The organism is Polaromonas sp. YR568, assembly GCF_900116715.1.
Lineage (GTDB): Bacteria > Pseudomonadota > Gammaproteobacteria > Burkholderiales > Burkholderiaceae_C > Polaromonas.
The window spans coordinates 1-56409 of sequence record NZ_FPBM01000003.1; the positions used below are offsets into that span (position 1 = coordinate 1).

52 protein-coding genes (1 of these 52 only partly in view) are annotated in these 56409 nt (G+C 62.4%); 19 read left to right on the plus strand and 33 right to left on the minus strand.

Annotated elements, in window-relative coordinates; translation table 11 throughout:
* A partial coding sequence (locus BM408_RS07485) for a SpvB/TcaC N-terminal domain-containing protein (protein ID WP_305790674.1) occupies positions 1–501 on the minus strand: 501 nt, incomplete at its 3' end.
* 33 nt (positions 502–534) lie between these two features.
* The gene (locus tag BM408_RS07490; RefSeq protein WP_175541719.1) at positions 535–3396 is read right to left on the minus strand and encodes an FG-GAP-like repeat-containing protein; all 2862 of its coding nucleotides are present in this window, start codon (positions 3394–3396) and stop codon (positions 535–537) included.
* Between the two features lie 556 nt (positions 3397–3952).
* Here BM408_RS07490 and BM408_RS07495 point away from each other — a divergent pair.
* Positions 3953–4999 carry a S1C family serine protease gene (locus tag BM408_RS07495; protein WP_092128583.1) on the plus strand — a complete coding sequence of 349 codons (1047 nt, stop codon included), beginning with the start codon at positions 3953–3955 and terminating at the stop codon, positions 4997–4999.
* 103 nt (positions 5000–5102) lie between these two features.
* Here the strand turns inward: BM408_RS07495 and BM408_RS07500 are convergent, their stop codons facing one another.
* Positions 5103–6026, minus strand: a complete 924-nt coding sequence (locus BM408_RS07500; RefSeq protein WP_092128586.1) for an NAD-dependent epimerase/dehydratase family protein — start codon at positions 6024–6026, stop codon at positions 5103–5105.
* Between the two features lie 61 nt (positions 6027–6087).
* Here BM408_RS07500 and BM408_RS07505 point away from each other — a divergent pair, with 61 nt between their 5' ends.
* Positions 6088–7128: a CDP-6-deoxy-delta-3,4-glucoseen reductase gene (locus BM408_RS07505; RefSeq protein WP_092128588.1), complete on the plus strand. Its 1041-nt coding sequence runs from the start codon at positions 6088–6090 to the stop codon at positions 7126–7128.
* A gap of 89 nt (positions 7129–7217) precedes the next feature.
* Entirely contained in the window at positions 7218–8213 is a 996-nt protein-coding gene (locus tag BM408_RS07510; RefSeq protein ID WP_092128590.1) for a Bug family tripartite tricarboxylate transporter substrate binding protein, read from the plus strand.
* Between the two features lie 72 nt (positions 8214–8285).
* Here the strand turns inward: BM408_RS07510 and BM408_RS07515 are convergent, their stop codons facing one another.
* The 6 genes from BM408_RS07515 to BM408_RS07540 all read right to left on the minus strand — a co-directional run bounded on the left by BM408_RS07515 (position 8286) and on the right by BM408_RS07540 (position 13074).
* Entirely contained in the window at positions 8286–8813 is a 528-nt protein-coding gene (locus BM408_RS07515) for a GNAT family N-acetyltransferase (RefSeq protein ID WP_217649421.1), read from the minus strand.
* A 51-nt stretch (positions 8814–8864) separates the two neighbouring features.
* On the minus strand, positions 8865–9278 hold the full coding sequence (locus tag BM408_RS07520) for a DUF2845 domain-containing protein (RefSeq protein ID WP_092128592.1): 414 nt from the start codon (positions 9276–9278) through the stop codon (positions 8865–8867).
* A 200-nt stretch (positions 9279–9478) separates the two neighbouring features.
* A complete protein-coding gene (locus tag BM408_RS07525; protein ID WP_092128594.1) occupies positions 9479–10198 on the minus strand; it encodes an ABC transporter ATP-binding protein in 720 nt (239 codons plus the stop codon).
* 14 nt (positions 10199–10212) lie between these two features.
* The gene (locus tag BM408_RS07530) at positions 10213–10980 is read right to left on the minus strand and encodes an ABC transporter ATP-binding protein (RefSeq protein WP_092128596.1); all 768 of its coding nucleotides are present in this window, start codon (positions 10978–10980) and stop codon (positions 10213–10215) included.
* 11 nt (positions 10981–10991) lie between these two features.
* Positions 10992–12110, minus strand: a complete 1119-nt coding sequence (locus tag BM408_RS07535; protein ID WP_092128598.1) for an ABC transporter permease subunit — start codon at positions 12108–12110, stop codon at positions 10992–10994.
* Positions 12111–12144: 34 nt separating this feature from the next.
* Positions 12145–13074 carry a branched-chain amino acid ABC transporter permease gene (locus BM408_RS07540; protein ID WP_092128601.1) on the minus strand — a complete coding sequence of 310 codons (930 nt, stop codon included), beginning with the start codon at positions 13072–13074 and terminating at the stop codon, positions 12145–12147.
* A 369-nt stretch (positions 13075–13443) separates the two neighbouring features.
* On the opposite strand from BM408_RS07540, the gene BM408_RS07545 reads away from it, so the two are divergent.
* Positions 13444–14337, plus strand: coding sequence for a LysR family transcriptional regulator (locus BM408_RS07545; protein ID WP_092128603.1), 894 nt, complete (start codon positions 13444–13446; stop codon positions 14335–14337).
* Between the two features lie 15 nt (positions 14338–14352).
* On the opposite strand, the gene BM408_RS07550 is transcribed toward BM408_RS07545, so the two are convergent.
* From BM408_RS07550 to BM408_RS07560, 3 genes are all read right to left on the minus strand, one after another.
* Entirely contained in the window at positions 14353–15351 is a 999-nt protein-coding gene (locus BM408_RS07550) for an asparaginase (protein ID WP_092128605.1), read from the minus strand.
* A gap of 183 nt (positions 15352–15534) precedes the next feature.
* On the minus strand, positions 15535–16674 hold the full coding sequence (locus BM408_RS07555) for a branched-chain amino acid ABC transporter substrate-binding protein (RefSeq protein WP_092128608.1): 1140 nt from the start codon (positions 16672–16674) through the stop codon (positions 15535–15537).
* Between the two features lie 173 nt (positions 16675–16847).
* Positions 16848–18161 (minus strand): replication-associated recombination protein A, encoded by a 1314-nt coding sequence (locus tag BM408_RS07560; RefSeq protein ID WP_092128610.1) that lies wholly within the window; start codon positions 18159–18161, stop codon positions 16848–16850.
* A gap of 153 nt (positions 18162–18314) precedes the next feature.
* On the opposite strand from BM408_RS07560, the gene BM408_RS07565 reads away from it, so the two are divergent.
* A complete protein-coding gene (locus tag BM408_RS07565; protein ID WP_092128613.1) occupies positions 18315–18695 on the plus strand; it encodes a nuclear transport factor 2 family protein in 381 nt (126 codons plus the stop codon).
* Positions 18696–18712: 17 nt separating this feature from the next.
* On the opposite strand, the gene lolA is transcribed toward BM408_RS07565, so the two are convergent.
* From lolA to BM408_RS07580, 3 genes are all read right to left on the minus strand, one after another.
* Complete coding sequence (gene lolA, locus BM408_RS07570; RefSeq protein ID WP_092128615.1) at positions 18713–19357, minus strand: outer membrane lipoprotein periplasmic chaperone LolA; 645 nt, start codon at positions 19355–19357, stop codon at positions 18713–18715.
* 5 nt (positions 19358–19362) lie between these two features.
* Positions 19363–21714, minus strand: a complete 2352-nt coding sequence (locus BM408_RS07575; protein ID WP_092128617.1) for a DNA translocase FtsK — start codon at positions 21712–21714, stop codon at positions 19363–19365.
* 114 nt (positions 21715–21828) lie between these two features.
* A complete protein-coding gene (locus BM408_RS07580; protein ID WP_092128619.1) occupies positions 21829–22506 on the minus strand; it encodes a Crp/Fnr family transcriptional regulator in 678 nt (225 codons plus the stop codon).
* A gap of 183 nt (positions 22507–22689) precedes the next feature.
* Between BM408_RS07580 and trxB the strand changes: the two genes are divergently transcribed.
* The 3 genes from trxB (at position 22690) to rpmG (ending at position 24210) form a co-directional block, all read left to right on the plus strand.
* The gene (gene trxB, locus BM408_RS07585) at positions 22690–23634 is read left to right on the plus strand and encodes a thioredoxin-disulfide reductase (protein WP_092128621.1); all 945 of its coding nucleotides are present in this window, start codon (positions 22690–22692) and stop codon (positions 23632–23634) included.
* Positions 23635–23797: 163 nt separating this feature from the next.
* Positions 23798–24031: a 50S ribosomal protein L28 gene (rpmB, locus tag BM408_RS07590; RefSeq protein WP_092128623.1), complete on the plus strand. Its 234-nt coding sequence runs from the start codon at positions 23798–23800 to the stop codon at positions 24029–24031.
* 11 nt (positions 24032–24042) lie between these two features.
* A complete protein-coding gene (rpmG, locus tag BM408_RS07595; protein ID WP_007863188.1) occupies positions 24043–24210 on the plus strand; it encodes a 50S ribosomal protein L33 in 168 nt (55 codons plus the stop codon).
* A gap of 134 nt (positions 24211–24344) precedes the next feature.
* On the opposite strand, the gene BM408_RS07600 is transcribed toward rpmG, so the two are convergent.
* The 3 genes from BM408_RS07600 to BM408_RS07610 all read right to left on the minus strand — a co-directional run bounded on the left by BM408_RS07600 (position 24345) and on the right by BM408_RS07610 (position 27530).
* Positions 24345–24608: a hypothetical protein gene (locus BM408_RS07600; RefSeq protein WP_139237316.1), complete on the minus strand. Its 264-nt coding sequence runs from the start codon at positions 24606–24608 to the stop codon at positions 24345–24347.
* A 270-nt stretch (positions 24609–24878) separates the two neighbouring features.
* Positions 24879–26078, minus strand: a complete 1200-nt coding sequence (locus tag BM408_RS07605; protein ID WP_092128628.1) for a DesA family fatty acid desaturase — start codon at positions 26076–26078, stop codon at positions 24879–24881.
* 198 nt (positions 26079–26276) lie between these two features.
* Entirely contained in the window at positions 26277–27530 is a 1254-nt protein-coding gene (locus tag BM408_RS07610; protein ID WP_092128630.1) for an RsmB/NOP family class I SAM-dependent RNA methyltransferase, read from the minus strand.
* Between the two features lie 68 nt (positions 27531–27598).
* Between BM408_RS07610 and BM408_RS07615 the strand changes: the two genes are divergently transcribed.
* Positions 27599–27844 carry a DUF1653 domain-containing protein gene (locus tag BM408_RS07615; protein WP_092128632.1) on the plus strand — a complete coding sequence of 82 codons (246 nt, stop codon included), beginning with the start codon at positions 27599–27601 and terminating at the stop codon, positions 27842–27844.
* A gap of 48 nt (positions 27845–27892) precedes the next feature.
* The gene (locus BM408_RS07620) at positions 27893–29509 is read left to right on the plus strand and encodes a peptide chain release factor 3 (protein ID WP_092128634.1); all 1617 of its coding nucleotides are present in this window, start codon (positions 27893–27895) and stop codon (positions 29507–29509) included.
* A 96-nt stretch (positions 29510–29605) separates the two neighbouring features.
* On the opposite strand, the gene BM408_RS07625 is transcribed toward BM408_RS07620, so the two are convergent.
* The 3 genes from BM408_RS07625 to BM408_RS07635 form a co-directional block, all read right to left on the minus strand.
* Positions 29606–31000, minus strand: a complete 1395-nt coding sequence (locus tag BM408_RS07625) for an esterase-like activity of phytase family protein (protein WP_092128636.1) — start codon at positions 30998–31000, stop codon at positions 29606–29608.
* Positions 31001–31070: 70 nt separating this feature from the next.
* Complete coding sequence (locus tag BM408_RS07630; RefSeq protein ID WP_139237317.1) at positions 31071–31325, minus strand: hypothetical protein; 255 nt, start codon at positions 31323–31325, stop codon at positions 31071–31073.
* A gap of 13 nt (positions 31326–31338) precedes the next feature.
* Positions 31339–32355 carry a 1-aminocyclopropane-1-carboxylate deaminase gene (locus tag BM408_RS07635; RefSeq protein ID WP_092129461.1) on the minus strand — a complete coding sequence of 339 codons (1017 nt, stop codon included), beginning with the start codon at positions 32353–32355 and terminating at the stop codon, positions 31339–31341.
* 216 nt (positions 32356–32571) lie between these two features.
* Here BM408_RS07635 and BM408_RS07640 point away from each other — a divergent pair, with 216 nt between their 5' ends.
* Positions 32572–33036: an Lrp/AsnC family transcriptional regulator gene (locus BM408_RS07640; RefSeq protein WP_092128640.1), complete on the plus strand. Its 465-nt coding sequence runs from the start codon at positions 32572–32574 to the stop codon at positions 33034–33036.
* Positions 33037–33097: 61 nt separating this feature from the next.
* Entirely contained in the window at positions 33098–34942 is a 1845-nt protein-coding gene (locus BM408_RS07645) for a sensor domain-containing diguanylate cyclase (RefSeq protein ID WP_092128642.1), read from the plus strand.
* Position 34943: 1 nt separating this feature from the next.
* Here the strand turns inward: BM408_RS07645 and BM408_RS07650 are convergent, their stop codons facing one another.
* Positions 34944–35411 carry an Lrp/AsnC family transcriptional regulator gene (locus BM408_RS07650; RefSeq protein WP_092129463.1) on the minus strand — a complete coding sequence of 156 codons (468 nt, stop codon included), beginning with the start codon at positions 35409–35411 and terminating at the stop codon, positions 34944–34946.
* Between the two features lie 119 nt (positions 35412–35530).
* Here BM408_RS07650 and mdeB point away from each other — a divergent pair, with 119 nt between their 5' ends.
* A complete protein-coding gene (mdeB, locus tag BM408_RS07655; protein ID WP_092128644.1) occupies positions 35531–38215 on the plus strand; it encodes an alpha-ketoglutarate dehydrogenase in 2685 nt (894 codons plus the stop codon).
* A 76-nt stretch (positions 38216–38291) separates the two neighbouring features.
* Here the strand turns inward: mdeB and BM408_RS07660 are convergent, their stop codons facing one another.
* Both BM408_RS07660 and purN read right to left on the minus strand, forming a co-directional pair.
* On the minus strand, positions 38292–38846 hold the full coding sequence (locus BM408_RS07660; RefSeq protein ID WP_092128646.1) for a fasciclin domain-containing protein: 555 nt from the start codon (positions 38844–38846) through the stop codon (positions 38292–38294).
* 170 nt (positions 38847–39016) lie between these two features.
* Positions 39017–39613, minus strand: a complete 597-nt coding sequence (gene purN, locus BM408_RS07665) for a phosphoribosylglycinamide formyltransferase (RefSeq protein ID WP_092128648.1) — start codon at positions 39611–39613, stop codon at positions 39017–39019.
* Between the two features lie 160 nt (positions 39614–39773).
* Between purN and BM408_RS07670 the strand changes: the two genes are divergently transcribed.
* Positions 39774–40955 carry an acyl-CoA dehydrogenase family protein gene (locus BM408_RS07670; RefSeq protein WP_092128650.1) on the plus strand — a complete coding sequence of 394 codons (1182 nt, stop codon included), beginning with the start codon at positions 39774–39776 and terminating at the stop codon, positions 40953–40955.
* A 31-nt stretch (positions 40956–40986) separates the two neighbouring features.
* On the plus strand, positions 40987–42102 hold the full coding sequence (locus BM408_RS07675) for an acyl-CoA dehydrogenase family protein (RefSeq protein ID WP_092128652.1): 1116 nt from the start codon (positions 40987–40989) through the stop codon (positions 42100–42102).
* 45 nt (positions 42103–42147) lie between these two features.
* Here BM408_RS07675 and BM408_RS07680 read toward each other — a convergent pair whose 3' ends face one another.
* Complete coding sequence (locus tag BM408_RS07680; RefSeq protein WP_092128654.1) at positions 42148–42705, minus strand: HNH endonuclease; 558 nt, start codon at positions 42703–42705, stop codon at positions 42148–42150.
* Positions 42706–42879: 174 nt separating this feature from the next.
* Here BM408_RS07680 and BM408_RS07685 point away from each other — a divergent pair, with 174 nt between their 5' ends.
* The 4 genes from BM408_RS07685 to BM408_RS07700 all read left to right on the plus strand — a co-directional run bounded on the left by BM408_RS07685 (position 42880) and on the right by BM408_RS07700 (position 47947).
* Positions 42880–43890, plus strand: a complete 1011-nt coding sequence (locus tag BM408_RS07685) for a bifunctional riboflavin kinase/FAD synthetase (RefSeq protein WP_092128656.1) — start codon at positions 42880–42882, stop codon at positions 43888–43890.
* Between the two features lie 121 nt (positions 43891–44011).
* Positions 44012–46843, plus strand: a complete 2832-nt coding sequence (ileS, locus tag BM408_RS07690) for an isoleucine--tRNA ligase (RefSeq protein WP_092128658.1) — start codon at positions 44012–44014, stop codon at positions 46841–46843.
* Complete coding sequence (gene lspA, locus BM408_RS07695; protein ID WP_092128660.1) at positions 46843–47343, plus strand: signal peptidase II; 501 nt, start codon at positions 46843–46845, stop codon at positions 47341–47343. The genes ileS and lspA overlap by 1 nt, the downstream gene beginning before the upstream one ends.
* A gap of 16 nt (positions 47344–47359) precedes the next feature.
* Entirely contained in the window at positions 47360–47947 is a 588-nt protein-coding gene (locus BM408_RS07700; protein ID WP_092128662.1) for a hypothetical protein, read from the plus strand.
* An 18-nt stretch (positions 47948–47965) separates the two neighbouring features.
* Here BM408_RS07700 and BM408_RS07705 read toward each other — a convergent pair whose 3' ends face one another.
* The 8 genes from BM408_RS07705 to BM408_RS07740 all read right to left on the minus strand — a co-directional run.
* Complete coding sequence (locus tag BM408_RS07705) at positions 47966–48928, minus strand: tripartite tricarboxylate transporter substrate binding protein (RefSeq protein ID WP_092128664.1); 963 nt, start codon at positions 48926–48928, stop codon at positions 47966–47968.
* Between the two features lie 54 nt (positions 48929–48982).
* Positions 48983–50599, minus strand: coding sequence for an alkaline phosphatase D family protein (locus tag BM408_RS07710; protein WP_092128666.1), 1617 nt, complete (start codon positions 50597–50599; stop codon positions 48983–48985).
* Positions 50600–50615: 16 nt separating this feature from the next.
* Complete coding sequence (gene surE, locus BM408_RS07715; protein WP_092128668.1) at positions 50616–51389, minus strand: 5'/3'-nucleotidase SurE; 774 nt, start codon at positions 51387–51389, stop codon at positions 50616–50618.
* Between the two features lie 8 nt (positions 51390–51397).
* Positions 51398–52678, minus strand: coding sequence for an acetoin dehydrogenase dihydrolipoyllysine-residue acetyltransferase subunit (locus BM408_RS07720; RefSeq protein WP_092128670.1), 1281 nt, complete (start codon positions 52676–52678; stop codon positions 51398–51400).
* Between the two features lie 2 nt (positions 52679–52680).
* The gene (locus BM408_RS07725) at positions 52681–53679 is read right to left on the minus strand and encodes an alpha-ketoacid dehydrogenase subunit beta (protein WP_092128672.1); all 999 of its coding nucleotides are present in this window, start codon (positions 53677–53679) and stop codon (positions 52681–52683) included.
* Positions 53672–54697 (minus strand): thiamine pyrophosphate-dependent dehydrogenase E1 component subunit alpha, encoded by a 1026-nt coding sequence (locus tag BM408_RS07730; RefSeq protein WP_254774736.1) that lies wholly within the window; start codon positions 54695–54697, stop codon positions 53672–53674. Before BM408_RS07730 ends, BM408_RS07725 begins: the two co-directional genes overlap by 8 nt.
* Complete coding sequence (locus BM408_RS07735; protein WP_092128674.1) at positions 54694–56022, minus strand: NAD(P)H-dependent oxidoreductase; 1329 nt, start codon at positions 56020–56022, stop codon at positions 54694–54696. The genes BM408_RS07730 and BM408_RS07735 overlap by 4 nt, the downstream gene beginning before the upstream one ends.
* Positions 56023–56247: 225 nt before the next feature.
* Positions 56248–56409 carry the end of a sugar-binding transcriptional regulator gene (locus BM408_RS07740; protein WP_254774737.1) on the minus strand. The gene runs 873 nt beyond the window's last position, so 162 of the gene's 1035 nt are visible here — the last part of the coding sequence; the start codon falls outside the window, past its right edge — the gene reads right to left on this strand; its stop codon occupies positions 56248–56250.

The following is a 56409-nucleotide window of genomic DNA, read 5'->3' on the forward strand; positions in this document are numbered from 1 at the left end:
CAGGCCGGCTTTGGTCTGCACCGTGAAGGAAGCCACGCCATTGCCCGCTGTTCCCGTTGCGATGATGCGGCTGAAGCTGTCCAGCTCGGTTTTGTATTCACTACCCGTGGCACCGTACGTGCCGCTGACCAGGATCAAGCGCTGGCCGTCCAGGCAGTAGCGGTCATTCATGTTGTAGTTAACGCTTCCCCTCACACCGTCTTGCGCCAGGGTGCGGGGGCAACGGCTAATGGCGGACAAACCGCTCAGGTTCCAACCCACGCCCAGCAGGCCGTTGCCGCCCTGGCTGTTATAGGCCAGCTCCAGCTTGGGCTCCATGCCGGCCACACCGGGCGGCACCTGGATGGGAATGCGGTAAGTAGCCGCACCTGATTCGTTGACCGAGAACTGCCCAGGCGTGACACCCGCGACCGTGGTCTGCGCCACCGCAGGAAAGGCCGCTACGGCGCCCAGCGCGCACAGCGCCGCACCCAGTATTGCTTTACGATATTTTCCTTGCATCTCTTGCTTTCTTATCGGTGTCTGTTCTGATCGCTACGGCGCAACGCTGGTAACGGTAGCCTTCTTGAGCCGCCCGAGCACCCAGCTGCCGCTGCCGGTGTTGGCCGGCCAGTATTCGTTGACGGTCGTCTTGCCTGCGCTGGCGCTGTTAGTTACGCTGATTTGTGTCGGGTCGCCGTACTGCGGGCTCTGGCCGTATTGGTATGCATTGGTGACCGTGGGATAGGCGCTTCCGCCCAGGTCCCAGCTTTCTTCGACGCTTTGGCTCGGGTAGGCGAAGGTCGTGCCTGTGGCTGAACCCGTGCCCTGGGCGTAGGTGTTGGTCGTGCGTTTAAGCACCCCAGCATTGCCCGAGCCGGCCAGCCGGGTTTCACTCCTGGCAACGCTTCCCGTCAATGGCCAGTTCTGGTTGAACTCGGTGTAGCTCTCAATGTTGTTGGTTAGGTTTTTTGACTTCATCCATCGGAAGCCCAGCATCCCCCGGCCTGTGCCCTGCTCCGCCTTCAAGCCGCCGTAGTTGTATTGCGTGGTCACCGTTCCGCCTATGCCGTTGCTGCTCGCCACCGTGTTCACCACGTATTGCGGGAATATCAGGTCAATTTTTGGAAACACCGCAGCTGCGGGCGTCGAATCCTTGGTGTAGACCGCCGCCTTGGTGAGCGGCGAATAGGTGACGGTGGTTCTCTTGCCAGCTTGGTCGATAGTCAGTAACTGGTCGTACGTCGATGTTTGCGTGTTTGTCCAAAAATAAGCGTAAACACCATCTGGGCCGACATAAGTCGCAGTGATATCGGGAATGCCATCGGCATTGATATCCACGAATTCACTTTTGTAGTTCCCCACAGTTCCCCAATTGCCATAGCCATTGAGCGCGGCGGTCCAGGGCAGAAAGGTACCGTCACCTTTGCCCATCCACGTATAGGCAAACGCACCTGAAGGACCAAGGTTCACGGCGGTCAGGTCGGCAATGCCGTCACCGTTCACATCAGCGAGCTGCGCCTGGTAATTGCCAATTGAACCCCAGTTTCCATCAACTGTGGCCGCAGTCACTATGGGCAGAAAGCTCCCATCCCCTTTTCCTATCCAGGTATAGGCCCAAACGCCCACGGGACCAATTTGTACAGCCGTCAAGTCTGGAATGCCGTCCCCATTGACGTCGATAAACTGACTTCGGTAGCTGCCAACGGCCCCCCAATTCCCGGAAATCGTCACTGCACTGTTTGTCGCGAGGAATGTGCCGTCTCCCTTGCCCAGCCATGTATACGCATAGACACCGTCGGGTCCGATCAGCACCGCGGTCAAGTCAGGAATCCCATCGCCGTCTATATCGAGGATCTGCTTTTGGTAGTTTCCGACCGTCCCCCAGTTGCCAGACACCGCCACGGAGCTGGTCATCGGCAAAAACGTACCATCGCCCTTGCCAAGCCAGGTGTAGCCATATACCCCAGCAGGGCCAATATAGACGGCCGTCAAATCGGCAATACCGTCGCCGTTCATGTCAACGATCTCCGACTTGTAGTCACCTATCGAACCCCAGTTACCGGAGACGGAGACAGCATCGACTTTTGGGAAAAACGTACCGTCCCCCTTGCCCAACCAGGCGTAAGCCCATACACCAACGGGGCCAACCTGAACAGCGGTGATATCAGGAATTCCGTCTCCATTGATATCGACAACCTGAGCCTGGTAGCTGCCAACCGTGCCCCAATTGTCAGGAATGGCAATGACATTTGTCATGGAGCCAAGCGTTCCGTCTCCTTGCCCCAGCCACGTGTAAGCCCAAACCCCGTCAGTCCCGATATGAATTGCAACCAGATCCGTAGTGCCGTCTCCATTGAGGTCCGCGCGATACTTCTGGTAGCTCCCCACTGCACCCCAATTTCCGGGCACGATCACACCGGTTTGCTGGCTTGAAAATATCCCAGGCGCCGCGGATGAGTCCGCCCACGTCAGCTGTATTGGCGCCAAGCAGCCAGAGACTGCCGAGCATTCAGTCAGCGAATTCACGTGGGATTTGCGAGTGGCGGCTCCGTACGCATACGCCAGCGTATAAGTCTTGACCAGACTGGCACCGGAATACGCCTTGATGGCAGTCATCCGGCGATCCAGCTGAATCTGGCTTCCTTGTATGTAGCTTTGGCTCTTATCAAGCCTTGCTGTGTCGTATTCAAAAACCACTGAGGAGTTCGCTGGCGCCGCAGCGGCGGCATTGCCGCCATAGTTAATGGTGGTGAGTGCGTGAATGCTGCTGTCTGCGCTCTCGTAGTAGCTGAACGTCATGAAGTTGGTTTTGACGTCGGTGATCTTGTTAAGCGCCCAGATGCGTACACTGGTTTTGCCTTGCGCCTCCACCCGTGAGTCGGCGGTGTTTCCATATTCCATGGTCAGGCCGGCTTTGGTCTGCACCGTGAAAGAGGCGACTCCGCTGCCGGCGGTCCCTGACGCAACGATCTTGCTGAAGCTGTCCAGCTCGGTTCTGTATTCGCTGCCTGCAACACCGTAAGTGCCACTGACCAGAATCAAGCGCTGGCCATCCATGCAGTACCGGTCGTTCATGTCGAACTTGACGCCGCCTCTCACACCGTCCTGCGCCATGGTTCTGGGGCATCGGCTAATGACACTGATCCCGCTCAAACTCCAGCCGATGCCGAGCAAGCCGTTGCCGCCCTGGCTGTTGTAGGCCAGCTCCAGCTTGGGCTCCATGCCGGCAACACCGGGCGGCACCTGAATGGGAATGCGGTGGGTGGCTGCGCCAGATTCGTTGACCGAGAACTGTCCGGGCGTGCTGCCCGCGACTGTGGTGGTCTGGGCCGCGGCAATGCCGGCCATCCAGCTGGCGAACAGCCACGCCGTTGCAGCCGCGATTCGAGCACAACCCCTCCCCGTGTACTTCATTGATGCTCCCTCTGCTACTTTATGTAGCATCCCATTGACCTGAACCGAACTCTTGCCTTGTTTTTTTGCTTGTCGATTATGCCGACTGACACTGACCGGGCGAGGCTTCCTGGCCTTCGAAATATTTTGTGGCGCGGAAATCACATGCGCCAAAGACCCTGCCCTGAAGGAGCTCTAGCGTTGAAATTACGAGTCAAGCTCACACAGGCGCGGTGCGACGGTTTCAACCCCGGCGTGAGCACCCGCCAACTTTGGGCAGCCCGGGGAAAAGGTAGTAAATATTTACAAATAATAAAAACAACACATTGGCGACCTGCTGCTTGCTTGGGATTTCCCTTCTCCTGTTCAGCGCCCGGTTAATCCGGGCCTTTAAGCCTGGCCGGGGCCTGTGGATGGGCGTGGTGGCGTTCGAACCTCAGCGGCTGGCAGCTCTTACTTTTTCTGCCTGATTTTTTTGACCCTGCTGCTTGCAACGCCATTTAATAAAGCGCATTCTTGATTTGCGGCTGATGGTTCTTGCTGTGTATGTGCTTTCCAGCCGCGTCTGGAGTCCGTCATGTCCACCTTGCGTCATTGGCTCTGCCTCCTCCTCTCAAGTTCGTTGCTGCTCGGCACGGCCGCGCACGCAGCCACCACCCAACCACCGGCGGCGCAGGCCATGATGGATGCGCTGACCAAAGCCACGACGGCGGTCGTCGGCGTCAAGATCACGGCCATGGAAGATGCGCGCTCGGCGGAGACGCTGGGGCTCAAACGTGTCGGCTCCGGCGTGCAGATCGCGCCGGACGGCCTGATCCTCACCATCGGCTACCTGATGCTGGAAGCCGAGCAGATCGAGGTCGTGACCCAGGACAACCGCACGCTGCCGGCCCGCGCTGTGGCCTACGACCTGGCCACGGGCTTCGGGCTGCTGCGGCCCCTGCTGCCGCTGCGCGGCGTAGGCGTGGCGCCGCTGGGCAGCAGCCGCGACCTGCAACCCGGCGACCCCTTGATGGCTGTGACCGGCCCGCAGGCCGATGACGACGGTGATGTGAGCATGACGCGGCTGATCAGCCGGCGCGCGTTCTCCGGCAGCTGGGAGTACCACATCGAGTCGGCGCTGTTTACCAGCCCGCCGGTGCTGGCCAGCGGCGGCAACCACAGCGGCGCGCCGCTCTTTAACCAGAAGGGCGAGCTGATGGGCATAGGCTCGCTTTTTGTGTCGGACGCAACGGGCGAGAACCGCCGCCTGCCGGGCAATATGTTTGTGCCGGTGGATTTGCTGCGCCCCATCCTCGCGGAGCTGCAGCGCACAGGCTATAGCGGGAAAAGCCGCCGGCCCTGGCTGGGCCTCACGTCAAACGACCAGGGCGGGCGCATCCAGATCATGCGCGTGAGCAAGGACAGCCCCGCCGAGCTGGCCGGGCTGGGCGCGGGCGATGTGGTGCTGGCGGTGGACGACGCCAAAGTCGCCACGCTGGAGGCCTTCTACAAAAAGCTCTGGGACCGGGCCGCACCCGATGCCGAAATACGCCTGACGGTGCTGCAGGGCGCCGATATCAAGACCATTGTGCTCAAGCCCCAGGATCGCATGCTGACGCTGAAAAAACCGCCGGGTATCTGAAATTCTGGGCGCAAGGCCCGAAATTTATAGACGGAAAGTAGCCGAAATCCGCTTGGGACGGGCGCAATCAGCTCCTTTTTTAATAGCGCCCCTGTTCAAGCTATCAAAGCGCCAAACCCTCGGCCACAGTCGGGTAGCGCAGTTGCACACGCAGTTCACGCTTCAGGCGCGTGTTGTCCAGCCGCCGCGATTCGCTCATAAAGCTCAGCAGCGTCGACGGCAGCTCTTCCTGCGCACTGCCGCGTGCCAGGCGCGGCGGCCGCGGCAGGCCATACAGGTCGGCCGCCAGGTCGAAGTAATCGCCCATCTTCATCTGCGTGTCGTCGCTGGCGTTGCTGGTGCGCTGGGGCTTGCCGCGCCACAGCGCCGCCAGGCAGACGCGGGCGAGGTCGTCGGCGTGGATGTGGTTGGTATAGACGTCGTCCTCGGCGCGCAGCACGGGCGTGCCTTTGAGCAGCCGCCCGCGCGGCGTGCCGCCTTCGCGGTCTGGTGCGTAGATGCCGGGAATGCGCAGGATGTGCACATGCGTGCCGGTGGCGCGGCCGAAGAGGCGCAGGTGCGCTTCGGCGTGCACGCGGCGCTGGGCGCGCGGCGTGTGGGGCTTGAGCGGGCGTGTCTCACTGACCCATTCACCGGCGCAGTCACCATACACCCCGCTGGTGGAGCCGTACGCCAGCGACCGCGGCAGGCTGCGCAGGCGCAGGGCGCGCAGCAATGCCAGGGTACGCGGGTCGGTGCGCCCCTCGGGCTTGTCGGTGAGCGGTGGCGCCAGGTGCACCACCCGGGTGGCCAACCCCGCCAGGCGGCGCAGGCTGGCGCCGTCGTCCAGGTTGCCCTGCAGCGGCGTGATGTGAACGGCCCGCAGGTCGGGCACGCGCGCCACCGACGAGGTCAGGGCCATGAGCCGGGCATTGCGTGGCAGCTGCCGGGCCACACGCAGGCCCACATCGCCGCAGCCAACGATCAAAATCCGCTCCCGGCGGAAGCGAAAAGGCAGTGCGCCTAGGGGATTCAGGTTTGAGGGCAAAATTGGGGGTTGCCGGGCAAACCCGGCCGAGTCGAGAACAGATACCGCAAGGATACCGAATATGAGTTTTAACGTGACCGTGCAGCCCAGCGGCCGGACTTTCATTGCCCAGGTGGACGAAGCCCTGCTGGCAGCCGCCATCCGCCAGGGCATAGGCCTGCCCTACGGCTGCAAAGACGGTGCCTGCGGCTCCTGCAAATCGAAAAAGCTCGAAGGCACCGTGATTCACGGCACGCACCAGGTCAAAGCCCTGTCGCCTGAAGAAGAAGCCGCCGGTTTCATCCTCACCTGCTGCGCCACGGCGCAAACCGACGTCGTGATCGAGTCGCGCCACGTGACCGACGAAAGCGCCTTCCCCATCAAGAAAATGCCGGTGCGCATCAACAGCCTGGCCAAGGCCTCGCACGACGTGATGGTGGTGCGCCTGCAGCTGCCGGCCAGCGATGTCTTCAAGTACCACGCAGGCCAGTATGTGGAGTTTTTGCTGCGTGACGGCGACCGCCGGGCCTATTCCATGGGCAACGCGCCGCACACCCAGGCCGACAACCCGGGCGTGGAGCTGCACATCCGCCACATGCCAGGCGGCAAGTTCACCGAACATGTGTTCGGCCCGATGAAGGAAAAAGAGATTTTGCGTATTGAAGGCCCCTTCGGCAGCTTCTACCTGCGTGAAGACAGCGACAAACCCATGGTGCTGCTGGCCTCGGGCACGGGCTTTGCGCCCATCAAGGCGCTGATCGAACACCTGCAGTTCAAGGGCATCACGCGCCCGGCCGTGCTGTACTGGGGCGGCCGCCGGCCCGCCGATTTGTACATGGACGAATGGGTCAAGGCCAAGACGGCGGAAATGCCCAGCCTGCGCTATGTGCCCGTCATTTCAAACGCCCTGCCCGAAGACAACTGGACGGGCCGCACCGGCTTTGTCCACCAGGCGGTGCTGGAAGATTTTTCCGACCTGTCGGGCCACCAGGTCTATGCCTGCGGCGCGCCGATTGTGGTGGATTCGGCGAAGGTCGCGTACGCGGCGGCCGGGCTCCCTGAAGACGAGTTTTATGCCGACTCCTTTGTGACCGAGAAGGAAAAGGCCCAGGCTACGGCCTGAGCCGGCATGTTGATCCAGAGCCGCAGCCGCGTGCTGCGGTAATGGATTGCCTTAGGGGCAAAAGCCGCGATTCTTGCAACAATTGGGGCATGAACACCCGTACCGCCCCCTCCCTCCTGGCGAAAAATCTGGCAAAAACGCTTGCCGTCGCCGCACTCGCCCTCTCCTCCAGCCTGGCGCTGGCCCAGCCCAAGGTCATGCGCATCATCGTGCCCTATGCGGCCGGCGGCCCCATCGATGTGACCGCACGCCTGCTGGCCGAACGGGTGAAAGACTCGCTGGGCACCGTCATCATTGAAAACAAGCCCGGCGGCGGCGGCAACATCGGCGTGGACGCCATCGCCAAAGCGCCGCCCGACGGCCTGACCATCGGCATCTCGGCGGTGGCCACCCACGCCATCAACCCCTGGCTTTACAGCAAGATGCCGTACAACGCGGCCACCGACTTCGCGCCCATCACGCAGATGGTGCGTGTGCCCAATGTGCTGGTGATCAACGCCGACACCGCGCGGCGGCTGAACATCAACACGCTGGCCGACCTCATCAGCTATGCAAAAGCCAACCCGGCCAAGCTCAACTACGCCAGCGGCGGCAACGGCAGCGCCGGCCATCTGGCGGGTGAGATGTTCAAGGCGCAGGCCGGCATTTTTGCGCTGCACATTCCCTACAACGGCGGCAACCCGGCGCAGCTGGCGCTGCTCAGTGGCCAGGTCGATTTCAACTTCGACAACCTCGCCACGGCTTCGGCCAACATCAAGGCGGGCAAGCTCAAGGCCCTGGCGGTAACCACCGCCAAACGCAGCGCCCTGCTGCCCGATGTGCCGGCTGTGGCCGAAACCCTCAAGGGTTTTGAGATCGACACCTGGTGGGGACTGGTCGCACCCGCCCATACGCCCAAGGACGTGATCACCAAACTCAACCAGGCTTTTGTGGCCGCGCTGAATTCACCCGAAGCCAAAACCCGCTTCACCACGCTGATGGCCGAACCCGTGAGCAACACGCCTGAACAGTTCGGCGCTTTTATGAAAAGCGAGCTGACGAGGTATGAGAAGGTGGTGAAAGCGTCCGGCGCACGGGTGGACTGACGAAAGGGGGCCGGTTTGGCCTTACAAGCGATTTGAGGCCGCAGCCAGAAAATGGTTCAAGCCACCGTCACCTCAGTCCCCCAGCGCCTGCACCATGTAGACACCCACACCCGGGTAGCTGGCCAGATGCGCCTGCTGCTGTGCATCATCCAGCGCCTGCGCGCCGTAACCCAGACGGCGCCAGAACGCCTGGGACTCCTGCACCGACACCAGCGCGGAACAAGCCAGGCCTTCACGCCGGGCAAGCGCCAATGCCTGCCTGACCAAAGCGGGCCCCAGGCCCTGGCCGGCCGCATGGGCCGCAACGGCCAGGTCGTGCAAATAAAGGCAATTGGGTTGGGGCGGCGGGTCAAAATGCGCGCCCAGCGGCGTGACCTTGCCCAGCACTGAACGGTAAGCCACCAGGTAAGCGCCCAAAAGGCCCCCAGGCCCTTCAGCCACCCAGGAGGTGTCGGCACACTCGCGCAGGCGGGCAGCCAGCGTGGCGTCGTCTTCCAGGTAATGCGGATGGTAGGAAGAAGCCTGTATCGCCGCGACACCGGCCAGGTCCTGGGGGCGCATCAGGCGCAGCTTGAACGGGTCTTCAGGCAAAGAAGCCATCCCTCAAATAGAAACGGCCCCAGCGGGCCGCAGCTGCCGGGGCATAAGGCATCAAGGGGTGGTGCTGGTGACGCGATCCCCGTAGCGGATACGGGTCAGCGAACCGCCTTCAAACTGCAGCATGGTCATGAACTGGCCGTAACCGGGGTTGTAAGTCCATTCCTCCACCTGCTGGCAGGTGTTGACGGTAACGTTGGTGGTGGCGCTGGCGGTGTTGCCGGTCGTGGTCGCGGGCACAGCCGGCGTGATCATCGGGGTCGTCGTCGATGCCGTGGCCTGCGTGGGTTTGCAGAACGAGTCCTTCAGAACGGGCTCGCCGCACTTTTGCAGGATGGTGCCTTTGGAGTTGCCGATCTGCGCCAGGTCGCCCTTGCAGCGCAGCGACTGGGCCGAGGCGCCGGTCAAAAAGGACGAAGCCAGAAAAGCAAGGATCACGGCGGCGGTACGGACAAGTGTGGTGCTCATAGGAGATTTCCCTTTGCTGGGGGGTATGGACAAGGAGGCGCGAGCTGCGCATCTCTTGGTTTGGACTTTATGCGCAAAAAAATGGCGCGGCAAGGCTTTTATGCCTCCGCGCCTTGCCGCAAAAGTTACGGTTGCAATGTGCCGGATACGGAGGGCGGCCGCGGCGATCCGCGCCCTGCCCGCACGCCCGTTCGTTAGCCTTATTCGCCCAGGTAGGCGGCCCGCACGCGCGGGTCGTTGAGCAGCTCTTTCGCGTCGCCGTTCATGGTGACGTTGCCCGACTCCATGACATAACCGCGGTTGGCAATGCCCAGCGCGCGGCTGGCGTTCTGCTCGACCAACAGCACCGTCACGCCGCGGGCGGACACGTCTTTCACGACCTCGAAGATCTTGTCGACCATGATGGGCGACAGGCCCATGGAGGGCTCGTCCAGCAGCAGCACCTTGGGCCGGCTCATCAGCGCGCGGCCCATGGCCAGCATCTGCTGCTCGCCGCCCGACATGGTGCCGGCCAGCTGGTCCTTGCGCTCGCGCAGGCGCGGAAACAGCACGAACATCTTTTCGATGTCTTCGGCAACCCCGGCCTTGTCGCTGCGGATGTAAGCGCCCATCTGCAGGTTTTCGGTGATGGTCATGCGGGTGAAGACACCGCGGCCTTCCGGCACCATGGCCAGGCCTTCCTTGACCAGGTCCCAGGCGCCGCGGCCCTTGATGCTCCTGCCCAGGTATTCAATATCGCCGCCCAGCATCGGCAAGGTGCCGGTGATGGCTTTCATGGTGGTGGTCTTGCCGGCGCCGTTGGAGCCGATGAGCGTGACCAGTTCGCCGTCGTTGACTTCGAAGTCAACGCCCTTGACCGCCTGGATGCCGCCGTAGGCGACCTTCAGGCCGGTCACCTTCAGGAGTGTGTTTGCTGCCATGTTCTTGCTTTCCTTCAATGACCCGTGCCCAGATAGGCCGTGATCACTTTTTCGTCTTTTTGTACATCCGCGGGCGCGCCTTCGGCGATCTGCTTGCCGTAGTCGAGCACGGTCACGCGGTCGCACAGGCCCATGACCAGCTTCACGTCATGCTCGATCAGCAAGATGGTGCGGTTGTCCTTGCGGATGCGATCGATCAACTCGCGCAGCTGCACTTTTTCCGTCGCGTTCATGCCGGCTGCCGGCTCGTCGAGGGCGATCAGTTGCGGGTCGGTGGCCAGGGCGCGGGCAATTTCCAGGCGGCGCTGGTCGCCGTAGCTCAGCGTGCGCGCCTTGAAGTCGGCGTACTTGCCGATACCCACATAGTCGAGCAGCTCTTGCGAGCGCTTGGCGATGGCGGCTTCTTCCTGCTTGAAGCCGGGTGTGCGCAGCACGGCGCCGATCAAACCAGAGGCCGTGCGGATATGCCGCCCGACCATCACGTTCTCCAGCGCCGTCATGTCGGCGAAGAGGCGGATGTTCTGGAAGGTGCGGGCAATGCCGGCCTTGGCCACTTCGTGCACGGCCGTGGGTTTGTAAGCTTTGCCGGCCAGCTCAAAGGTGCCGCTGTCAGGTGTGTACAAGCCCGTCAGCACATTGAAGAAGGTGGTTTTGCCGGCGCCGTTGGGGCCGATCAGGCCATAGACCTGGCCGCGCTCGATGTGGATGCCGACATCGCTCAGGGCCTGCAGACCGCCGAAGCGTTTGGAGACACCGGAGACTTTAAGAATGGTTTCGCTCATATCCATTCTCCTTAAGGATTGATTGACTGAATGGGGTCTTTACCGGCGACCTTGTTCAGCGATTTGCCGTGCTCCGCAGAGGGCCAGAGGCCGCGCGGACGCATCAGCATGATGACGATCATGGCCAGCGCGATCAGCAGCTGGCGCAGGATGGCGGAGTCGAGGCGGCCGTCTGTCATGGCCTGCAGCGGACCGGCCACATGGCGCAGCACCTCGGGCAAGGCCGCGAGCAGCAAGGCGCCCAGGATGACGCCGGGCAAGTGCCCGATGCCGCCCAGCACCACCATGGCGACGATCATGACCGACTCCATCAGGCTGAAGGATTCCGGCGAGACGAAACCCTGGAAGGCGGCGAACATCGAGCCGGACACGCCGCCGAAGGTGGCGCCCATGCCGAAGGCCAGCAGCTTCAGGTTGCGGGTGTTGATGCCCATGGCCTTGGCGGCGATTTCGTCTTCGCGGATGGCCATCCAGGCGCGGCCGATACGGGAGTTCTCAAGGCGGTGGCAGACGACGACCGAGACGATCACCAGCACCAGGAAGAGGTAGTAGTACATCGACACCGAGTTGACCTCGAAGCCGAAAAACTCATGCGGCTTGCCCAGATCGAAGCCGAAAAACTTCATCGAGTCGATCTGGTTGATGCCTTTGGGGCCGTTGGTCAGGTTGATCGGGCGGTCCAGGTTGTTCAGGAACACGCGGATGATTTCACCAAAGCCCAGCGTGACGATGGCGAGGTAGTCACCGCGCAGCTTGAGGGTGGGCGCGCCCAGCACCACGCCGAAAAAGCCGGCGAGCGCCGCGGCCAGCGGGATGATGGCCCAGATCGGCAAATGCAGCCCGTTCGGGAATTGCGCCGCGATCCAGGGGAAGGCATCGGCCAGATGGGGCGAGCCCAGCAGCGCAAACAGGTAGGCGCCGACGGCGAAGAAGGCGACGTAGCCCAGGTCCAGCAGGCCGGCGTAGCCGACCACGATGTTCAGGCCCAGGGCCAGCAGCACATACAGCAGCGCCATGTCGACGATGCGCACCCAGGCGTTGCCGCCTTGCTGAAGAATCAGGGGCAGCACCAGCAGCGCTGCCGCGACGATCAGGAAGGTGATGAGTTTTTTCGATTTGTCGGAAGTCATGAGGGTTCTCCTTGTGTACCGGATGGATGCGGCGTCACGCCCGGTCCGCTACACGCTCACCCAGCAAGCCCGAAGGCCGCAGCGTGAGTACAAAAATCAGCACGATGAAAGCAAAGATGTCGGAGTACTGGCTGCCCAGCACGCCACCCGTCAGCGGGCCGATATAGCCGGCGCCGATGGACTCGATCAGGCCCAGCAGGATGCCGCCGAGTACCGCGCCGCCCAGGTTGCCGATGCCGCCGAACACGGCTGCCGTGAAAGCCTTGAGGCCCGGCAAAAAGCCCATGGTGTGCTGAACCGTGCCGTAGTTGGAGGCATACATGACGCCGGCCAGCGCGGCCAGCACAGCGCCGATGATGAAGGTGGCGGAGATGACGGTGTCGGGCCGCACACCCATGAGCGCCGCGACGCGGGGGTTTTCAGCGGTGGCCCGCATGGCGCGGCCCAGCTTGGTGTAATGCACCAGCCACATGAGGACGGAAAGGGAGACGACCGTGGCGCCCAGGATGAAGAGCTGGGTCACGGTGATGACCGCGCCGCCGACCTGGAAAGGCTCGCTTGGCAGCAAGGTGGGATAGGGTTTGTAGTTGGGCTTCCAGATGATCATGGCCAGTGTCTGCAGCAGCAGCGACATGCCGATGGCGGTGATCAGCGGGGCCAGTTTGGGGGAGTTTCGCAGCGGCCGGTAGGCGATTTTTTCAATCGCGAAATTGAGGGCGCCGCAAACGACAAAGGCAATCAGCAGGGATATCAGCAAAATGATCCAGCCCGGCGTGCCCGGCATGGAGTCCTGCATCAGGCCGATGATGGTCCAGCTGGTTAAAGCCCCGACCATCAGCACTTCACCGTGCGCGAAATTGATCAGGTTGATGATGCCGTACACCATCGTGTAGCCCAGGGCGATCAGGGCATACATGCTGCCCAGAACCAGACCGTTGATGATCTGCTGTAGCAATACTTCCATAACTCACTCTCCCGTGTAAATTAATTGCCAACCCTGCCTGGCGGCCGCTTGCTGCCGGGATCACCGGCGGCTGACGCGAGTTAACAAAAAGCCCGCCTATCAAAGCCGGATGGCTGGTGAAGATGGCGAGCTAATCCGCAAATTGTAGCCATCGGCCTTAAGCGAGAATCGGGCCAAGTGGGTGGTTTTCGCGGGGTTTACCCTTAACATTCTTCGAAACATAGAACTTTAATTTTTCATTAGCTTTCCTTATACTGCTTTTAACTTGAAAATTTCATCTAATGCGATCCACAAGCCCGCTGCACCCTGCCGCCACACCTTGCCGGCCCGCTTTGGCGCCGGGCCGTTGATTCGTTTTTAGATTGCAATATGCGGTTTCATAAATACGAGGCCATCAACGCGGTATTTCTTTGCGGCACCGTCACAGGCGCTGCAAAAATGCTCAATCTTTCGCAGCCGGCGGTCTCCCGCCTTATTTCGAGCGCGGAAAACGAGCTCGGCTTTCTCCTGTTTCATCGCCAGCAGGGGCGAATGGCGCCCACTGACGAAGCCCAGCAGCTGCGCCCGGCGATCCTGAGAATCATGGAATCCATGAGCCACGCGTCTTCGCTGGCGGCAGGACTGCGCAACGGCGGCGCCAGGCAGTTAAGGATCGCAGCCGTCCCTTCGCTGGCCACAGCCGTCCTGCCCAAAGCCGTCAAATCGTTCATTGAGCAATATCCCAAATGCAAACTGACGCTGGAGACCTATCACTACGACTCGCTCGTTGATGCGCTGCTGGCGGGGCATGTCGACATCGGCTTCGTTTACGAACCGGTGGCGCATGCGGCGCTCGACACCACAGACCTGCTGCAGGCCTTTTTTTGTTCGGTATCGACATCAGGCTATTTCTCGAAAAGCAAAAAAACCGTCTCCATCCGGGACCTGGCCTCCTGCAACATCATTGGATTGAGCAAGGATGATTTGGTTGCATCGCTGATCGCCCAGACGGACGGGATGGCGGACATTGCGCTCACCCGCAACGTCTCGGTCGAAACCAGCGTGGTTGCCATGCACCTGGCCGCACAGGGGATGGGCGTCGCGCTGGTTGACTCCCTGACAGGCGCATTGGGGAAGGCGCACGGGGCGCAGGTTTTGCCCTTTACGCCGGAAGTGCCCATACGGGTGGCCGTGATGCGCCTTGTCACGCATCAGGCCGGGCTGCACGAAAAGAAATTTATTGAGCACTTCGCAGCCCAGGCCCGCCTGATTCACGCTGGTTGACATGGCGCATCCTGCTCAGTAGGTGTCGAAGTAACGCTGCAGCTCGCCGGCGTCCTGCGTCAAAGTCAGTGCCAGGCACAGCAGCACGCGGGCTTTTTGCGGACTGAGGGTGTCGGCGCCTATGCTGCCAAAAGCATCATCGTTCACGGCGCCGTTGCGCGACACCAGCCCGCTTCCGGTACGGGAACTCCTGACGACAGCGACGCCGCGAAGCATCGCTTCACGATAGGCCGCCTGGTGAATGCTGGAGATCGATCCGTTTCCGGTGCCCGCGTGCACCAGGCCGCGCGCACCATTGCCCAGGAATGCCCGGATGCTTTCGCAGCCCGCACCTGCGTAGGCGTAAACAATCTCGACCTTGGGCAGGCTCTGAAGGCCCGACACGTCAAAAGGCGAATTCAGCGTGTGGTGCCTCGACGGCGTCCGGTGAAGTTTGACCTCGCCGTTTTGCATGTAACCGACGCAGCCAAATTCCGGGCTTGAAAGACTGTCGATCGACGAGGTATGGGATTTGGTCACTTCGCGGGCGGAGAAAATCCGCTCATTGGCAACGACCATCACGCCGAATCCCCGCACCAGCGGGCTTGCTGCCAGCTGCACTGCCCGCAAAAGATTGAGCGGTCCATCGGCGCTGATGGCGGTTGCGGGCCGCATGGCGCCCACCACCACAACCGGCTTGGCCGTCTTGAGCACCAGGTGCAGAAAATAAGCCGTCTCTTCCAGCGTATCGGTTCCCTGGGTCAGCACAAACCCATCCGGCTCTTCGGTCTTGTCGAGCCGCGCAATCGCGTCCGCCAGGCGAAGCCATGTATCGGTAGAAAAGTTTTCGCTGCCCAGCTGGCTGATCTGAACGGCCCGCAACTCGACGTTTGCGGGCAAATGAGGGCTCAGCGGTACCAGGGTGTCAGCGGCGGAAAGCTGTGAATCCTGATAGCTGAGCACATCCGACGCAGAGCTGGCTTCGCCCGCGATGGTGCCTCCAGTGCCCAGAACGGCAATTTTTATTTTTCGCATCAATGTTTCAACAATTGCGTTAAAGATGGCGCAGCCGCTGCCTCGGCAAAGTACGCCCTGGGCTCTGGAACACCACTGCGGGTGTCGCCACCTGCCCTCCGGCCGGCTGCCCGGCGGGGGGGCGGGGGGGCGGGAAGCAGCGTGGCGGTTTTCGCGAAGCGCCGCCGCTTGCCATCACTTCAATCACTTCATCGTGACAAGCGTGGTTTTGACACCTGACGGGTAGGTAGACAAGGTGACCGCGGCCTTCTTGCGCTGGCCCGTTCCGTCAAACTCGATCAGGCCGGTGATGCCTTCATACTTTGTCTTGCCGAGATAAGCCAGGTATTTGGCGGGCTCCGCCGAGCCGGCGGCCTGCATGGCATGGGCCAATATCATGACGTTGTCATAGGCATAGGGCGCATACACCACGACGTCGCTTTTGTAAGCGGCCTTGTAGCGCTGGGCAAAACCAGGGCCGCCCTTCATGTCCATCAAGGCCTCACCGCCGTCGCCGCAAATCACGTTCTTACCGACGGCCTGTGCACCCAGCTTCGGCAAATCACCTGTGCAAACGCCGTCGCCCCCCATGAACGGAAGTTGGCCAATGCCCAGCTGGACCATCTGCCGGAGCATGGCGCCGGCTTGCGCGTCAAGGCCGCCAAAAAAAACCGCCTGCGCCTTTTTACCCTTGATGGTCGTCAGGATGGGAGAGAAATCAGTTGCCTTGTCGTTGGTAAATTCCCGCGCGACAACAGTGCCTCCCAACGATTTAAAGGTTTTTTCAAACTCGTCGGCCAGGCCCTGGCCATACGCCGTGCGGTCATCAATCAGCGCGACATTGCGAAGCTTGAGCTTGGTGGCCGCATAAACGGCCAACGCGCTGCCGATCATTCCATCGTGGGCGATGGTGCGGAACGTGGTTTTGTAGCCCAGTTGGGTGAGCTTGGGGTTGGAGGCTGCCGGCGTGATGTGCGGAAGGCCTGCTTCGCTGTAAATCCGGGCGGCAGGAATGGTGGTGCCGCTGTTGTTATGCCCCACGACCCCATTGACATTGCTGTCGACGAGTTTTTGCGCAACGGCTGTCCCCTGCTTCGGGTCGGCCTGGTCGTCCTCCGAGATCAGCTCGAACCTGACCGCCTTGCCGCCAATCTTGAACTGGCTGGCATTGAGGTCTTCAATGGCAAGCTGCGCGCCGCGCTCGTTGTCTTTGCCATAGTGCGCCGCCGGGCCGGACAGCGGGCCGGCGATGCCGATTTTGACTTTGTCCTGCGCCAGAGCCGAGGTTGCCGAAACAACTGCCAGCACGGAAAGAACGCTTTTTACGCAATAACTTGACGACATACCCAGCTCCTGATGAATTGATGAGCCGCCAGTATCAAACGGGGGTTGCGCCTTGAGGCATGCGTAGACGAGGCATGCCATGCAGAAAGCGTATGCGCTGTTTCAGGGCTTGCCGGCCCAGGCCTGATGCATCACGCGCGGCAGCGATCCACAAATCACCGGCCGCACGGGGCTTATTTTTCCGCGTCGTTTTTTATGCGCAGCTTCTCGAGCTTTTCGGCAATTTTTATTTCCAGGCCCCGATTAACCGGGCGATAAAAACCGGGAGCCGCCATGCCTTCAGGAAAATAATTTTCACCCGCGGCAAAGCCGTCTTCCTCATCGTGCGCATAGCGGTAGTTTTTGCCGTAATCAAGCTGCTTCATGAGCTTTGTTGGTGCATTGCGCAAATGCAGGGGCACCGGGCGGGTGCCGTCTTTGGCGATAAAGGCCTTGGCTTCGTTGAAGGCCTTGTAGACCGCGTTGGACTTGGGCGCCACCGCCAGGTAGATCACACACTGGGCCAGCGCCAGCTCACCCTCCGGGGAGCCGAGGCGTTCATAGACCTCGGCCGCGTCCAGCGCCATGCGCAGCGCCCGCGGGTCGGCCAGGCCGATATCTTCGCTGGCCATGCGCACCAGCCGGCGCGCCATGTAGCGCGGCTCGGCGCCGCCGTCGAGCATGCGCATGAACCAGTAGAGCGCCGCGTCGGGGTCTGAGCCCCGAACCGACTTGTGCAGCGCGGAGATGGTGTCGTAAAACTGTTCGCCGCCCTTGTCGTAGCGGCGCAGGCGTTCGCCCAGCACCTTGAGCAGCCAGGCGTCGGTGACCTCGGTGACCTTCTCGGCCTTGGCCGCCACGCTGAGCGACTCCAACGTGTTCAGGAGGCGCCTGGCGTCGCCGTCGGCATAGGCCACCAGCCGGTCGATCGCTTCGGCTGCTATGTTTTCGATAGCCGGTAGCGCCCGTTCGGCAAGGACTTTGGCCACAATTTGCTTCAAGTCCGCCTCGCCGAGCGACTGCAGCACGTAGACCACGGCGCGCGAGAGCAAGGCCGAGTTCACCTCGAACGAGGGGTTTTCCGTGGTCGCGCCGATAAACGTGAAGAGGCCGCTTTCGACATGCGGCAAAAAGGCGTCCTGCTGGCTCTTGTTAAAGCGGTGCACCTCGTCGACAAAAACAATGGTGCGCCGCCCGCTTTGGGCCTGCCAGATGCTGGCCTGTTCCACCGCCTCGCGGATGTCCTTGACGCCGCCCAGCACGGCGGAGATGGTGATGAAGTGCGCGTCAAAACTGCTGGCCATGAGCCGCGCGATGGTGGTCTTGCCCACACCGGGCGGGCCCCAGAGGATGCAGCTGTGCGGCTGGCCGGATTCAAAGGCGATGCGCAGCGGCATGCCCTCGCCTAGCAGGTGCTGCTGACCGATGACCTCGCCCAGGTTTTGCGGACGCAGGCGTTCGGCCAGAGGCTGGTGGGAAGAAGTCGAGGAGGAAGTCGAAGTGGCCATAGATTCTTGTGCCGCCCCAGTTTATCGGACGGCGCCGAGCGCCGGGCCCAGGGGCATTTGGCATAGACGGCCCAGCAGGGTTTCTGCCGGTCGTGTACAACGCCAAAGATCGGACTGCCGACTGTCCCCAGCCCCACTTCCACAGGAATGCCCATGCCAAGCCCCGAAACACTGGAACGGTTTATTGCACGCGTTGAAGAAAACGCGCATGCCGAAGCCATCGAAGAGTTCTACGCCGAGAACGCGTCCATGCAGGAAAACCAGTCGGCGCCACGCGTGGGACGCAGCAACCTCGTCAAGGGCGAGCAGAAAGTGATGGAAAGGGCCAAGTCGCTGACCTCGACCTGCGTGCGCCCTGCCCTGCTCCAAGGAGACCACGTGGTAATCCGCTGGATCTTCCGCTTTGAATGGCAAGACGGCAGCCGCACCGTTATGGAAGAGCTCGCCTGGCAGCGCTGGGAGGGTGAACGCATTGCCGAGGAGACCTTTTTCTACGACCCGGCGCAGCGGGTGCCCAAGCCGCCTGCGGCTTAGAGTCTGTCCGGGCCTGCTTACTGCCGGATCACGTCCGCGCCTTTGGGCGGCGTGAAACGGAAGGTGTCTGCAGGCAAGTTAGGGTTTACTTCGACCTTGCTGAAGGTCAGCACCGAGCGCTGGCCAAAGCTGTCGATGATCTCAAGGGCAGCAAGGCCAGAGGATTTTTCGCCTGGGCGAAAGCCCACGCGCACGGCTTGCAGCTGGCCGTCTTTGCTTTTGGGCGTGGCAACTACCCATTGAAGGCCACCGGCATCCGGTGCGTCAGCCAGCGTGAAATCGGCCTGCAGGGCGCGCAAATCGGGCGCGGCGGCGATCAGGGCTGCAGGCGTGGAGCCCAGCACGCTGGATTGTTTGCGCGAGGTGACCTGGTTCAGGTCGGTGTCGTAAAGCCACAGGGTTTGGCCGTCAGCCACGATGCTTTGTTCAAACGGTTTTTTGTAGATAAAGCGAAAACGGTTGGGCCGGGAAAACTCGAAAGTACCGGTGGAGGTTTTGCTGCGTGCAGCCTGCCCGTCTTTGGCCGGCGCAGTGACAACCTGGCTGAACTCGGCGCGGCCGCTGTTGACGGTCTTGACGAAAGTCTCCAGGCTTTCCAGGCCACCAGCCCATACGGGATGGGCGCAGGCAGCTATCAAAACAGTAGCAATGTATTTTTTCATGATCGTCACTCCGCCCGTGAGGGCACCAGGATTTCGCGCTGGCCGCTGCCGCTCATGGCGCTGACCAGCCCGGCTTTTTCCATATCTTCGACCAGCCGCGCCGCGCGGTTGTAGCCGATCTTGAGATGACGCTGCACCAGTGAAATGCTGGCCTTGCGGTTTTTCAGCACGACCTCCACGGCCTGGTCGTACATCGGGTCTTTTTCACCCCCGCCGCCGCCACTACCGTCACCCAGCAGGTCGCCGTCTTCGCCATCGACCGTGCCGCCTTCCAGCACGCCTTCGATGTAATTCGGTTCGCCCTGCTCTTTGAGGTAGGCCACCACACGGTGCACTTCGTCATCGCTCACAAACGCACCATGCACCCGGATTGGAAAGCCTGTACCACTCGGCATGTAAAGCATGTCACCCATTCCTAACAAAGCCTCGGCGCCCATCTGGTCAAGAATGGTGCGGCTGTCGATCTTGCTGCTGACCTGGAAGGACAGGCGGGTGGGGATATTGGCCTTGATCAGGCCGGTGATCACGTCCACGCTGGGGCGCTGGGTGGCCAGCACCAGGTGGATGCCGGCGGCACGGGCCTTTTGCGCCAGGCGGGCGATGAGTTCTTCGATCTTCTTGCCGACCACCATCATCAGGTCGGCCAGCTCGTCGATCACCACCACGATGTAGGGCAGGCGCTCCAGCGGCTCGGGCTGCTCGGGCGTGAGGCTGAAGGGGTTGTAGATGAATTCGCCCTTGGCCTTGGCTTCGTCCATCTTGGCGTTGTAGCCGGCCAGGTTGCGCACGCCCAGCTTGCTCATGAGCTTGTAGCGCTTTTCCATTTCGGCCACGCACCAGTTCAGGCCGTGGGCGGCCTGGCGCATGTCGGTGACCACCGGGGCAAGCAGGTGCGGAATGCCTTCGTAGACACTCATTTCCAGCATCTTGGGGTCGATCAACAGCAGGCGGACGTCGCGCGCATCGGCCTTGTAGAGCAGGCTCAAAATCATGGCATTGATACCGACCGACTTGCCCGAGCCGGTGGTGCCGGCCACCAGGCAGTGCGGCATCTTGGCCAGGTCGGCCACTACGGCGTTGCCGCCAATGTCTTTGCCCAGGCCGATGGTGAGCAGCGACTTGGCTTCGTTGTAAACCTGCGAGCCCAGGATTTCGCTGAGCTTGATCGACTGCCGCTTGGCGTTGGGCAGCTCCAGCGCCATGTAGTTCTTGCCGGGAATGGTTTCAATCACGCGGATGGAGACCAGGCTGAGGGCGCGGGCCAGGTCCTTGGCCAGGTTGACCACCTGCGAGCCTTTGACGCCCGTGGCAGGCTCGATCTCATAGCGGGTGATGACGGGGCCCGGTGCGGCAGCCACCACACGCACCTCGACGCCGAAATCTTTCAGCTTTTTCTCGATCAGGCGCGAGGTCATTTCCAGCGTCTCGGGGGCCACGGTCTCCTGGCGCGTCAGCGCGCCGTCCAGCAGATCAACCTGCGGCAGCTTGGAGTCGGGCATTTCGCTGAAGAGCGGTTTCTGGCGTTCCTTGGCGACACGTTCGCTTTTGGGGATGTCGACCAGGGTAGGTTCGATCAGCACCGGCACCGGGTGGTGCTCTTCGATCTCGATGCGTTCGTCGATCAGGGTTTCTTCACGCTCGCGCGCGGCCAGCTTGCCGAAGGCGAGGTCTTCCGCGATCTCGCGTTTTTCTCGGCGGGAATCAATCAGGTTGTCAATCCAGGCGCCTACGCGCAAGGCCACATGCGCCCATGAAAAGGCAAACACGGCCGAGACCGCAATCACACCGAGCGCGATGAACACGAGGCCCGAGCCGGCAAAACCCAGCCATCTCTCGCCCAGTGCACCGACCAGATAGCCCAGCGCACCGCCGGCATGGCCGGGCAACTTGAATTCAAATCGGTAAAGCCGGGACCACTCCAGCGCCGCGCTTGCCGCCAGAAGCAGCAGCAGGCTCAACCAGAAACGGATGCGACCCGAAGATCGGGTTTCACCATCTGCGGCAAGCGGTTCACCGCGCAACCAGCGCGCCAGCGACGACAGCCAGACTTGCGCGCCAGCGGCAAGCGCCCACCAGACAGAAAAACCAAGCAGGAAATAACTGCCGTCCGCCAGCCAGGCGCCAATGCGCCCGCCCCAGTTGCGAGTCGCGGCCTGAACGGCGCCTGCCGCCTCGGCGGTGCCGGAGGTCGACCACGCCGCATCCTGCGGGGAATAGCTCAACAGGGCAGCCAGCCAGAAAATCAGGCCGAGCAGGCCCAGAATCAGGCTGACTTCATGGGCAAAGCGTTTGATGCCGCCGGGCGCACCCGTGGCAGGGGAATTTCGGGAGTTCAGGGTGTCGAGTGAGTAAGTCATGGCCCGGCATCAAGCTTACCGTAGTTGGCTGGGGGCTTGAAGGGCGCCACGGGCGCCAAAAACGGATGGCGGGCGGTGTGTTGTTAAGGTCGCTGCGTTTTTTGAACCCGGGTTTTAACCCAGGGTATGCAGACGCTCCTTGACCAGAACCGAACCGTCGTCGCGGGTTTCGATGAAGCCGCGCTCTTCCAGGTCTTTCATCACCCGGCTGACCATCTCGCGCGAAGCGCCGACCATCTTGGCCAGATCCTGGCGGGACACCTTGTCGCGGATCACCGCGGCGCCGGTGCCGTCTTCACTGGCAAATTCCAGCAATGCCCTGGCCACGCGGCCGTACACGTCCATCAGGGCCAGCGATTCAATCTGGCGGTCTGCGTGGCGCAGGCGCTGCACCAGGCCCTTGAGCACGGCATAGGCCATGGAGCTGTTCTCGGGCAGGCAGCGCGCAAATTCAAGGCGGCCCAGGATCAGGGCATCGGTCTGGATCTCGGCGCGCACCGTGGCCGAATGGGGCTCGTTGTCGATCAGGCTCATCTCGCCCACATAGTCGCCCGGGTGCATGGTGGCCAGGATGACTTCACGGCCACGGGAATCGGTGGTGATGACGCGGGCGCGGCCCGTCAGGATGATGGACAGGGCATTGGACTTTTTGCCTTGCTCGACGATGGGCTCGCCGCGCTTGAAACGGCGTTTGACCACCGTATCGGCCACCGAGGCGGCCTGCGAGGCCGTCAGTACGGAAAAAAGAGGCACCCGGCGAATCAATTCCAGGTTGGACACCATCGTTGTCATATCAGATATCTCCCAACCTCACTGCCGACAGTAAGTCGCGTGAGTTCTTACAATGGCACGTAATTTATAAAACCAAATGCCGCAATACGCCGCAAAAGCACTGGCGAGCCGTTTTACCTTACGCTGCGCTTATGCGGCATGACTCTACATGAGTTCTTACACTTTCCCAATCAGTTTTTCAACATGAAACATTCCAGAGTTCTTATCCTCGGCTCAGGGCCTGCTGGCTATACCGCCGCAGTGTATGCAGCGCGCGCCAATCTCAACCCGGTGCTGATCACCGGCATAGCGCAAGGTGGTCAGCTCATGACCACCACGGAGGTCGACAACTGGCCTGCCGATGTCCATGGTGTGCAGGGGCCGGAGCTGATGCAGCGTTTCCTGGAGCATGCCGAACGCTTCAAGACCGAGATTATTTTTGACCACATCAACAAAGTCGATTTCAGCAAACGGCCTTTCACCCTCACGGGAGACAGCGGCACTTATACCTGCGACACACTGGTGATTGCAACCGGTGCTTCCGCGAAGTACCTGGGCCTTGAGTCGGAGACCGCATTCATGGGCCGCGGTGTTTCAGGCTGCGCCACCTGCGACGGTTTCTTCTACCGCGAACAGGAAGTGTGTGTTGTGGGCGGCGGCAACACCGCCGTGGAAGAAGCGCTGTACCTGTCCAACATCGCCAGCAAGGTCACGCTGGTACACCGCCGCGACAAGTTCAAGGCCGAAGCCATCCTGATCGACAAGCTGCACGAGAAGGTAAAAGCGGGCAAGATCGAACTCAAACTGCACCACACCCTGGACCAAGTGCTGGGGGACGCATCCGGCGTGACCGGCGTGCGGCTCAAAAGCACGCAAAGCGACGCCACGCAGGACCTGACGCTGAAGGGTTGCTTCATCGCCATCGGCCACCAGCCCAACACCGACATCTTTGCCGGCCAGCTGGAGATGAAAGACGGCTACATCATCACCAAAACCGGCTTGCAGGGCTTTGCCACCATGACCAGCGTGCCGGGCGTGTTCGCCGCCGGTGACGTGCAGGATCATGTCTACCGCCAGGCCATTACCAGTGCCGGAACAGGCTGCATGGCAGCGCTTGACGCCCAGCGTTTTCTCGAACAAGCGCAGTAAGCCAAAAATCCCTTATAATTCAAGGCTTTGCTAAATTTGCCCAAAAGGGCCGGTTTAGCAGTCTCGGGTTACCGCCACCCTATTCTGGCGAGGTGAGGCAGGAATGACGAAAGCACGAAAGTGCTGCACGACATGACTGCTGTTGAAAATACTGGAGTGCAATATGGCACGCGTATGTGAAGTCACGGGCAAAGGCCCAATGGTGGGAAACAATGTTTCCCACGCCAACAACAAAACCAAACGCCGGTTCCTCGTGAACCTGCAATACCGCCGCTTCTGGGTCGAGACCGAAAACCGCTGGGTTCGCCTGCGCGTTTCGAGCGCTGCACTGCGCCTGATCGACAAGAAGGGCATTGATACTGTGCTCGCAGACCTGCGCGCACGCGGCCAAGCTTAAGGAGCACCATCATGGCAAAAGGCGCACGCGAAAAAATCAAGCTGGAATCCACCGCCGGCACCGGTCACTTCTACACGACCACCAAGAACAAGAAGACCACGCCCGACAAGATGCTGATCATGAAGTTTGATCCCAAGGCACGCAAGCACGTGGAATACAAAGAAATCAAGCTGAAATAAATAGCGACCGACTCGGTCAGTACATTCAAATAAAGGACACTTCGGTGTCCTTTATTTTTTGGGGCTGAGAAAGCAGAACGCCCACTCAACAAGCTGACTACTGCACGGCTTGTTTGAATCCTGTTCGCACCGTTTTATTCCACGTCATATTGCACCACTTCGAGCGAGTTGGGCGCAGCCACTGCGGGGGCCTTCACTTCAACCCGATAAATCTTGTTGTCGGTTGCATTGGCAATGGCGGGAATGTTTTGGTTCGCGCAAGTAAACGTGATCGTAGTCAAGGGAACTTCGATGACGGCTTCACGTTCGGGAACGGCTTGGTTTTGTATCGGATTGTTGGCGGTCCGAACGGTAATGTTGTACGCACCCATACCAGGGTCTTTTTGTGCATAACGCATGTTAATTCTCCTAAAGATAGTTAAAAAAATGCACCGATCTCGCCTATCTTTTTGTCAAGAAAGGTGGGGGAAAGTGCATCCGCAGTATGGGCAAGGGGGCCAGGTGTTGCGATTACAGGCGATTACGTTCGATATTTGCATCAACTTGAGGCGCTCAATCACGGAGTCCGTACTTTGCGCCGAACAATAAAAAACCGCTCTCGGATTGCTCCGGAGCGGTGTTTTGAAGAGGCATCGGCCCGAGATCAGGCCGGCATGTAGCGCGCTAGATCAGGCGCGGGCAGCTCGCAGCTTCATGGAGAACTCGCGCAGCGCGGCAATGCCGCTTTCTTCCGCACGGTGGCACCAGCCCTGCAGGTCGGATGCGAGCTGTTCGCGGGAGGCCGACGTGCTCAGCCACATCTGGCGAAGCTCTTCGCGCATGGTGACCATCTTGTCCAGCACAGGGTGCTCGGCGCGGGCCTGGGCAATTTGTGACTTGGCGGCGGCAGGCACCTTGTCGTCGTCGCGGTGCAGCCAGCGGTTGGCTGCGCGCAGCACGGACACATCGGCTTTTTTCGCCTTCAGCACTTCGATCTCGGCCTTGCCGGCACGGCGCAGTTCGCGCGCAAAGCCAGCCATCACTTCGTAGCGGTGTGCAATCAGGGCTTCGAGGGTTTTCTCGTCAGCCACGGGCTGGACGGAGCCCAGCTGCAGCTTGGGCGGCACCTTTTTCACGGAAGCCAGGCCGACCTTTTCCAGGGCGCGGATGTAGATCCAGCCGATGTCGAATTCGTAGGGCTTGACCGAGAACTTGGCCGACGTAGGGTAGGTGTGATGGTTGTTGTGCAGCTCTTCGCCGCCAATCATGATGCCCCAGGGCGAAATGTTGGTGCTGGCGTCAGGCGCCTCGAAGTTGCGGTAGCCCCAGTAGTGGCCAATGCCGTTGATGATGCCGGCTGCGGTCACGGGAATCCAGGCCATTTGAACGGCCCAGACAGCCAGGCCAGCCACGCCGAACAATGCCAGGTCGATGATCATCATCAGGCCCACGCCTTGCCAGCTGTAGCGGGTGTACAGATTGCGCTCCACCCAGTCATTCGGCGTGCCATGGCCGAATTTGCTCATGGTTTCCTTGTTTTTGCTCTCGGCGCGGTACAGCTCGGCGCCTTCCCAGAACACTTTTTTGATGCCGTGGGCTTGCGGGCTATGCGGGTCTTCAATCGTTTCGCATTTGGCGTGGTGCTTGCGGTGAATGGACACCCATTCCTTGGTCACCTGGCCCGTGCCCAGCCAGAGCCAGAAACGGAAGAAATGCGAGGGGATTGCGTGCAGGTCCATGGCGCGGTGCGCCTGATGGCGATGCAGGTAAATCGTCACGCTGGCGATGGTGATGTGGGTGGTCACCAACGTATACAGCACGATTTGCCACCAACTGGCGGCGAGCAATCCATTAGCCAGCCAGTCGAGGGCGGCATCAAACAAAATCATAAAAGTCCTTTAAACAGCGGCAGCAGTCGCCCATCCAAATTTGTCCCCAGGCGCTGCAAAAAATAACCCCTCATTGTAAGTCGATACCCCACAAACACCAAGTCACTTTCAGTACAGGGCGTAGGGCCAAATCGGTGCGAAAAATCACGAATAAATATGTAACTTCAGCCTATCTGTCGTCTTTTGCTGCCAAAAATATCACGACTTTTGCCATACTGCCGCGAAAAACCCGTCCGTCTGATGCAGGTAAGGCCAGAGCCGGAGGTAGGGCCCACGGCAAAGTTTTTCGGCATGTTCCACCCCCAGATGCGTCAATAAAGGTCCGGTTTCAAGGACGTTGAACTCTTTATTGGCGTTACTGAAAGCTTCGGCGATGGCCTCATTTTCCTCACGCAAAACGCTGCAGGTGGCATAAACCAGCCGTCCGCCGGGCTTTAAAAGCCGTGCGGCGCTCTGCAAAATGGCCGTTTGTTTGGCGACGAGCTCTTCAATGGCCTTGGGGCTTTGCCGCCATTTCAGGTCAGGATTGCGCCGCAGGGTGCCCAGGCCCGAGCACGGCGCATCGACCAGCACGCGGTCAATCTTGCCGGCCAGACGCTTGATGCGGTCGTCCCGTTCATGGGCAATCGCGACCGGGTGGACATTGGACAAGCCGCTGCGCGCCAGCCGGGGTTTGAGCGCATCCAGCCGATGGCCCGACGTATCAAAGGCATACAGCCGGCCGGTATTGCGCATCGAAGCACCCAGGGCCAGCGTCTTGCCGCCCGCGCCCGCACAAAAGTCGACCACCATTTCGCCGCGCTTGGCATCGACCAGCAGGGCCAGCAATTGCGAGCCTTCGTCCTGCACTTCAATCGCACCGCGGGTGAAAGCATCCAGCTTGGCCAGTTGCGGCTTGCCGTCGATCCGCAGGCCCCAGGGGGAAAACGGCGTCACCACTGTCTTGATCGCCGCCTTGGAGAGCTCTTTCTGGATGTCGGCCCGCTTGTCTTTGAGCGCATTGACGCGCAAATCCAGCCCGGCCGGCGCGTTCAGGCTTTCCACCAGCGGCCAGAAATCGTCGCCAAGCTGCTCCTTGAGCGGCTCAACCAGCCATTGCGGCAGGTTGTGACGGTGCAACTCCATCAAGTCGGCTGGCTTGACCTGATCGCAGCGCGACAGCCAGTCTTTTTCCTGATCAGTCAGCGCGCCCAGCAGAAAGTCGCGGTCCGCGGCAAAGCCCAGGATGGCCAGGCGCCGCTCAGGCGGCCCACTGCCGTGCTGGGCCAGATAGGTATAGAGGTTTTTCTTGCGCAGAACGCCGTAAATCGTTTCAGCCACGGTGGCGCGCTCGCGCGGGCCGAGGCGATAGTCGCGGAAATAGCGCGACACCACCATGTCGGCGGGGTGATCAAATTTGAGGACCAGCTTGAGGAGCTCGGAACAACTGTCGAGTAAGGCTTTAGGATGCATAGCCCCCATTGTCCCACCGCGGTCTTGCCGCACGCTTTTTAAAGCCCCTTTAGAAGCCCCAACGCACCATGCCCAACGTCCCTGAAGAAGCCCTGCCGCCCCTGATCGAAACTCCGCCTGGCCTGTACCGCCACTACAAAGACAGGTTGTATGAGGTGATAGGTACCGTGCGCCACAGCGAGAGCCTGGAGCCGTTGACGCTCTACCGTGTGCTCGGCGAGGAAAACCTGTGGGTACGGCCTGCGGCGATGTTCAATGAAGAGGTGGTGATTGACGGCGTGAAGCGGCCGCGATTCGCCCGGGAGCCCGGTTAACCCCTCACTAAGCCCCTCAATAGTCCCAGTCATCGATAATCGTGGGTTATGTCCGAATCCACTGAAATCGAAAAACAGGTCAAGCGCCGCCGCACGTTTGCCATCATCTCCCACCCTGACGCGGGTAAAACCACGCTGACCGAGAAGCTGCTGCTGTTCTCGGGCGCGATCCAGATCGCCGGCAGCGTCAAGGCCCGCAAGGCCGCGCGCCATGCCACCTCCGACTGGATGGAAATTGAAAAGCAGCGCGGCATCTCGGTGGCCAGCTCGGTCATGCAGATGGAGTACCGGGACTGCGTGATCAACCTGCTCGACACACCGGGCCACCAGGACTTCTCTGAAGACACCTACCGCGTGCTGACAGCCGTGGACGCGGCGCTGATGGTGATCGACGCGGCCAACGGCGTCGAGCCGCAAACCCGCCGCCTGCTGCAGGTCTGCCGCGCGCGCAACACGCCCATCCTGACCTTCGTCAACAAGATGGACCGCGAAGTGCAGGACCCGATGAGCGTGATGGACGAGATCGAACGCGAGCTCGGCATGACGGTGATTCCCTTCACCTGGCCCGTCGGCATGGGCAAGCTCTTTCACGGCGTCTATGACCGCCGCGAAGACCGCATGCGCGTCTTCAGCCCCGGCGAAGAAAAAGCCGGCGGCGACGATGAAATCCTGGCCGGCCTGGACAACGCCGAAGCCGCCAAGCGCTTTGGCGCCGAATACGCGCAGGCGCAGGGCGAGATTGAACTGGTGGCCGGCGCCACGCCCGAGTTCGACCGTGCCGAGTTCCTGGCCGGCAAACAGACGCCCATGTTCTTCGGCTCGGCCATCAACAACTTCGGCGTGCAGGAAGTACTCGACGCGCTGGTCGACCTGGCGCCCGCGCCCGCAGAGCGCGAATCCATCCAGCGCGTGGTGCACCCTGAAGAGAAAAAATTCTCCGGCGTGGTCTTCAAGATCCAGGCCAATATGGACCCGGCCCACCGCGACCGCATCGCGTTTTTGCGCGTGGCCAGCGGCGAATTCACCCGCGGCATGCGCCTGAAGGTGGTGCGCAGCGGCAAGGAGCTGCGGCCCAACACGGTGGTGAGCTTTATGAGCCAGCGACGCGAGCTGCTCGACACCGCCTTTGCCGGCGACATCATCGGCATTCCCAACCATGGCGTGCTGCAGCTGGGCGATACGCTCACCGAAGGCGAGGCCCTGCAGTTCACCGGCCTGCCTTTTTTCGCACCTGAAATGTTCCGCTCTGTCGAAGTGGCCGACCCGCTGCGCAGCAAGCAGCTGCGCGCCGGCCTCACCCAGCTGGGCGAAGAAGGCGCGATCCAGGTGTTTCGCCCGATTGCCGGCTCATTGCTGCTGCTGGGCGCCGTCGGCCAGCTGCAGTTTGAAGTGGTGGCTCACCGGCTGGAGCATGAATACGGCGTCAAGGCCCGCATCATGGGCAGCAACTTCAACCTGGCGCGCTGGGTGACCAGTGACGACGCCAACGAGCTCAAGAAGTTTATGGACGCCAATGCCCACCGCGTGGCGCTGGACGCCGTCGACGCCCCCACCCTGCTGGTGGACCACAGCGCCACCTTGCGTGCGGTGGAGCAGCAATGGCCCAAGATCAAGTTCCACGCGCTGCGCGAGCACGCCGGGCTGGTGTTTCAGTCCAAGATGTAAGCGGTTCCTTTCCGCCGCGCCGGAATGCAAAACGGGCGCCAGCGCTATCCCATGGATAGCCCTGACGCCCGTAGCTTTATGCGCTGAGGCGCCGGTTTATTTGGCGTTCAGCAGCTCGCCGACTTCCAGCAGGATCAGCTCGTTGTCGTCGGCCTTGTTCGGCTCGCGGCTGCTGGAAAACGGCAGGTTGTTGTCGTTGCCGACCACGATGTGCGTGGCGTCCACCACGTCCACGTTTTCAATCGTGAAGAAGGGGAACTTCAGCACGCCGTCGTTCAGCGGCTTGCGCGCCAGCTTGCCCGGGTCGGCGATGTTCAGCAAATCGATATAGCCAACCTTGCGCACCGGCCCGCCCACGTTGGCGTCCGTCATCTCAATCTTGTAGACGCGCTTGAATTTGGCGATGTCGTGGAAGCAGTCGGTGCGCTTCTGGCCTTCGGGGCAAGCCTTGTCGGCCGTGCCTTCGCCGTTGTCGCGCTCGATGATGAGGCCGGTTGTGCCGTCGATCATGTTGAAGTCACCGATGGCATTGCCGTTGGCTTCCAGCGGGTACATCCACGAGCGGCCGCTCCACTTGCCGGCCTGCACGTCGAACTCCAGCACGCGCAGGGCTTCCTTGCCGGCCACACGTTCGTAGTCCTTGGCTTCGGCATTCCACACAGGGCCTTCCAGCAGCGCATAGAGCTTGCTGCCATCTTTGGACGAGGCCATGCCTTCGAAGCCCTTGGAGCGCTTGATCTGGAAGTCGACCGCACCGCCGGGTGCGGCGGGCGTGGAGACGGCCGGATGGTCGGGCGAACGCACCACCTTGCCGTCCACCTGGGTTTCAAACACGGCCAGCACCTTGCCCTTGAGGTCGGCCTTGATCAGGTAAGGGCCGAACTCGTCGCCAATCCACAGCGCGCCGCCGGCAAACTGGAAGCTCTCGGTGTCAAAGTCACTGCCCGTCAGGTAGCGCTTCTTCGTGCCTTCATGAACGATGCGAAACGGCACTTTCAGGTCGGGGTCGTGCAGGAAGATCGTTTCCAGCCGCTTCATCGTGCCGCCCTTGAAGTCGACCTTGTAGCGATTCAGGTAGAGCATGGAATCAGGTGAATTGGCCTTGGCGCCAAAGCCGTTGTCCGTGAGGATCCAGAAGCTGCCGTCCGGCATTTTCTTGATGCCGGAGTGGCCTTGCAGCGGCTGGCCCTTGAAGGGCACAGAGACACCGGTAGGCCGACCGGCGGAGAGGCCCTCCACCGTGCCCAGCGCTTCGGTGCGCTTGCCGTTGGTGAACTTGCCGCTGACCTGCAGGTCTTGCGGTGCGTCTTTGGGCGCGGGGATAAAGGACTTGGCGGGCATCACCACATGGCCGGCCAGCGTGGCGGGGAATACGGTGGGCGCAGCGGTTTGTGCCGATGCGGAGAAGGTGCAAGCCAGGGCCAGCGCGAGAGAAGAAAGCGAAAGCAGGCCATTACGGCGGGCAGGGCCGCCCAAGTCAAATGAATACATGTGTTATCCGTGGTGAAAGGAAAGCGCATGGTCGCCAGCCGGTGTGACGGCGCTGTGACACACCGGCCCATCAGATACACGAAAGGTCCAGCCACTGCCCCAGCGCATCAGGCGCCGCAACGCATGCCGCCAGCGTGGCGATGGGCGGCTCACCCAGTTGAAGAACCACTACGAGGGCCTGCACCTTTGGATCACCCAAAGCCGTCTGCAGCACGCCGTGTTGCCCGCTTTCCGCAGCGGCCCGCAGCATCGCATGCAGGCAGGCGCTGAAGTCCGGCCCCAAGGCCACAGGCGGCATCCGCTCATTCGCAGCAGCATCACGCATGGCCATTCACCGGTCAGCCGTTACGAAAGAGAAAGCTGTAGGCATTGAGCGCCGGCACACCGCCCAGGTGCGCGTACAGCACACGCGAGCCGGCGGGAAACTCGCCTCGCCGCACCTTGTCGATCATGCCGTGCATGGACTTGCCCTCGTACACCGGGTCGGTCAGCATGCCTTCCTGCCGTGCGCACAGGCGTATCGCTTCCAGCGTGCCTTCACTGGGCAGGCCGTACTCGGGCCCGCCGTAGCGCGTGTCCAGCACGATGTCCTGCTCGGTGATGCCCCGGCCCAGCCCGACCAGCTTGGCGGTGTTCTGTGCAATGCGCAAAATCTGCGCAGCGGTTTGCGCTGGCTTGGCTGAGGCGTCGATGCCAATCACGCGCTCGGTCCGGCCATCGGCCGCAAAACCGGCGACCATGCCGGCCTGCGTGCTGCCGGTGACCGAACACACCACGATGTAGTCGAACTGAAAGCCCAGCTCGGCCTCTTGCGCGCGCACTTCTTCGGCAAAGCCGACAAAGCCCAGCCCGCCATACGGATGCTCCGAGCAACCGGCCGGAATCGGGAAGGGCTTGCCGCCGGCCTTGCGCACGTCTTCCATGGCCTGTTCCCAGCTGGGGCGTATGCCGATGTCAAAGCCAGCTGCATCCAGCCGCACGTCGGCGCCCAGGATGCGCGACATTTCGATGTTGCCCACACGGTCGTACACCGCGTCGGAATAGTTGACCCAGTTCTCCTGCACCAGCACACATTTCATGCCCAGGTGCGCCGCCACCGCCGCCACCTGGCGCGTCTGGTTGGACTGGATACCGCCTATGGACACCAGCGTGTCGCAGCCCTGCGCCAGCGCTTCTGGAATCAGGTATTCAAGCTTGCGGGTCTTGTTGCCGCCAAAGGCCAGGCCGCTGTTGCAGTCCTCGCGCTTGGCAAACAACTCAACCTTGCCGCCCAGGTGGGCGCTCAGGCGTTTGAGCGGCTGGATGGGCGTGGGCCCGAAGGTCAGCGAATGCCGGGGAAATTTCTGCAGTTGCAGCGAACGCTGAAGGGGGTAGAGAAGCGAGGTGGACATGAGAGGGGTTCCGGTTAAAGGTGAAGGATTGAAGCCTGCGTGGGTCAAATCGTAGTCAGGCAGCGCCGCAATGAGTTGCACACTTCACGTCATCAATCAATGCAAACACTTCTTTTTTTAGTAATCTCTCAATAAATTCCTGAAATTTCTCTTTTCACGCAATATTTGTAGAATTCCCCAATGGAACACACCCTGGACCGTATAGACCGCAAACTCCTCAAGCTCCTGCAGCAAGACGCCTCGCTGCCCAATATCGAGCTGGCGGAAAAAACCAACCTCAGCCCGCCTGCCTGTTCACGGCGCGTGGCAAAGCTCAGAGAGTCCGGACTGATCCGCAAGACGGTGGCGCTGGTAAACCCGCGTGCGCTGGGCTACAACGGGCTGGTCACCATCGGCGTGGTGCTGGACCGCTCCACCACCGATTCATTCGCCGCATTTGAAAAGGCCGTAGCGGGCCTTACGGGTTGCCTGGAAGTGCAGCTGGTGACGGGCGAGTTTGATTACTTTGTGAAGCTGCGCATCCAGAGCATTGACTCCTTCAACGAGTTACATGCCGCGCAGCTGATCGGCCTGCCGGGGGTGCGGCAGATCCGCACCTTTGTCTGCCTCAAAGAGGTGTTTGAGACCACAGTGATTCCTGTTTGAGTGTCTCCCCGGCATGAAACCGCCGGGTTTTCACAAGCACACCGGGCTTTTGCAATAAGCTATGCGGATGTTACAAAAGGCTGGTTTGCGCGTTTTCTTCGGGCTTGTGCTCTGCGTTTTCTTCAACGCGGGCCATGCGCAGGTCTTTGACCGCCTCTACCCAGACAGCCTCAGCATCGCGCTGGCCCAGCCCCTGGAATGGGTGGCCGTGCCCAAGGATTCCGTCGCCTCGCCCGACGCTTTCACCACCGCCGAAACCGCCGCGGGGCCAAAGCACCACTTCCAGCCCTATACCGACGACACCGTTCTTCCCACCAACAAGCAGCAGGAAGCCTGGGCCCGCTTTGCGCTGCCCATGACCGACAAACTGCAGAACTGGTACATCCGCCTGCCGGGCCAGGCCGTCTACAAGGTCAGCCTGTATGCACGCGACGCACAAGGCAACTGGCAGGTCCAGTCCGCGGGCGAAGCGATTGCGCCGGCAAACTGGGCTTTGCGCACCCGCGTGCCCAGCTTTGAGCTGCAGTCGCACAGCGAGTCGGCGCAAAGCTACTACCTGCGTTTTGAAAACCGCCGCCCCATCACCGAGCGGCCCATGCTGCTCACACCCATCGAATACATCGACGGCGCATCGCGCGTGGGCGTGGTGATCGGCCTGATGTGGGGCATCTTTGCGCTGCTGACGGGCTTGTGCCTGGGCGCGTACGCCATGGCGCGCAACAAGGTCTTCCTGTGGTTCGGCGCTGTGGTCGTCACGCTGATGTTCACGCAGCTGGTGCTGATCGGCTACGGCGGCTGGCGCATCTGGCCCTACAGCACACACCTCAACCAGGTCATGGGTTGGGTCTCGTCCACAGTCACCATGGCTGTCGCCGCCTGGTTCTGCACCCAGGCCAGCTACACCCGCGACGGCCATCCGCGCATACACCGCCTGCTGGCCGTGGTGGCGGCAGTGAACCTGCTCCTGGCCTGCGTGATGGCGGTCCACCTGGATTTGGTGCCGCGCGAGTTGCGCAACCTCTGGCTGGCCATCAGCACGGTCGCCATCCTGGGCAGCCTGATCTGGATCTCGCTGCGCGGCCAAGCCTGGAACCTCATGCTGCTGCTGGGTGCGGGGCCCATCTGCCTGGCCGCGCTGGCCCGGCTTTCCTACAACATGGGCTGGATGTTCAACGTTGAGTCGGCGCAGGCGGCAGGCGTGATCTCGGCGATGGCCGGCCTGCTCTGGGTGTTCCTCGTGCTGGCGTGGCGCAGCCGGGCGGCGCTGTTCTCCAACCACCGCGGCGCCGCGCTGTCGACCTACGACCCGGCCAGCGGCCTGATGCTGCCGCGCATTGTCGCGGCCAGGTTGCCGCAGATGCTGCTGCGCGCGCGCAAGCAGAAATCAGCCTGCGGCGTGCTGATGATCCACTGGCTCAACCAGGCGCCCAGCCACGACGAGGCGAGCGACCAAAAGCGCGGCGCCGCGCTGTCCCGCCTGGGTGAAATCCTGCGCGGGGCCGCGCGCGACGTGGACACGGTTGCGCGCCACGACGAGAACCATTTCATGATGCTGATCGAGGGACCCATCAACCGCGCCGCCCTCTCAGAGGCCGCCACCAAAATCCTGGCGGACTGCATACGCGCCTGCGAAAAACTGGGCGAGCCGGGCGCTTTCAGCCTGCACATCGCCATCTGGCACGACACGCCCGGCACACAAGCCGCCGACGAGGTGATGGATTTGCTGGCCGTGCGCCTTCACCACATGGCCTCCGGCACCAAACGGCCGGTGCAGTTTGTCGATTCGCCGCTGGAGCCGGGAAACCCCGCCACAGGGGGCGGTAGCCGGCGCGAAGACCTGCTGGCCAAGATCAATGCGATTGAGACCTCGCACCCTTCGTTGGCCGGCGAGCGAAGTGCTGAATGAATTAACGGACAGGTAAGGGCAAAGCCGTTTTGTAACGCACCTGTTTGAGCGCAAAGCTCGAACGGATTTTTTCAATGCCGGAGATCGGCGAAAGCTGCTCCAGGATGAATTTCTCCAGCGCGCCAATGTCGGCCACCGCCACGCGGATCAGGTAGTCGCTGTCGCCCGACATCAGATAGCACTCCATCACCTCGTCATGCTCGGCAATGCGCCGCTCAAAGTCGGCGAGCGACTCTTTGCTTTGCGTGCGCAGGCTGATGGAGATGAACACATTCAGGCCCAAACCCAGCGCCGCCGCATTGGCAATCGCCACATAGCGGTCGATGACGCCGCCGGCCTCCAGTGCCTTCACGCGGGCGAGACAGGGCGAAGGGCTCAGGTGCACGCGCCGCGACAGCTCCACATTGGAGAGCGAGCCGTCGCGCTGCAACTCGTCGAGGATCTTTAAATCGAGGTTATCAAGCTGCATCATCTTTGAAATCCAGTATTTACGGCATTTTATGCTTCTGAATATTCCTTATGCCCGATATTGAAGCTACACCTTCTGGGCAAATCTGCGTACAGTGGTTTTGCAACGAACTTGATGCCATGAACCATTCCACACCCCACCATTTACTGATGCAAGCCGCCTCACCGACCGACCCTGACCCGCAGGAAACCGCCGAATGGCGTGAGGCCTTTGAAGCCCTGGCCCTCACGCAGGGCCCTGCCCGCGCGCGGGAAATGCTGCACGAGTTGAGCCGCGTCGCACGCAAGCAGCGCATAGGCTGGCAGCCCGAGCTGGCCACGCCCTATGTCAACACCATTGGCGTTGACGAGCAACCCGTGTTCCCCGGCGACCTGGCGATGGAAGAGCGCCTGGCCTCGCTGATGCGCTGGAATGCATTGGCCATGGTGGTGCGCGCCAACCAGGCCGAAACCGGCGGCTCGGCCGAGCTCGGCGGCCATATCGCCAGCTACGCCAGCGCGGCCGACCTGTTTGAAACCGGCTTCAACCATTTCTTTCGCGCACGCGAAGGCGTGGAGCCAGGCCAGCACCGCGGCGACCTGGTGTTCTTCCAGCCGCACAGCGCACCGGGCGTGTACGCACGCGCTTACCTCGAAGGCCGTCTCAACGAAAAAGACCTGGGCTTTTACCGCCAGGAACTGACCGCCCCCGCCCAGGGCGCGCAGGGCCTGTGCAGCTACCCGCACCCGTATTTAATGCCGGACTTCTGGCAGTTCCCCACCGGCTCCATGGGCATAGGCCCCATCAGCTCGATCTACCACGCACGCTTTATGCGCTACCTCACGCACCGCCGTTTGCTCGACTGCACGGGGCGCAAAGTCTGGGGTGTGTTCGGTGACGGCGAGATGGACGAGCCCGAATCCATGAGCGCACTGACCCTGGCCGCGCGCGAGGGGCTGGACAACATGGTCTGGGTCGTCAACTGCAATTTGCAGCGGCTCGACGGTCCGGTGCGCGGCAACGGCCGCATCATCGACGAGCTTGAAAAGCTGTTCGCCGGCGCCGGCTGGAATGTCATCAAACTGGTCTGGGGCAGTGACTGGGACGGCCTTTTCGCACGCGACCTGACAGGCGCGCTGGCGCAAACCTTTGCGCAGACGGTGGACGGCCAGATGCAGACCTTTGCCGCCAAAGACGGCCGCTTTAACCGCGACAACTTCTTCGGCCAGAGTGAAGCGCTTGCCCGCCTGGCCCAGGGCATGACGGACGAGCAGATCGACCGCTTGAAACGCGGCGGCCACGACCTGGTGAAAATCCACGCCGCTTACGCCGCGGCAGCCAGCCATCAGGGCCAGCCCACGGTGATCCTGGCGCACACCAAAAAAGGCTATGGCATGGGCAGCGCCGGCCAGGGCAAGATGACCACGCATTCGCAGAAAAAATTCGACGGCGAAGACCTGATCGAATTCCGCAACCGCTTTAACCTCCCGCTCAGTGACGAGCAGGCCAAAAACCTGGCCTTCTACAAACCGGCTGCCGACAGCGCCGAGATGCAGTACATGCACGCCAGGCGCGCGGCGCTGGGCGGCTACTTGCCGCGGCGCGAAACGGCGGCCGAGGTTGTAAACATCCCGGCCCTGCCTTCTTACGCGCAGTTCGCACTCGCTGCCGACGGCAAGGACATGAGCACCACCATGGCCTTTGTGCGCATGCTGGGCGGTTTGCTGAAAGACCCGTCGCTGGGCCCAAAGATCGTGCCTATCGTGGCCGACGAGGCGCGCACCTTCGGCATGGCCAACCTGTTCAAGCAGGTGGGCATTTACTCCAGCGTGGGCCAGCGCTACGCGCCCGAAGACATCGGCTCGGTGCTGAGCTACCGCGAGGCGCTCGACGGCCAGATCCTGGAAGAAGGCATCAGCGAAGCCGGCGCGCTCGCCAGCTGGACAGCCGCGGCCACCAGCTACAGCGTGCACGGCCTGGCCATGCTGCCCTTCTATATCTATTACTCGATGTTCGGCTTTCAGCGTGTGGGCGACCAGATCTGGGCCGCCGCCGACCAGCGCGCCCGCGGCTTTTTGCTGGGCGCGACCTCGGGCCGAACAACGCTGGGCGGTGAAGGCCTGCAGCACCAGGACGGCACCAGTCACCTGATCGCCGCGACCATTCCCAACTGCAAAGCCTACGACCCGGCCTTCGCCGGCGAGCTCGCCGTGATCCTGGACCGCGGCATGCAGGAGATGATGGTCGAGCAAAAAGACGTCTTCTACTACGTCACGCTGATGAACGAGAACTACGCCCAGCCTGATCTGCGCCCCGGCGTTGAGGCCGACATCATCCGCGGGTGCTATCAGTTCAACAGCTACAAACCGGCGTCCGGCACCGGTGACACGCCAAAAACATCAAAGAAGAAAGTTGGAGGCGTGACGTTGATGGGTTCCGGCGCCATTCTCACGGAAGTCATCAAAGCGGCGCAGCAGCTGGCTGAGCAAGGCATTGAGGCCACGGTGTACAGCGTCACCAGCTGGAGCGAACTCGCGCGCGACGGCGCGGCGTGCCAGCAGCAGGCCATCGACGGCGATGCGGCGGCGGTGCCTTTCATCGCACAGCAGTTGCAAGCCAGCACCGGCCCCATCATTGCCGCCACCGACTACGTGCGCGCCGTGCCGGAGAGCATCCGCGCCTTTGTGCCTGAAGGCCGGCGCTACCTCACGCTGGGCACTGACGGCTTTGGCCGCAGCGACACACGTGCCGCGCTGCGGGAGTTCTTCAGCGTCGATGCGCAAAGCATCGTGAAGGCCGCGCTCCACATGCTGAACCAGAAGTAAGCAACAACGGCAAGGCCCGTGCGCGATCAACTTACGCACGGGCCCTGGCAAGAAGCGTTGGCCGCTTGGTGATCGCTTACTTGGGCAGCAGCACCTTGTCGACGACGTGGATCACGCCGTTGGATTGGTAGACATCGGCAATCGTCACCGTTGCCACGCCGCCCTTTTCATCCGTCACCGTGACCTTGCCGCCGGCCGACTTGGCCACCAGCGTGCCGCCGGCCACCGTCTTGATCGACGCCATGCCCTTGCCGTCTGCAATCATCTTGCTGATGGCAGCAGCGTCCCACTTGCCGGGCACCACGTGGTAGGTGAGGATGCCGGTCAGCATGCCCTTGTTTTCAGGCTTGAGCAGGGTGTCTACCGTGCCGGCGGGCAGTGCGGCAAAAGCTGCATTGGTGGGCGCGAACACGGTGAACGGGCCTGGGCCTTTGAGCGTGTCGACCAGGCCTGCTGCCTTGACGGCGGCGACCAGTGTGGTGTGGTCCTTGGAGTTGACGGCGTTGTCGATGATGTCCTTGCTGGCGAGCATGGGCGCGCCGCCCACCATGACTTGTGCGAACGACGGAATCGCCGCGAACGACAGTGCCATGGCCACGCCTATGGACGCGAGTGTGTGTTTTGTCTGCATGTGAATTCCTTTAAACGTGTTGAAGCAAAAAGTTGAAACCTCAGCCGGCTGTGTAATGAATACGGCGCGACGGGCCCGCTGGATTCAAAGCGGATGAAGGATCAAGCCCTTGCAAAGGAACTCACTGGCAACAAAGGGTAAGCAGTGCCCGCGAAAGCGGGCTGCAAACGTCAGGCAGCGCGTTCGAAGAAGGCGCGCACGGCCTGCGGGTAGATCAGGTGCTCTTGCGTGAGCACGCGCGCGGCCAGCGTTTCGGCCGTGTCGCCCGGCAACACTGGAACCACTGCCTGCGCCAGTGTGGGGCCGTGGTCCAGTTCAGCCGTCACCTGGTGAACTGTGCAGCCCGCCACCGTGCAACCCGCATCTATCGCACGCTGGTGCGTGTTGAGGCCGGTGAAGGCCGGCAACAGTGAGGGATGGATATTGATCATCCGCCCCGCATAGTGCTGAACAAAGCCGGGCGTCAGGATGCGCATAAAGCCCGCCAGCACCACCAGCGCCGGTGAATGCTGGTCGATCTGCGCCATGAGTGCAGCATCAAAAGCCTCGCGCGAATCAAAGGCCTTATGAGACACCACCGCCGTGGCAATGCCCAGGCTTTGGGCCAGCTCCAGCCCCGCGGCCTCCGGCTTGTTGCTGATAACAGCCGCAACCTGCACGCCCCAGCGGCCGCGCCAGGCTTCTTTTTCGGCGGCCCGGGCGATCACGGCCATGTTGGAGCCGCTGCCCGAGATCAGGATGACGATGTTTTTATTCGCACTTGGCATAGTCCTCTAGTTTAGAACGCCGATGATTGGGGTCCACCGGCACCGCAAGCCGCACGCAATGTCCCACCTGAGACATAAAATTGCGAACGACCGTGCTAAAAATAAGACATCCGCAGGCCACCCACCCTGGGCCCTGCCAACCGCTGGAGACAAGCCCGCCATGGATTTAGCTTTCACCCCTGAAGAACAGGCCTTTCGCGACGAGATACGCGCCTGGGTTCACGCCAACCTGCCCAAAGACATTTCGCACAAGGTGCACAACGCCCTGCGCCTGACGCGTGACGATATGCAGCGCTGGGCCAAGATTCTCGGCAAAAAGGGCTGGCTGGGCCACGGCTGGCCCAAGGAATTCGGCGGCCCGGGCTGGAACGCCGTGCAAAAACATTTGTTTGAAGAAGAGTGCGCGCTGGCCGGCGCCCCGCGCGTCGTGCCCTTCGGCCCGGTGATGGTGGCGCCCGTGATCATGGCCTTTGGCAGCCCTGAGCAGCAAAAGCGCTTCCTGCCCGGCATCGCCAGCGGCGAAGTCTGGTGGAGCCAGGGCTATAGCGAGCCGGGCTCGGGCTCTGACCTCGCATCCGTCAAATGCCGGGCTGAGCGCCAGGGCGACAAATACATCGTCAACGGCCAGAAGACCTGGACCACGCTGGGCCAGTACGGCGAGTGGATCTTCTGCCTGGTGCGCACCAGCACCGAAGGCAAACCTCAAACCGGCATCTCGTTTTTGCTGATCGACATGAAGTCACCCGGCGTGACGGTGCGGCCCATCGTGCTGCTGGATGGTGAGGCCGAAGTCAACGAGGTCTGGTTCGACAACGTCGAAGTGCCGGCCAACAACCTGATCGGTGAAGAGAACAAGGGCTGGACCTACGCCAAGCACCTGCTGAGCCACGAGCGCACCAACATCGCCGACGTGAACCGCGCCAAGCGCGAGCTGGAGCGCCTCAAACGCATCGCCAAGGCCGAAGGCGTGTATGAAGACCAGCGCTTTCGTGACGAGATCGCCAAACTGGAAGTCGACGTGGTGGCGCTGGAGATGCTGGTGCTGCGTGTGCTCTCGGCCGAAAAGTCGGGCAAGAACTCGCTGGACATCGCCGGCCTGCTCAAAATCCGCGGCAGTGAAATCCAGCAGCGCTACAGCGAGCTGATGATGCTGGCCGCCGGCCCTTTCAGCCTGCCCTTTATCGAAGAAGCCATGGAAGCCGGCTGGCAAGGCGACTTCCCCGGCGGCCTGCCGGGCGATGCGCCATTGGCGTCCACTTACTTCAATATGCGCAAGACCACGATTTACGGCGGCTCCAACGAAGTCCAACGAAATATCGTCTCGCAAGTCGTTCTCGGCTGATCCGGTCGCACCAGAAAACAGGAAACACATCATGGATTTCGATTTCACCGACGACCAGGAACAACTGCGTGACGCCGTGCGCAAGTGGGTCGACAAGGGCTACGACTTTGAACGCCGCCGCGGCATCGCCAAAGCGGGAGGCTTCTCGCGCGAAGCCTACGGCCAGATCGCCGAGCTGGGCCTGACCGGCCTCTACATCCCCGAAGCCGATGGCGGCCTGGGCATGGACCCGGTGGAAGGCATGGTGGTGATGGAAGAGCTGGGGCGCGGCATTGTGCTGGAGCCTTTTGCGCAGACCCTGATTGCCGGCGCCGTGCTGTCCGGCTACGGCCCCGAAGCCGTCAAGGCCGCCTGGCTGACCAAGATCGCCTCGGGCGAAGCCCTTGTGGTGCTGGCTTACCAGGAGCGCGCCGCGCGTTATGACTTTGAAAAATGCGAGGCCACGGCAACCGCAGCCGGCGACGCATGGACGCTGAGCGGCACCAAAAGCATTGTGGCCGCGGGCGACCAGGCCGATGCCTTCATAGTCCCGGCCATGGCCAAGGGCAAGCTGGCGCTGTTCCTCGTTGAACGCACGGCAGCCGGCGTCGCCACCCGCGGCTACGGCACGCAAGACGGCGGCCGCGCTGCCGAAGTGACGCTGAAGAACGCCCCCGCAGCCCTGATCACGCTGGACGGCCTCACGGCGCTCGCCCATGCCATCGACATCGGCATCGCCGCCACCTGCGCCGAAGCCGTGGGCGTGATGGACAAAACGCTGGCCATTACCGTCGAGTACATGAACACCCGCAAGCAGTTCGGCGTGGCCATCAGCAGCTTCCAGGCGCTGCGCCACCGTGTGGCCGACATGAAGATGCAGCTGGAGCTGGCGCGCTCGATGAGCTACTACGCCTCGCTCAAGCTCAATGCGCCGGCCGACGAACGCGCCCGTGCACTGGCGCGCGCCAAGTACCAGTTGGGCGTTTCAATGCGCTTTGTGGGCCAGCAGGCGGTGCAGCTGCACGGCGGCATCGGCGTGACAGACGAGTACATCGTGAGCCACTACTTCAAGAAGCTCACGCAGCTGGAAATGACTTTTGGCGACACTCTGCACCACTTGGGCGAGGTATCAAGCCGGATGCAGGAGACAGCCGGCGTGTTCGCCTGATCGGCTGGGGCCGTCACGCGTAAAGGCGCGACGAAGCCCCGATCGTCACGCGTGCAGGCGTGACGTTTTCGGAATGTGCGCCATCAAAAACTCCATCTGGTCCGCCAGAATGCGGCGGTTGCGCAGGATGAAGTCTTCCCAGAGGCTGGGCACATAAGGCGTGTAAAGCAGCGGCATGTGGGCCTGTTCGGGCGTGCGGCTGCTTTTGCGGTGGTTGCAGGCGCGGCAGGCGGTCACCACGTTCATCCAGGTGTCTATGCCTTTTTGGGCAAACGGAATGATGTGCTCGCGCGTCAGGTCTTCTTCATGGAAATGCCCACCGCAATAGGCGCACACATTGCGGTCGCGGGCGAAGAGCTTGCCGTTGGTCAGGCCCGGCTTCAGGTCAAACGGGTTGATATTGGGCACGCCCTTGGTGCCGATGATGCTGTTGACGGTGATGATGGACTGCTCGCCCGTGATGGCGTTGTGGCCGCCATGGAAGGTCACCACACGCGCGCCCATCTCCCAGCGCACCTCGTCAGCCGCGTAGTGCAACACGGCTTGTTCAAGGCTGATCCAGGATTGCGGCAATCCCTGGGCTGAGAGCTTCAAGACCTTCAAAACGAACCTCCATCATGGTGGATGCCGCGTGAAACGCGGCGTTCGGCTGGCTGAGTGGACTGACTGTGTATCAATATACAGTGAAATCATGACGAAGCGGGGGCAAATCCCCCATTAACCACGTTCAGGCCCCGTTCAACCGGGCCCGGGCGCTATAAAAACGATAATTGACCCATGAAAATTTTCCGCGGCTACCACCATCCCCAGCTGGCGGCGCACTGCGCGCTGACCATAGGCAACTTCGATGGCGTCCACCGCGGCCACCAGGCCATGCTGGCCCTGCTCAAAAACGAAGCCCAGCACCGCGGCGTGCCCAGCTGCGTGATGAGTTTTGAGCCCCATCCGCGCGACTACTTTGCCGGCGTGGCCCGCAAGCCCGAACTGGCCCCGGCGCGCATCGCCACGCTGCGCGACAAACTCACCGAACTGGCCCGCTGCGGCATCGACCAGTGCGTGGTGCTGCCCTTCAATGCCGCGCTAGCGACCCAGCCGGCCGAAGACTTCATCCAGAACGTGCTGGTGCAGGGTCTGGGCGTGAAATACGTGCTGGTGGGTGACGACTTCCGTTTTGGCGCCAAACGGGTGGGCGACTACGCCATGCTGGACGCCGCCGGCGAGCGCCTGGGCTTTGACGTGGCCCGCATGAACAGCTACGAGGTGCGAGGCCTTCGGGTGTCGAGCTCGGCGGTGCGCGAGGCGCTGGCCGACGGCCGGATGGACCGGGTGGCCAGCCTGCTGGGGCGGCCTTACAGCATCTCCGGCCATGTGGTGCATGGCCGAAAATTGGGCCGTGACCTGGGCTTTCGCACCCTTAATCTGCGCTTTTCGCACTGGAAACCGGCCGCCGGCGGCATTTTTGCGGTGCAGGTGCATGGCCTGGCCGGCCAGCCCATCCCCGGGGTGGCCAACCTGGGCATACGGCCCTCGCTGGACCCGGCCGACGTCAACGGCGGGCGCGTGCTGCTGGAGACCCATTGCCTCGAATGGCCCGCCAGCCTTGGGCCCGAGGGGGCATACGGTAAAATCATCCGCGTGGAACTGCTTCATAAACTGCACGACGAACTGAAGTACGACAGCCTGGACAGCCTGAAAACAGGCATCGCCAAGGACTGCGACGAGGCGCGGGCGTTTTTTGCCTCCATGCACACGGAAACCAGCCGCCAGACCACGCGCGACCGAATTTAGACGATCTCGTCGCCTCTGCGCTCGCCCTGCCCCCGCCCGGCGAGCGGCTCACCTCCCCACCGTATTTCCGGCGGCCCGGCCACTTCAGGCTGCCCTCACAAAAGCATTCCAAGAGCATCCCATGTCCGAAACCAAAACCGATTACCGCAGCACCCTGAACCTGCCCGACACGCCCTTCCCCATGCGCGGCGACCTGCCCAAGCGCGAAGCCGGCTGGACCAAAGAATGGGACGAAAAGGGCATCTACAAAAAGCTGCGCGACGTGCGCGCCGGCAAACCCAAGTTCGTGCTGCATGACGGCCCGCCCTATGCCAACGGCAAGATCCACATCGGCCACGCGGTCAACAAGGTCCTCAAAGACATGATCGTCAAGGCGCGCCAGCTCAAGGGCCTGGACGCTATCTACGTGCCCGGCTGGGATTGCCACGGCCTGCCGATCGAAAACGCCATCGAAAAACTGCACGGCCGCAACCTGCCGCGCGATGAAGTGCAGGCCAAGAGCCGCGCCTTCGCCACCGAGCAGATCGCCGGCCAGATGGCCGACTTCAAGCGCCTGGGCGTGCTCGGCGAATGGGACAACCCCTACCGCACCATGGACTTCGCCAACGAAGCCAATGAAATCCGCGCGCTCAAACGCATCATGGAGCGCGGCTTTGTCTACCGCGGCCTGAAGCCCGTGTACTGGTGTTTTGACTGCGGCTCCTCGCTCGCCGAGTTTGAGATCGAATACGCCGACAAAAAATCGCAGACGCTGGACGTAGGCTTTAAATGCGCCGAGCCGCAAAAACTGGCGCTGGCTTTCGGCCAGGCCACGCTGCGCAAGGATGCCTTCGCCGTCATCTGGACGACGACCGCATGGACCATCCCCGCCAACCAGGCGCTGAACCTGAACCCCGAACTCGAATACTCGCTGGTGGATACCGAGCGCGGGCTGCTGGTGCTGGCCTCGGTGCTGGTCGACAAATGCCTGGAGCGCTATCAGCTGCAAGGGCGCGTCATCGCCGTCACCAAAGGCGAAAACCTCGCGAACATCAAGTTCGAGCATCCGTTCTACGACGTGGATCCCGGCTATCGCCGCTTCAGCCCCGTCTTCCTGGCCGACTACGCCACCGCCGACGACGGCACGGGTATCGTGCACTCCTCGCCCGCCTACGGCGTAGAGGATTTCAACTCCTGCGTAGCCAACGGCATTGCCTATGACGACATCCTCAACCCGGTGCAGGGCAATGGCCGCTATGTCGACGAGCTGCCGATGTTCGGCGGCCTCAACATCTGGAAGGCCGCGCCGCTGGTGATCGAGAAGCTGCGCGAGCACGGACGCCTTTTTGCCACGCACGACATCACCCACAGCTACCCGCACTGCTGGCGCCACAAGACGCCGGTGATCTACCGCGCGGCGGCCCAGTGGTTTGTGCGCATGGATGAAGGCGAAGGCGTTTTCACCAAAGACAAGGCGCCGCAAACCCTGCGCAAGCTGGCCCTGGCCGCCATCGAGGAAACCAGCTTCTACCCCGAAAACGGCAAGGTCCGCCTGCGCGACATGATCGCCGGCCGGCCCGACTGGTGCATCAGCCGCCAGCGTAACTGGGGCGTGCCCCTGCCTTTTTTCATCCACACCGCCACGGGCGAACTGCACCCGCGCACCATGGAGATCATGGAGCAGGCAGCGCGCATGGTCGAAGCCGGCGGCATCGAAGCCTGGAGCAAGGCCACGGCCGAATCCATCATCGGCGTAGATGGAGAGCATGGGGCACCCAACTACATCAAGAGCACCGACATCCTCGACGTGTGGTTTGACTCCGGCACCACGCACGACCACGTGCTGCGCCACAGCCATGCCGCGCAATCGACCTGGCCGGCAGACCTGTACCTCGAAGGCCACGACCAGCACCGCGGCTGGTTCCACTCGTCGCTGCTCACGGCCTGCGCGATGTACGACCATGCGCCTTACAAAGGCCTGCTGACGCACGGCTTCACCGTGGACGGCAAGGGCCGCAAGATGAGCAAGAGCGAAGGCAATGTGGTGGTGCCGCAAGAGGTGAGCGACAAGCTGGGCGCCGAGATCATCCGCCTCTGGTGCGCCTCCACCGATTATTCGGGCGACCTGGGCATCGACGACAAGATCCTGGCCCGCGTGGTGGACGCCTACCGCCGCATCCGCAACACGTTGCGCTTCTTGATGGCCAACATCAGCGACTTCGACCCGGCCAAAGACGCCGTGCCGTTTGACCAGATGCTGGAGATCGACCGCTACGCGCTGAGCCGCGCGTCGCAGCTGCAGGCCGACATCCTGGCGCACTACGAGGTGTATGAATTCCACCCGGTGGTCTCCAAGCTGCAGATCTATTGCAGCGAAGACCTTGGCTCTTTCTACCTCGACATCCTGAAAGACCGGCTCTACACCACCGGTCCGAAATCGCTGGCCCGCCGCAGCGCGCAGACCGCGCTCTGGCAGATCACGCACGCGATGCTGCGCTGGATGGCGCCTTTCCTCAGCTTCACGGCGGAAGAGGCCTGGAAGGTGTTCGGCTCGTCCGAGTCCATCTTCATGGAAACGTACTCCGAATTCCCCGTGCCCGACACGGCGCTGCTGGCCAAATGGTCGCGCATCCGCGAGTTGCGTGACGCGGTGAACAAGGACATCGAAGCCCTGCGCGCCGACGGCAAGGTGGGCTCCTCACTGCAAGCCAACGTGGCGCTGGAAGTGCCTGCAGACGACCTCGCACTGCTGACGAGTCTGGGTGAGGATTTGAAGTTCGTCTTCATCACCTCCGCCATCGAAGCGGCCGCCGCAAGCGCCATTTCTACCAAGGTAACGCCCAGCACCGACGCCAAGTGCGAACGCTGCTGGCACTATCGCGCCGACGTGGGCCATGACCCGGCCCACCCGACCATCTGCGGCCGCTGCACCAGCAACCTGTTCGGCACGGGCGAAGACCGGAAGTTCGCGTAATGGCCAAAACCACCTTCACCCGCTCCTCCAGCTCGCTGCTTCCCTGGCTGGGCCTGGCGCTCATCATCCTCATCGCCGACCAGTTCACCAAGGTGCTGATCCTGGGTTACTACAACCTGGGCGACTCCACCTATGTGACCAGTTTCTTTAACGTGGTGCGGGTGCACAACACCGGCGCGGCCTTTTCCTTCCTGGCGACGGCGTCGGGCTGGCAGCGCTGGTTCTTTACCGCCATCGGCATCGCGGCGGCGCTGTTCATCCTGTGGATGCTGCGCTCACACCCGGGGCAAAAGCTGTTTTCCTTCGCGCTGGCCTGTATTTTGGGCGGCGCGCTGGGCAACGTGATTGACCGCACGATGCACGGCTATGTGGTGGACTTCCTGCAGTTCCACTGGGCCGGCTGGTACTTCCCTTCGTTCAACATCGCCGACAGCGCCATCACCATAGGCGCGGTCTGCCTGATCCTGGACGAATTGCTGCGGGTTCGCAAAACCAGCTAAGTGCCGGCTGCAACGCATGACAGCCTCCATCCTTGAACCCTTCGCGGCAGACTGGGCCGGCGAGCCCACCCTGCACTCCAGGGCGCAGAGCTGGAGCTGGTTCAGGCAGGCATTCGGCCAGGCGCTGCTAAGCCATGCGGTGGCGCCGTCTTCAAGCTGGGCGGTCGATGAGGAAAGCCTGGCCAAGGCCTTCTTCTCGTGGGCCGAGCTGGTCGAGCTGTACACGCCTTACGAGGCGCTGGACGGCGCCGATTTCCGGCACTTCATCCTGGGCCTGCTGCTGCAAAAGCTGCTGGAGGCGAAACCGCCTGTGCTGCGCGATATTCCCGCCGCCGCTGCGGCCGTTCCCGTCACAAGCTTTGTGCTGACCCTGCTGCAGGCGCTGCACAAAAACGCCGGCTCGACCGCGCTCACGCTGGATGCGGCTGCGCTCGCAGGCCCGCGATGGGCCAGCTATGTCGAAAACGTCACCGAAGACGCCTCGAACGCCACCTGCTTTCTCGACCAGATGACGGGCCTGCAGCCAGCCTGGCAAAGCCGCTCGCTGATCGAGCACCGGCCCGCCATGCAAAAAGCGCTGGCACTTGCGCGCCAGCGCTCCTGAAACCTGGCAGCGCGAGGCTCAGCTCAGCTTCATATTGGTCGACGTGATCAGGTGCTTCCAGCGCTGATAGTCGGCCGCCACATACGCCGTGATCGCCGCGCCTTCCAGTGAAGTCGGCTCGGTCGCATCCTGGCGTAGCCGGGCGGCAACAGCCGGTTGTGCGATCAGCTTGTTGATCGCGGCATTGAGCTCCGACGTGATCGCCGCCGGCGTGCCCGGAGGCGCCATCAAACCCCAGTAGTTGTTGACGTCAAAGTCCTTGAAGCCGAGCTCTTCCATGCCTGGCACGCCGGGCACGCTGGGCGCGCGGTCTTTCGAGGTCAAGGCCAGGGCCTTGATCTTGCCGTCCTTGATGTATGGCATCAGGGCCGGCACGCTGCCCGTCATGAACTGGAGCTGCCCGGCCAGCAGGTCGGTGGTCGCAAAAGCAATGCCGCGGTAAGGGATGTGGACGATGGCGGTGTTGGTGCGCTGCTTGAGCAGTTCCACCACCAGGTGGTTGATGCTGCCGTTGCCGGCAGAGCCATAGTTGTACTTGCCCGGGTTGGTCTTGATGTGGTCCACCGCTTCGCGCAGGTTGTTGCCCGGAAGGCTGGGGTGCGAGGCAAACAGCAGCGGGCCCGCGCCCATGATGGCGACCGGCGCAAACTGGGTGGGGTCGTATTTGGGCGTACCGCCCGAGGCCGCCACCGTGGTGAAAGGCGAAGCGATAAACAGCAAAGTCTGCCCGTCAGGCGCCGACTTGGCCACCAGGTCTGCCCCCACTGCGCCGCCGGCGCCGGTGCGGTTGTCGATCACGAACTGCCGGCCCATCGATTTGCTGAGCTCGGAGCCGAAAAACCGCGCCATCGCATCGCTGCCCGCGCCGGGTGCAAAGGGCACGATGATTTTGGAAATCGCCGAGGGCTGGGCCCGCAGCTGCGCCACGGCGCAATACGCGGCAAGCCCACCGGCCGCCTGGATCAGGGAACGTCGTTTCATGTTTGTCTCCTAGCTGTCTATGTAGTTATCAAATACGGTCACAAAAAAACTGGCCTATTGCGATGCATGCGGTGCGATCACCTCCGTATGGAGAACAACCCCTTCAAGATCGCAGAGCTTGACGGTGAGGCAGCGCGAAGCCGGGTCTATCTCGACTTCACCAAAGAACTGGTAGCCAGCCGCCGGGCTCGCGCCGCGCACCGGCGAGGCGCGCGAATAGCGCACCTGGTTGCCAAAGGTCGCATCGGGGTTGAAGGGGCCGTAAGAGCCCGCGTGCAGCGGCCCCGAGACAAACTCCCAGAAGGGCAGGAAGTCTTTGAACACGGCCTGCTCAGGGTCAAAGTAATGCGCGGCTGTGTAATGCACGTCGGCGCACAGCCAGACGATGTTGTGAATGGCCTTGGCCTTGATGAAAGACAGCAGGCCGGCCAGCTCGATCTCACGGCCGCTGGGCTCACCGTCGTCGCCATTGGCCACGCCCTGCCACTTGACCCGGCCTTCGGCGTCATGGCCGTCAGCCACATTGGTGCCTATGGGCATGCCCGCCGCGATGACCTTCCACTGCGCGGTGGACGCCAGAAGCTCCTGCTGCAGCCACTGGACTTGCGCTTCGCCGAGGAAGGCCGTGCCCGGCCCTTCGGTCTGCCGGTTGTGCGAGTTGGGCCCGCGGTGCGTCTGCATGTCGACGACAAACACGTCCAGCAGCGGCCCGTATTGCACACGCCGGTACAGCAGGCCGGCGCCGCCAAAGCCTTCCAGCGGCATGGGCGAGTACTCGCGGAAGGCGCGTGCGGCAGTCGCAGCCAGCAGCTTGAGGTCTTTGACAACGTAGCGCTTGTCGCGCATCAGGTCCAGCGAGGGTGACCAGTTGTTGACGACCTCGTGGTCGTCCCACATGATGATTTGCGGCACCTCGGCGCAGAACTTCGTGAAATGCGGGTCCAGCCAGTTGTAGCGGAAGTTGCCGCGGTAGTCCTCAATCGTCTCCGCGACGCGCGTTTTGGCCAGGGTCACCACATTGGTCCAGCTGCGGCCGCGCTCGTCGTCGACACGGTGCTGCAGCGGATGGTCGGCATAAATCGTGTCGCCGCAATGCACAAAAAAGTCGAGCTCGCGCCGGCGTATGGTGTCAAACATCTTCAGGCCGCCCCACTCGGGGTTGATGCCAAAACCCTGGCCGTTGACGTCGGCCGACCAGGCAAAACGGATGGGCCGCGCGACATCGGGCGCCGAACGGAAGCTGGAGCGCCGCACCCAGGGCTGGGCGTGCGCGGCCTCAAGGCCGTGTGCGGTCACGATCAATGAAATCGTCGCATTGCGCGGCAGGCCTGTGAGCTGGATACGCGTGGTGTAGTCGGTCACTTCCAGCGCCTGCGGCGCACGCAGCGTTTGCCACGGCCCGGGCTCGCCGTTAGCGCTCCAGGCAATCTCCACATCGGCCGCATAGGGCAGGCGGGCCCAGACGATGGCCGCGTCGCCGCTGACCTCGCCTATCTGTATGCCGTTGACCTGGCTGTCATCCACGAGCGGGAACTGCTTTTTGGCCGTCACTGCCGGCCGGGGCCCAACGCGGGCGAGCATGCCGTCCGACAGTTCCTTGAGCGCCAGCGGCAGGTCGAGCGGGCTTGGCAGGTTGCGCAAAACCTTGAGGGGCAAGTCGAAAGGGTTCATGGCCAAAGCGATCTCGTCAGGGGTGGGTGGTGGGTGTCAGGGCGGCATGGTTGATGCCGTCCAGCAGCGAGTCTTCCAGGCTAGCGTAGCCATTCCAGCGCAGCCGGTAAACGGTCGCAAACCCTGCTTCGAGCTGCGATAGTTCGTCGCCGGCCGAAGGTTTGCCCGAACGGCCTTTGTCATAACGCAGCACCGTGGTATCAGGCCCGGCCTTTTCGGCCGTGATGCTGGCCGCGATCTTGGCCCGGCCCGGCGCCGCATGGCGCAGCGGCGCGGGCAGCGCGGCCGGCAGATTGATGCTGAGCCAGCTGTCGGGCTGGTGCCAGTCTTCGGTGGTCTCGCCGAAATAGCGCACCAGGCGCGCCAGCCAGGCGGCGACCTCGGGCGATTCAAAGTCGCTGCCGTTGGGCGCCGAGAAACCAATCGCAGGCACACCCCAAAAGCTGGCCTCGCGCGCAATCGCCATGGTGCCCGAGTAGGCGATGTCTTCACCGATGTTGCGGCCGTCGTTGATGCCCGAGAGCACCAGGGTGGGCTTGGGCGAGTCGGCGAACAGCCAGGCAAAAGCAGCTATCGCGCAGTCGGCCGGCGTGCCCGAGCAGGCATAACGCCGCACACCCAGCCGCGTCATGCTGAAGGGTTCATGCAGCGAAATGCTGTGGCCCTTGCTGCTGCGCTTGTCTTGCGGTGCAACCACCCAGACGTCGTCGCTGAAGCTGTTGGCGGCGCGCTCCAGCGCGGCCAGCCCCGGTGAGAAGTGGCCGTCGTCGTTGCTAACGAGAATTCGCATGCTTGGCGTCATGTGGCTTGAAGGGAAGAAGAGGCAAAGGCCGAGGCGCCCACCTGCTGACGCACCAGGCCGGCAACCATAGGCGCCGCCTCGATCTGCGGCAAGTGGCCTGTGCCAGCCAGTGTATGCAGTGCCACGTGGCCGGGCAGGCCCGCTGCCTGGTGTATCGGCAACACGCGGTCCAGCGTACCCCAGAGCAGTTTCACGGGTATGACAAGCCCGTCGAGCTGCTTTCGCAGCGATTCGGCCTGCGTGCCGTCGGGCAGCAGGCTGGCGGCCATGGCAGCCAGGCCGGCGCGTTTGGTTTCATTGCCGAGTTCCTGCAGGGCCGTCGCGACAAACGAGCCGCTCAGGCGCGAAGCGTCGCCAAACAGCTGCACCAGCCAGGGCCGCAGGCTGGCCTCGCTGTTTGCGCGCAGGATGCCGTCAATAAAAGCGCCGTTGATCTCGGGGCCCAGGCCGGCGGGCGCCAGCAGGGTCAAGGAGCGCAGGCGCGAACCCAGCAGCGCCGTCAACGCCAGCGCCGTGCCGCCGCCCATGGAATGGCCCAGCAGGTGGACTTCGTTGATGCCTTCGCTGTCCAGCCGGTCCAGCACCGCCTGCGCGGCGGCGGCGAAGTTGGGCACCTCGGCACGCGGCGACTTGCCGTGGTTGGGCAGGTCTATGCCCAGCACCGGGAGGTCGCGCAGCTGGTCGGCCAGCACGCGCCAGGACCCCTGCGAAGTGCCGAAGCCGTGCAGCAGCACCAGCGGCGCGCCCTCGTGGCGTGAAAACCAGTGCAGGTTCAGTGCACCGGTGGAGGCTTGGCTCGCAGCGCGTTGTGCGCCGGCCATATCGGCGGCCAGCACGCGGCCTTCGGGGCCCGAGCCGCTGACCTTGTTCAAATCAATGCCACGCTCACGCGCCAGGCTGCGGGCCAGCGGCGTGGCGCGCAGCAGGCTTTGCCGGCTTGCAGTGCTCACTTCAGGCGCAGCAGCGGCGACGGGCGCGGGAGCCTCAACCACAGCCTGCGGCGCATCAGGCGCAGCACCCGCAGCGGGAATGGCCTCCCCCGGCTGCAAAATCCAGCCGACGATCTGCCCCACCGGCATGGTGACGCCCACCTGGCCGTCGATGCCCTGGACGATGCCGTCGGCGGCCGCGTCAATCTCCATCGTGGCCTTGTCGGTTTCGATCTCGAACACGACCTGGCCCTTGGTGACGGTGTCACCGTTCTTGACATACCAATGCGCGATCTTGCCTTCGCTCATGTCCATGTCGACGCGCGGCAGTATCAATTCCACCGCCATGCTCAGGCCCTCACCAGCAGTGAACGGCGCGCGGCGGCGACGATGTCGGGCACCTGCGGCACCGCGGCTTTTTCAAGCTCGGGGTTGTAGGGCAAGGGGCAGTCCGCGCCGCCCAGCCGGATGATGGGCGCGTCCAGCCTGTCAAAGGCCGAACTCTCGGCAATCATCGCGCTGACTTCAGCGCCTATGCCCAGCTGCTTGGTGCCTTCATAGACGCAGATCAGGCGCGTGGTCTTGCTCACGCTCTTGATCAGCGTGGAATGGTCCAGCGGCCGCAGAGAACGCAGATCGACCACCTCGGCCGAAATACCCTGGGCCGCGAGCTGCTCCGCCGCCTCCAGCGCGCGGTGCACCATGATGGCGGTCGCGGCAATCGTGACATCCGTGCCTTCGCGGCGCACCCGCGCCTCGTGCAGAGGCTCGGTGTAATAGCCTTCGGGGACAGGGCCCTTCATCTTGTAGAGCAGCTTGTGCTCGAAGAACATCACCGGGTCCGGGTCTTCAATCGCAGCCAGCAGCATGCCCTTGGCGTCGTGCGGCGTCGAGGGCTGTACCACCTTGAGGCCGGGCACATGGGCAAACCAGGCTTCCAGGCTCTGGCTGTGCTGGGCCGCAGCCCCAGTGCCGGAGCCGCTGGGGAAGCGCATGACCAACGGCACCGAAGCCTTGCCGCCCAGCATGAAGCGCATCTTGGCGGCCTGGTTGACGATCTGCTCCATCGCCAGCGAGGCGAAGTCGGAAAACTGGAATTCATACACCGGCCGGCGTCCCATCAGCGCCGCACCCACCGCAACACCCGCGCCGCCGAGTTCAGAGATCGGCGTGTCCATCACACGCTCTTCACCGAAGCGTTGCACCAGGTCGCCGGTGACCTGAAAGGCACCGCCATAGACGCCGATGTCCTCGCCCATCAGGAAGACGCGCTCGTCGCGCTCCATCGCAATGCCCAGTGCCTCCTGGATGGCCTGCGAGTAAGTGAGTTCACGCAGCGCTTCAACCATGGGCGGCCTCCGCCACGGGTGAGGCATAAACAAAGTCGGTCAGGCTGGCGATGTCCGGCGCCGGGCTGTCCTTGGCGAACTCGATGGAGTCCTCGATTTCCTTCTCAACGCTCTTCACCAGTTCGTCCACTTCATGTTGTTCAATCATTCCGTGCCGCAGCAAATCCTGCTCGAACAGCACGATGGGGTCGCGCTCGACCCAGGACTCGATCTCTTCCTTGGTCCGGTAGCGGTTGCGGTCGCTTTTGGAATGGCCGCGGTGCCGGTAGGTCAGGCACTCGATCAGGGTCGGCCCGCCGCCGGTTCGTGCACGCTCAATCGCCGTGTGCGCCGCTTCGGCCACGTCGGCAAAGCTGTTGCCATCCACCGTGAGGCCGGGCATGTCGTAGGCCAGCGCGCGCGTGGCGATCTTCTTCACCGCGGTAGAGCGCTCGGTCGAGGTCGACATGCCGTACTTGTTGTTCTCGCAGACAAACACCACAGGCAGCTTCCAGATCGCCGCCATGTTCAGGCCTTCGTGGAAAGCGCCTTCATTGTTGGCGCCGTCGCCGAAAAAGCAGACGACCACATTGGGCTTTTTCATCTGCTTGAGCGCCAGGGCCGCGCCCACCGCAATCGGGATACCCCCACCCACGATGCCGTTGGCGCCCAGGTTGCCGCCCGCCACGTCGGCGATGTGCATGGAGCCGCCGCGGCCGCGGCAGTAGCCGGTGTCCTTGCCGAAGAATTCGGCGAACATGTATTTGGGCTCCGCGCCCTTGGCAATGCAGTGGCCGTGGCCACGGTGCGTGGAGGTGATGCAGTCTTCCGCGCCCAGATTGATGCCTACGCCGACGGCGCTGGCCTCCTGGCCTATCGAGAGGTGCATGGTGCCGTGCACCAGGCCGCGCATATAGGCCTGCTCGGCGCCTTCTTCAAAGCGGCGGATCAGCACCATCTGGCGCAGCGCCTTGTGCAGCACGGCCTTGCCTAGCCGGGTGTAGGCCTCGGGGGTTGTGGGTTTGAGGACGGCGTTCACGCGTGCTCCAGCACGCCGTAGACCAGTTCATCCTGGCGGCGGCGCAATTCGACGATGCGCGAACCTGGGTCGGCCGCGACGTTGGCATAAGTCAGCAGCTCGCCCTTGCGGATGTGCGCCGTCACCGTGCCGCGCTCGATCAGGCCGCAGGGCATTGCGTTTTTGGCGCGTGCATCATCGGCGGCCATGGCCCAGGCACGGTAGGTGTATTCGCCGATCGCGTCCAGCCGGTCACCGGGTTTGAGGTCGCACTTGGCAAGAGCGCAGACTTCGGCCGAGGGTTTGGGCAGCGGCGCCATGTCGGCGCGGCCGTAGAGCACGGCACGCGCGCAGGTCAGCGGCACTTCCAGGCTGCAGAGGTGGTAAGGCCGGTAGAAGGTGTAGTAAGGGCCGATGCCCAGCTTGAGGTAATCCATGCGCTCACGCAGCCGCGGGTGCGCCATTTCAGCCACCACAAACACGCCGGGTGCCACGCCCTTACCGATGGTGTAGTCCACCACACCTTTACGCGTGAGGATGCCGCCGTCGGCGATAGGGCACAGCACCTTGTGCAGATCTTCCAGCGAGGCGTTGGGGCCGTGCATGCCGGCGATGTCGGGTACCAGGCCGGTCGCATTGGCAATCGCCGACATCTCAACGGCGGTCTTGGAGCCGTCGACAAACTCAACCAGCATGCGCGGGTTCAGCCCCTTGCCCAGGGCTTCTTCGGTGTAGTCGTCGGGCGTGGCGTCGATGTTGAGTGGGTTGTTCTTTCCCTTGCCGGCGGCGATCACCGGATAGCCCAGCGCCGAGACGAAGTTGATCAGCTCGATGGCCGCACTGGGCTCGTCGCCCGCGCCCAGCGAATAAATCACGCCCAGGCGGTCGGCTTCATGCTTGAGGTAGGCGCCTATGGTGACGTCGGCCTCGACATTCATCATCACCAGGTGTTTGCCGTGCTCCATCGCGGTCAGGCCTATCTGCGCGCCGACGGCGGGTTTGCCGGTGGCGTCAACCACCACGTCGATCAGGCCGCAGGCGCAGACCAGCTGCGCGTCTTGCGTGATGGCAATGCGGCGGTCACGGATGGCCTGCTCCAGCGCGCTGGCCGTGTTGACGACGCGGTGCGCGTCGGGCGTGTGGCCGGCCGAAGCCAGCGCGGCTACGGCCGCCGGCACGTTGATGTCGGCAATCGCCGCCACCACGATGCCGCGCATCTGCAGCACCTGGGTCACGATGTCCGTGCCCATCATTCCCGAGCCGATCAGGCCGATTCGCACCGGTTTGCCCGAAGCCTCGAGCTTGAGCAGGTCAGCGGCCAGGCCGCTGGGCGTAAAACCATTCATCCAATACCCCATTTCGTCGATTGAGAAGCCGGGACACCGCCGGCTCGATTTCCGCGTTTTTCTCAGCGCTTGTGTACATTTGATCTTAATCTTATACTTATGTACATCATGAGCGCAAGCAAAAACCACGGGCTGAGCGCAAGTCAGCCGCGATTTGCGGGTAATTCCCGAGACGTGGGAGAGGCGCGGGCCGGCGGTTTAACCCGCCCGGCAGGGTTCGCCGGGTTAGCGGGCGAGTTTGATCAGCGCCCGCGCGGCATGCTCATCGGTGATGAGCGTGGTGGGCTTGATCAGGCGCAGCGCGCCCAGCAGGGCCTCGGCCTTGCTGACACCGCCCGAGGCCAGGATGCGCTGCGGCACGGCCTTGAGGGTGTCTACGGGCACCGA

Bases quoted from the DNA above. Each gene is read 5' to 3' on its own strand.
- BM408_RS07490 (WP_175541719.1), bottom strand. From the start codon at position 3,396: ATGAAGTACACGGGGAGGGGTTGTGCTCGAATCGCGGCTGCAACGGCG.
- BM408_RS07495 (WP_092128583.1), top strand. From the start codon at position 3,953: ATGTCCACCTTGCGTCATTGGCTCTGCCTCCTCCTCTCAAGTTCGTTG.
- BM408_RS07505 (WP_092128588.1), top strand. From the start codon at position 6,088: ATGAGTTTTAACGTGACCGTGCAGCCCAGCGGCCGGACTTTCATTGCC.
- BM408_RS07510 (WP_092128590.1), top strand. From the start codon at position 7,218: ATGAACACCCGTACCGCCCCCTCCCTCCTGGCGAAAAATCTGGCAAAA.
- BM408_RS07515 (WP_217649421.1), bottom strand. From the start codon at position 8,813: ATGGCTTCTTTGCCTGAAGACCCGTTCAAGCTGCGCCTGATGCGCCCC.
- BM408_RS07520 (WP_092128592.1), bottom strand. From the start codon at position 9,278: ATGAGCACCACACTTGTCCGTACCGCCGCCGTGATCCTTGCTTTTCTG.
- BM408_RS07525 (WP_092128594.1), bottom strand. From the start codon at position 10,198: ATGGCAGCAAACACACTCCTGAAGGTGACCGGCCTGAAGGTCGCCTAC.
- BM408_RS07530 (WP_092128596.1), bottom strand. From the start codon at position 10,980: ATGAGCGAAACCATTCTTAAAGTCTCCGGTGTCTCCAAACGCTTCGGC.
- BM408_RS07535 (WP_092128598.1), bottom strand. From the start codon at position 12,110: ATGACTTCCGACAAATCGAAAAAACTCATCACCTTCCTGATCGTCGCG.
- BM408_RS07540 (WP_092128601.1), bottom strand. From the start codon at position 13,074: ATGGAAGTATTGCTACAGCAGATCATCAACGGTCTGGTTCTGGGCAGC.
- BM408_RS07545 (WP_092128603.1), top strand. From the start codon at position 13,444: ATGCGGTTTCATAAATACGAGGCCATCAACGCGGTATTTCTTTGCGGC.
- BM408_RS07550 (WP_092128605.1), bottom strand. From the start codon at position 15,351: ATGCGAAAAATAAAAATTGCCGTTCTGGGCACTGGAGGCACCATCGCG.
- BM408_RS07555 (WP_092128608.1), bottom strand. From the start codon at position 16,674: ATGTCGTCAAGTTATTGCGTAAAAAGCGTTCTTTCCGTGCTGGCAGTT.
- BM408_RS07560 (WP_092128610.1), bottom strand. From the start codon at position 18,161: ATGGCCACTTCGACTTCCTCCTCGACTTCTTCCCACCAGCCTCTGGCC.
- BM408_RS07565 (WP_092128613.1), top strand. From the start codon at position 18,315: ATGCCAAGCCCCGAAACACTGGAACGGTTTATTGCACGCGTTGAAGAA.
- lolA (WP_092128615.1), bottom strand. From the start codon at position 19,357: ATGAAAAAATACATTGCTACTGTTTTGATAGCTGCCTGCGCCCATCCC.
- BM408_RS07575 (WP_092128617.1), bottom strand. From the start codon at position 21,714: ATGACTTACTCACTCGACACCCTGAACTCCCGAAATTCCCCTGCCACG.
- BM408_RS07580 (WP_092128619.1), bottom strand. From the start codon at position 22,506: ATGACAACGATGGTGTCCAACCTGGAATTGATTCGCCGGGTGCCTCTT.
- trxB (WP_092128621.1), top strand. From the start codon at position 22,690: ATGAAACATTCCAGAGTTCTTATCCTCGGCTCAGGGCCTGCTGGCTAT.
- rpmB (WP_092128623.1), top strand. From the start codon at position 23,798: ATGGCACGCGTATGTGAAGTCACGGGCAAAGGCCCAATGGTGGGAAAC.
- rpmG (WP_007863188.1), top strand. From the start codon at position 24,043: ATGGCAAAAGGCGCACGCGAAAAAATCAAGCTGGAATCCACCGCCGGC.
- BM408_RS07600 (WP_139237316.1), bottom strand. From the start codon at position 24,608: ATGCGTTATGCACAAAAAGACCCTGGTATGGGTGCGTACAACATTACC.
- BM408_RS07605 (WP_092128628.1), bottom strand. From the start codon at position 26,078: ATGATTTTGTTTGATGCCGCCCTCGACTGGCTGGCTAATGGATTGCTC.
- BM408_RS07610 (WP_092128630.1), bottom strand. From the start codon at position 27,530: ATGCATCCTAAAGCCTTACTCGACAGTTGTTCCGAGCTCCTCAAGCTG.
- BM408_RS07615 (WP_092128632.1), top strand. From the start codon at position 27,599: ATGCCCAACGTCCCTGAAGAAGCCCTGCCGCCCCTGATCGAAACTCCG.
- BM408_RS07620 (WP_092128634.1), top strand. From the start codon at position 27,893: ATGTCCGAATCCACTGAAATCGAAAAACAGGTCAAGCGCCGCCGCACG.
- BM408_RS07625 (WP_092128636.1), bottom strand. From the start codon at position 31,000: ATGTATTCATTTGACTTGGGCGGCCCTGCCCGCCGTAATGGCCTGCTT.
- BM408_RS07630 (WP_139237317.1), bottom strand. From the start codon at position 31,325: ATGCGTGATGCTGCTGCGAATGAGCGGATGCCGCCTGTGGCCTTGGGG.
- BM408_RS07640 (WP_092128640.1), top strand. From the start codon at position 32,572: ATGGAACACACCCTGGACCGTATAGACCGCAAACTCCTCAAGCTCCTG.
- BM408_RS07645 (WP_092128642.1), top strand. From the start codon at position 33,098: ATGCGGATGTTACAAAAGGCTGGTTTGCGCGTTTTCTTCGGGCTTGTG.
- BM408_RS07650 (WP_092129463.1), bottom strand. From the start codon at position 35,411: ATGCAGCTTGATAACCTCGATTTAAAGATCCTCGACGAGTTGCAGCGC.
- mdeB (WP_092128644.1), top strand. From the start codon at position 35,531: ATGAACCATTCCACACCCCACCATTTACTGATGCAAGCCGCCTCACCG.
- BM408_RS07660 (WP_092128646.1), bottom strand. From the start codon at position 38,846: ATGCAGACAAAACACACACTCGCGTCCATAGGCGTGGCCATGGCACTG.
- purN (WP_092128648.1), bottom strand. From the start codon at position 39,613: ATGCCAAGTGCGAATAAAAACATCGTCATCCTGATCTCGGGCAGCGGC.
- BM408_RS07670 (WP_092128650.1), top strand. From the start codon at position 39,774: ATGGATTTAGCTTTCACCCCTGAAGAACAGGCCTTTCGCGACGAGATA.
- BM408_RS07675 (WP_092128652.1), top strand. From the start codon at position 40,987: ATGGATTTCGATTTCACCGACGACCAGGAACAACTGCGTGACGCCGTG.
- BM408_RS07685 (WP_092128656.1), top strand. From the start codon at position 42,880: ATGAAAATTTTCCGCGGCTACCACCATCCCCAGCTGGCGGCGCACTGC.
- ileS (WP_092128658.1), top strand. From the start codon at position 44,012: ATGTCCGAAACCAAAACCGATTACCGCAGCACCCTGAACCTGCCCGAC.
- lspA (WP_092128660.1), top strand. From the start codon at position 46,843: ATGGCCAAAACCACCTTCACCCGCTCCTCCAGCTCGCTGCTTCCCTGG.
- BM408_RS07700 (WP_092128662.1), top strand. From the start codon at position 47,360: ATGACAGCCTCCATCCTTGAACCCTTCGCGGCAGACTGGGCCGGCGAG.
- BM408_RS07705 (WP_092128664.1), bottom strand. From the start codon at position 48,928: ATGAAACGACGTTCCCTGATCCAGGCGGCCGGTGGGCTTGCCGCGTAT.
- BM408_RS07710 (WP_092128666.1), bottom strand. From the start codon at position 50,599: ATGAACCCTTTCGACTTGCCCCTCAAGGTTTTGCGCAACCTGCCAAGC.
- surE (WP_092128668.1), bottom strand. From the start codon at position 51,389: ATGCGAATTCTCGTTAGCAACGACGACGGCCACTTCTCACCGGGGCTG.
- BM408_RS07720 (WP_092128670.1), bottom strand. From the start codon at position 52,678: ATGGCGGTGGAATTGATACTGCCGCGCGTCGACATGGACATGAGCGAA.
- BM408_RS07725 (WP_092128672.1), bottom strand. From the start codon at position 53,679: ATGGTTGAAGCGCTGCGTGAACTCACTTACTCGCAGGCCATCCAGGAG.
- BM408_RS07735 (WP_092128674.1), bottom strand. From the start codon at position 56,022: ATGAATGGTTTTACGCCCAGCGGCCTGGCCGCTGACCTGCTCAAGCTC.